Source organism: Methylobacterium sp. 88A, from assembly GCF_000376345.1.
Classification (GTDB): domain Bacteria; phylum Pseudomonadota; class Alphaproteobacteria; order Rhizobiales; family Beijerinckiaceae; genus Methylobacterium; species Methylobacterium bullatum.
Genome location: NZ_AQVT01000001.1, coordinates 2298847 through 2356517, shown reverse-complemented (window position 1 = coordinate 2356517; position 57671 = coordinate 2298847). Strand labels below are relative to the sequence as shown.

General features: G+C 67.4%; 49 protein-coding genes, 3 tRNA genes and 1 pseudogene (1 of these 53 running past the window's edge). 26 read left to right on the top strand and 27 right to left on the bottom strand.

Translation table 11 applies throughout. The features are described from left to right. Nucleotides 1-989 carry the 5' portion of an autotransporter assembly complex family protein gene (locus A3OM_RS0111275; RefSeq protein WP_051074401.1) on the bottom strand. Its footprint begins 931 nt before the window's first position, so only the first 989 of its 1920 coding nucleotides appear in the window; the start codon lies at nt 987-989; the stop codon falls past the left edge of the window. 671 nt (nt 990-1660) lie between these two features. Between A3OM_RS0111275 and A3OM_RS0111270 the strand changes: the two genes are divergently transcribed. Both A3OM_RS0111270 and A3OM_RS0111265 read left to right on the top strand, forming a co-directional pair. Further along, entirely contained in the window at nt 1661-1870 is a 210-nt protein-coding gene (locus A3OM_RS0111270; RefSeq protein ID WP_018043862.1) for a cold-shock protein, read from the top strand. Between the two features lie 214 nt (nt 1871-2084). Further along, entirely contained in the window at nt 2085-2459 is a 375-nt protein-coding gene (locus A3OM_RS0111265; protein WP_018043861.1) for a DUF6481 family protein, read from the top strand. Nucleotides 2460-2616: 157 nt separating this feature from the next. Here A3OM_RS0111265 and A3OM_RS0111260 read toward each other — a convergent pair whose 3' ends face one another. Together A3OM_RS0111260 and A3OM_RS0111255 are read right to left on the bottom strand one after the other, a co-directional pair. Then, nucleotides 2617-2856 (bottom strand): hypothetical protein, encoded by a 240-nt coding sequence (locus tag A3OM_RS0111260; protein WP_018043860.1) that lies wholly within the window; start codon nt 2854-2856, stop codon nt 2617-2619. Nucleotides 2857-3010: 154 nt separating this feature from the next. Beyond that, entirely contained in the window at nt 3011-5131 is a 2121-nt protein-coding gene (locus A3OM_RS0111255; RefSeq protein WP_085984265.1) for a TonB-dependent receptor, read from the bottom strand. A gap of 176 nt (nt 5132-5307) precedes the next feature. Between A3OM_RS0111255 and A3OM_RS0111250 the strand changes: the two genes are divergently transcribed. The 6 genes from A3OM_RS0111250 (at nt 5308) to A3OM_RS0111225 (ending at nt 10263) form a co-directional block, all read left to right on the top strand. After that, the gene (locus A3OM_RS0111250; protein WP_018043858.1) at nt 5308-6135 is read left to right on the top strand and encodes a DUF3750 domain-containing protein; all 828 of its coding nucleotides are present in this window, start codon (nt 5308-5310) and stop codon (nt 6133-6135) included. Beyond that, on the top strand, nt 6132-6644 hold the full coding sequence (locus tag A3OM_RS0111245; protein WP_018043857.1) for an N-acetyltransferase: 513 nt from the start codon (nt 6132-6134) through the stop codon (nt 6642-6644). The genes A3OM_RS0111250 and A3OM_RS0111245 overlap by 4 nt, the downstream gene beginning before the upstream one ends. Before the next feature lie 80 nt (nt 6645-6724). Further along, complete coding sequence (locus A3OM_RS0111240) at nt 6725-6967, top strand: ferredoxin (RefSeq protein ID WP_018043856.1); 243 nt, start codon at nt 6725-6727, stop codon at nt 6965-6967. Then, nucleotides 6964-8259: an FAD-dependent oxidoreductase gene (locus A3OM_RS0111235; protein ID WP_245257784.1), complete on the top strand. Its 1296-nt coding sequence runs from the start codon at nt 6964-6966 to the stop codon at nt 8257-8259. Before A3OM_RS0111240 ends, A3OM_RS0111235 begins: the two co-directional genes overlap by 4 nt. After that, complete coding sequence (locus A3OM_RS0111230; RefSeq protein ID WP_018043854.1) at nt 8256-9509, top strand: cytochrome P450; 1254 nt, start codon at nt 8256-8258, stop codon at nt 9507-9509. The genes A3OM_RS0111235 and A3OM_RS0111230 overlap by 4 nt, the downstream gene beginning before the upstream one ends. Nucleotides 9510-9669: 160 nt before the next feature. Further along, complete coding sequence (locus A3OM_RS0111225; RefSeq protein WP_018043853.1) at nt 9670-10263, top strand: AprI/Inh family metalloprotease inhibitor; 594 nt, start codon at nt 9670-9672, stop codon at nt 10261-10263. Between the two features lie 54 nt (nt 10264-10317). Here A3OM_RS0111225 and A3OM_RS0111220 read toward each other — a convergent pair whose 3' ends face one another. From A3OM_RS0111220 to A3OM_RS0111180, 9 genes are all read right to left on the bottom strand, one after another. Beyond that, the gene (locus A3OM_RS0111220; protein WP_018043852.1) at nt 10318-12072 is read right to left on the bottom strand and encodes an outer membrane beta-barrel protein; all 1755 of its coding nucleotides are present in this window, start codon (nt 12070-12072) and stop codon (nt 10318-10320) included. A 354-nt stretch (nt 12073-12426) separates the two neighbouring features. Further along, the gene (locus A3OM_RS0111215) at nt 12427-12993 is read right to left on the bottom strand and encodes a hypothetical protein (protein WP_157196470.1); all 567 of its coding nucleotides are present in this window, start codon (nt 12991-12993) and stop codon (nt 12427-12429) included. A 30-nt stretch (nt 12994-13023) separates the two neighbouring features. Next, the gene (locus tag A3OM_RS0111210; RefSeq protein WP_018043850.1) at nt 13024-13350 is read right to left on the bottom strand and encodes a hypothetical protein; all 327 of its coding nucleotides are present in this window, start codon (nt 13348-13350) and stop codon (nt 13024-13026) included. A 116-nt stretch (nt 13351-13466) separates the two neighbouring features. Beyond that, nucleotides 13467-13709 carry a hypothetical protein gene (locus tag A3OM_RS23840; protein ID WP_018043849.1) on the bottom strand — a complete coding sequence of 81 codons (243 nt, stop codon included), beginning with the start codon at nt 13707-13709 and terminating at the stop codon, nt 13467-13469. 141 nt (nt 13710-13850) lie between these two features. Beyond that, nucleotides 13851-14852 carry an NAD-dependent epimerase/dehydratase family protein gene (locus A3OM_RS0111200; protein WP_018043848.1) on the bottom strand — a complete coding sequence of 334 codons (1002 nt, stop codon included), beginning with the start codon at nt 14850-14852 and terminating at the stop codon, nt 13851-13853. Nucleotides 14853-14923: 71 nt separating this feature from the next. Next, the gene (locus tag A3OM_RS0111195) at nt 14924-16237 is read right to left on the bottom strand and encodes a glycosyltransferase (RefSeq protein ID WP_238254165.1); all 1314 of its coding nucleotides are present in this window, start codon (nt 16235-16237) and stop codon (nt 14924-14926) included. A gap of 217 nt (nt 16238-16454) precedes the next feature. Beyond that, the gene (locus A3OM_RS0111190; RefSeq protein ID WP_018043846.1) at nt 16455-18659 is read right to left on the bottom strand and encodes a polysaccharide pyruvyl transferase family protein; all 2205 of its coding nucleotides are present in this window, start codon (nt 18657-18659) and stop codon (nt 16455-16457) included. Nucleotides 18660-19052: 393 nt separating this feature from the next. Continuing rightward, nucleotides 19053-20354 (bottom strand): glycosyltransferase family 1 protein, encoded by a 1302-nt coding sequence (locus A3OM_RS0111185; protein ID WP_157196469.1) that lies wholly within the window; start codon nt 20352-20354, stop codon nt 19053-19055. Between the two features lie 364 nt (nt 20355-20718). Then, nucleotides 20719-20794: transfer RNA gene (locus A3OM_RS0111180), tRNA-Asn, on the bottom strand. A gap of 206 nt (nt 20795-21000) precedes the next feature. Between A3OM_RS0111180 and A3OM_RS0111175 the strand changes: the two genes are divergently transcribed. Beyond that, nucleotides 21001-21074: transfer RNA gene (locus A3OM_RS0111175), tRNA-Cys, on the top strand. Nucleotides 21075-21131: 57 nt separating this feature from the next. Here A3OM_RS0111175 and glpK read toward each other — a convergent pair. Together glpK and glpD are read right to left on the bottom strand one after the other, a co-directional pair. Continuing rightward, a complete protein-coding gene (gene glpK, locus A3OM_RS0111170) occupies nt 21132-22637 on the bottom strand; it encodes a glycerol kinase GlpK (RefSeq protein WP_018043844.1) in 1506 nt (501 codons plus the stop codon). 99 nt (nt 22638-22736) lie between these two features. After that, nucleotides 22737-24251, bottom strand: coding sequence for a glycerol-3-phosphate dehydrogenase (gene glpD / locus A3OM_RS0111165; RefSeq protein WP_018043843.1), 1515 nt, complete (start codon nt 24249-24251; stop codon nt 22737-22739). Nucleotides 24252-24918: 667 nt separating this feature from the next. Between glpD and A3OM_RS0111160 the strand changes: the two genes are divergently transcribed. From A3OM_RS0111160 to A3OM_RS0111115, 9 genes are all read left to right on the top strand, one after another. Further along, nucleotides 24919-24992 (top strand) — tRNA-Gln (locus tag A3OM_RS0111160). A gap of 117 nt (nt 24993-25109) precedes the next feature. Continuing rightward, nucleotides 25110-25388 (top strand): DUF6538 domain-containing protein, encoded by a 279-nt coding sequence (locus A3OM_RS26125; protein ID WP_198290818.1) that lies wholly within the window; start codon nt 25110-25112, stop codon nt 25386-25388. A 24-nt stretch (nt 25389-25412) separates the two neighbouring features. Beyond that, nucleotides 25413-26524, top strand: a protein-coding gene (locus A3OM_RS0111145; RefSeq protein ID WP_085984219.1) for an IS3 family transposase whose coding sequence is annotated in 2 segments (ribosomal slippage) — nt 25413-25662 and nt 25662-26524 — 1113 coding nt in all. Because the reading frame shifts where the segments join, the coding sequence is not laid out codon by codon here. Next, nucleotides 26521-27117 (top strand): sigma-70 family RNA polymerase sigma factor, encoded by a 597-nt coding sequence (locus tag A3OM_RS0111140; protein WP_018043840.1) that lies wholly within the window; start codon nt 26521-26523, stop codon nt 27115-27117. The genes A3OM_RS0111145 and A3OM_RS0111140 overlap by 4 nt, the downstream gene beginning before the upstream one ends. Further along, nucleotides 27110-27823: an NrsF family protein gene (locus A3OM_RS0111135; protein ID WP_018043839.1), complete on the top strand. Its 714-nt coding sequence runs from the start codon at nt 27110-27112 to the stop codon at nt 27821-27823. The genes A3OM_RS0111140 and A3OM_RS0111135 overlap by 8 nt, the downstream gene beginning before the upstream one ends. A gap of 72 nt (nt 27824-27895) precedes the next feature. After that, entirely contained in the window at nt 27896-28372 is a 477-nt protein-coding gene (msrB, locus tag A3OM_RS0111130; protein WP_026175938.1) for a peptide-methionine (R)-S-oxide reductase MsrB, read from the top strand. 60 nt (nt 28373-28432) lie between these two features. After that, the gene (locus A3OM_RS0111125; protein ID WP_018043837.1) at nt 28433-29077 is read left to right on the top strand and encodes a cytochrome b/b6 domain-containing protein; all 645 of its coding nucleotides are present in this window, start codon (nt 28433-28435) and stop codon (nt 29075-29077) included. After that, nucleotides 29074-29844: a molybdopterin-dependent oxidoreductase gene (locus A3OM_RS0111120; RefSeq protein WP_018043836.1), complete on the top strand. Its 771-nt coding sequence runs from the start codon at nt 29074-29076 to the stop codon at nt 29842-29844. Before A3OM_RS0111125 ends, A3OM_RS0111120 begins: the two co-directional genes overlap by 4 nt. A 64-nt stretch (nt 29845-29908) precedes the next feature. Beyond that, nucleotides 29909-30583 (top strand): glutathione S-transferase N-terminal domain-containing protein, encoded by a 675-nt coding sequence (locus tag A3OM_RS0111115; protein WP_018043835.1) that lies wholly within the window; start codon nt 29909-29911, stop codon nt 30581-30583. 509 nt (nt 30584-31092) lie between these two features. Here A3OM_RS0111115 and A3OM_RS0111110 read toward each other — a convergent pair. From A3OM_RS0111110 to A3OM_RS25185, 11 genes and pseudogenes are all read right to left on the bottom strand, one after another. Further along, entirely contained in the window at nt 31093-32661 is a 1569-nt protein-coding gene (locus tag A3OM_RS0111110; RefSeq protein ID WP_018043834.1) for an FAD-dependent oxidoreductase, read from the bottom strand. A 181-nt stretch (nt 32662-32842) separates the two neighbouring features. Next, a complete protein-coding gene (gene katG, locus A3OM_RS0111105) occupies nt 32843-35164 on the bottom strand; it encodes a catalase/peroxidase HPI (protein WP_018043833.1) in 2322 nt (773 codons plus the stop codon). Between the two features lie 363 nt (nt 35165-35527). Beyond that, nucleotides 35528-35686, bottom strand: coding sequence for a hypothetical protein (locus A3OM_RS25840; protein ID WP_018043832.1), 159 nt, complete (start codon nt 35684-35686; stop codon nt 35528-35530). Nucleotides 35687-35700: 14 nt separating this feature from the next. Next, entirely contained in the window at nt 35701-36423 is a 723-nt protein-coding gene (locus A3OM_RS0111095) for a response regulator transcription factor (protein ID WP_018043831.1), read from the bottom strand. Then, nucleotides 36420-39140, bottom strand: a complete 2721-nt coding sequence (locus tag A3OM_RS0111090; RefSeq protein WP_018043830.1) for a sensor histidine kinase KdpD — start codon at nt 39138-39140, stop codon at nt 36420-36422. The genes A3OM_RS0111095 and A3OM_RS0111090 overlap by 4 nt, the downstream gene beginning before the upstream one ends. Nucleotides 39141-39165: 25 nt before the next feature. Next, the gene (locus tag A3OM_RS0111085) at nt 39166-39771 is read right to left on the bottom strand and encodes a K(+)-transporting ATPase subunit C (RefSeq protein WP_018043829.1); all 606 of its coding nucleotides are present in this window, start codon (nt 39769-39771) and stop codon (nt 39166-39168) included. 31 nt (nt 39772-39802) lie between these two features. Further along, nucleotides 39803-41896: a potassium-transporting ATPase subunit KdpB gene (gene kdpB / locus A3OM_RS0111080; protein ID WP_018043828.1), complete on the bottom strand. Its 2094-nt coding sequence runs from the start codon at nt 41894-41896 to the stop codon at nt 39803-39805. 61 nt (nt 41897-41957) lie between these two features. Then, nucleotides 41958-42173: a hypothetical protein gene (locus tag A3OM_RS25835; protein ID WP_056160181.1), complete on the bottom strand. Its 216-nt coding sequence runs from the start codon at nt 42171-42173 to the stop codon at nt 41958-41960. A gap of 1 nt (nt 42174) precedes the next feature. After that, entirely contained in the window at nt 42175-43890 is a 1716-nt protein-coding gene (kdpA, locus tag A3OM_RS0111070; RefSeq protein WP_018043826.1) for a potassium-transporting ATPase subunit KdpA, read from the bottom strand. Nucleotides 43891-43903: 13 nt separating this feature from the next. Further along, nucleotides 43904-43993, bottom strand: a complete 90-nt coding sequence (locus tag A3OM_RS23835; protein WP_018043825.1) for a K(+)-transporting ATPase subunit F — start codon at nt 43991-43993, stop codon at nt 43904-43906. A gap of 222 nt (nt 43994-44215) precedes the next feature. Continuing rightward, nucleotides 44216-44813 (bottom strand): annotated as a pseudogene (locus A3OM_RS25185) (IS3 family transposase); the annotation flags it as partial. 237 nt (nt 44814-45050) lie between these two features. Between A3OM_RS25185 and A3OM_RS0111055 the strand changes: the two are divergent. The 3 genes from A3OM_RS0111055 to A3OM_RS0111045 all read left to right on the top strand — a co-directional run bounded on the left by A3OM_RS0111055 (nt 45051) and on the right by A3OM_RS0111045 (nt 48626). Continuing rightward, on the top strand, nt 45051-47219 hold the full coding sequence (locus A3OM_RS0111055) for a marine proteobacterial sortase target protein (RefSeq protein WP_018043824.1): 2169 nt from the start codon (nt 45051-45053) through the stop codon (nt 47217-47219). Then, entirely contained in the window at nt 47207-47782 is a 576-nt protein-coding gene (locus tag A3OM_RS0111050) for a class GN sortase (protein WP_018043823.1), read from the top strand. The genes A3OM_RS0111055 and A3OM_RS0111050 overlap by 13 nt, the downstream gene beginning before the upstream one ends. A gap of 85 nt (nt 47783-47867) precedes the next feature. Further along, complete coding sequence (locus A3OM_RS0111045) at nt 47868-48626, top strand: helix-turn-helix transcriptional regulator (RefSeq protein WP_018043822.1); 759 nt, start codon at nt 47868-47870, stop codon at nt 48624-48626. 157 nt (nt 48627-48783) lie between these two features. On the opposite strand, the gene A3OM_RS23830 is transcribed toward A3OM_RS0111045, so the two are convergent. Beyond that, on the bottom strand, nt 48784-49785 hold the full coding sequence (locus A3OM_RS23830) for a helix-turn-helix domain-containing protein (RefSeq protein WP_018043821.1): 1002 nt from the start codon (nt 49783-49785) through the stop codon (nt 48784-48786). Nucleotides 49786-50354: 569 nt separating this feature from the next. Between A3OM_RS23830 and A3OM_RS0111035 the strand changes: the two genes are divergently transcribed. The 5 genes from A3OM_RS0111035 (at nt 50355) to A3OM_RS0111005 (ending at nt 57049) form a co-directional block, all read left to right on the top strand. Continuing rightward, a complete protein-coding gene (locus tag A3OM_RS0111035; RefSeq protein WP_018043820.1) occupies nt 50355-53957 on the top strand; it encodes a flagellin in 3603 nt (1200 codons plus the stop codon). A 93-nt stretch (nt 53958-54050) separates the two neighbouring features. Further along, nucleotides 54051-54434 carry a flagellar biosynthesis repressor FlbT gene (locus A3OM_RS0111030; protein WP_018043819.1) on the top strand — a complete coding sequence of 128 codons (384 nt, stop codon included), beginning with the start codon at nt 54051-54053 and terminating at the stop codon, nt 54432-54434. A 766-nt stretch (nt 54435-55200) separates the two neighbouring features. Beyond that, nucleotides 55201-55653, top strand: a complete 453-nt coding sequence (locus A3OM_RS0111020) for a tellurite resistance TerB family protein (protein ID WP_026175937.1) — start codon at nt 55201-55203, stop codon at nt 55651-55653. 517 nt (nt 55654-56170) lie between these two features. Beyond that, nucleotides 56171-56491, top strand: coding sequence for a hypothetical protein (locus A3OM_RS0111010; RefSeq protein WP_018043815.1), 321 nt, complete (start codon nt 56171-56173; stop codon nt 56489-56491). A gap of 150 nt (nt 56492-56641) precedes the next feature. Beyond that, the gene (locus A3OM_RS0111005) at nt 56642-57049 is read left to right on the top strand and encodes a hypothetical protein (RefSeq protein WP_043764636.1); all 408 of its coding nucleotides are present in this window, start codon (nt 56642-56644) and stop codon (nt 57047-57049) included. A 163-nt stretch (nt 57050-57212) separates the two neighbouring features. Here A3OM_RS0111005 and A3OM_RS0111000 read toward each other — a convergent pair whose 3' ends face one another. After that, on the bottom strand, nt 57213-57596 hold the full coding sequence (locus A3OM_RS0111000) for a hypothetical protein (protein ID WP_018043813.1): 384 nt from the start codon (nt 57594-57596) through the stop codon (nt 57213-57215). Between the last annotated feature and the right edge of the window lie 75 nt (nt 57597-57671).

Here is a 57671-nt window from a genome sequence, read left to right as displayed (position 1 = left end):
CCGCCGAACAGGTTGCGGTTGGCGTAATAGGCACGGATGCCCGGGCCATCGACCGTGGAGTAGCGGGCCGCGACCCCGATCAGGTTGCGGTCGCGCTCGGTCACGTCGACGAAGATCGGCAGGTTGCCCTGCGCGTCGAGCGCCTCGCCCTCGCCCTCGCGCACCCGGACCGAGCCCAGCGCCTCGACCTTGGCGACGGACCGGCGAATGTCGGCCACGGCCTTGGGCGAATAGGGGTCGCCCGGCTCGCTGTAGATGAAGGAGCGCACTACCGCCGGATCGAGCCCGGTGGTGCCGCGCACGGCGACCTCGCCCAGCCCCGCTATGGGGCCGGGATCGATGGTGAAGCGGACGTCCATGACATGGGCGGCGTCATCCACCACCGGATCGCGCGAGACCGCCTTGGCGAAGGGATGGCCCAGGGCGCGGAAGCGATCGACGATCTTCGCCTCGCGGGCGAGCACGGTGGCCGAGCGGGCGGGGACGTCGTCGCCCACCCGGACGAAACGCTCGGGCAGCACCTCGGACGGGAAATCGTTGCCGCGCGGATCGGAAGCCGCCACCGTGCGGAGCTTGTAGAGCGGACCGGCATCGACGACGATCTTCACGGGCACCAAGGCCCGGTTCCGGCCGCCCTCGGCGGCCCGCGCCGCAGCCGCCACCGAGGCCTCGCCCGACAATTCGACCTCGTCGATGCGGATGGCGACCTTGCCCTGGTAGTAACCGTAGCCGGAGAGCACGTCGGACAGGCGGCGAAGGTCCGCCTCCGCCCGCCGCACGATGCCCTCGCCATCGGGCGGCGCGTCCTGGCGCAGGCGATAGAGCGTGGAGGTGTCCTGCAGGGCCTGTAGAACGTCGTCGTCCTCGAGCCCCTGGAATTTCACCGAATAGGGCAGCGTCTCGCGGCTGGGCGCCGGCGGCTCCTCCTCGGAGCCGAACAGGCCGAACAGGTCGAAGGCGACGGCCGGGGAGGAGGCGAGGGCGGCCATCGACACGCCGCCGAGGACGGCCAGGGCCACGCCCGCGCAACCGTGTCTCAAACCCCTGCCTTTGGAATTCTGCATGCCCGACATCACGAAGCGCGACCCGCCCTCATGATCCGCCACGGCGCAACCCCGACGGTTCGTCCGCCCACCTTCGATTCCGTCATCCCGCCCCCGCTTCGATGCCGGTCAACCTTCCGTGACGACCCCTCACCGGGTCGTTAAGGTCGTTCCTCGCCCCATGTCGCAGAGTGGCAAGCCTAGCCGTCGCCCCCGGCGAGGGCAACCACAGGCAGTGCCGCAGCCCGGCCCCGTCATGTCCGCGCCGCAGAACCCGTCCGTCATTCAGTCGGCTCGCTTTCGCGATGGAAATCGCAGGCCATGTCGGGAACCCGGAACGGCCGGGAGCCTTGTCTGAGAATCGCAGGCACCCTAACTTTCACCTATCGGACCTTGTCTTCAACGATCCCCCGCCGGTTCATTCCGGGTCGCACGCCCAGCAGTCGCTGCAGAACTGCCGCGGGCCGTCGCTTCGATCCCATCGCATCTCCGAGACCCTGCGCCCTGTCGGCTGCGCGTAGCGTAACCGCGGCCCGAGAGGCTCCTCCACACTTTATTCGAGACGAGGGCGCGACCCCTGCAATCGCGTTCCTCCCGACGGCGAGAAGGACATATCCATGAGCACGGGCACCGTGAAATGGTTCAACGAGACCAAGGGCTACGGCTTCATTCAACCGGATGACGGCGGCAAGGACGTGTTCGTCCATATCTCGGCCGTGGAACGCGCCGGCATGCGCAACCTCATCGAGGGGCAGAAGCTGTCCTACGAGATCGAGAACGACCGCCGCACCGGCAAGCAATCCGCCGGCAACCTCCAGGCGGCCTGAGGCCTGGACGAACGAGGGCCCTCCCGGTGAGGCCTTTGTTCAACACATGCATAAGAAGCCGCCCTGCCATGGGCGGCTTCAGTTGATTCCGGCCGAATCGTGAGTCATTGGGCTATCCGATTCGATTCCGTCCTTCGATGATTCACAGCAAGGCTCAGCGCCGCGCGCTTCCGCTCGCGGAACGGGCCGAGACGCACCACCCGAGAAAGGTCAGATGAGCGCCTTCGACTACAGGAATTTCGACGACCGCCGTAAGAACTCCGCCAGCGCCAAGCAGATGCTGCTGGAAAAATTCAAGGCCCGTCCCCCGGCGGATGACCCGGAAATGATTGCCAAGGCCCAGGCCCGCGCCGCAATCGCCCGTGCCCGGGACGAGAGGGCTCGCGAACGCGAAGCCGCCCGCATCGCCGCCGAAAAGAAGGCTGCCGAGGAGAAGCGCGCTCGCGAAGAGGCGGAACTCGCCGCCCAGATCGCCCGCGAAGAGGAAGAGACTCGTCTCGCCGCCGAGCGCAAGGCGATCGACCTGGCCGAGAAGAAGGCCCAGCGCGATGCGCGCTATGCCGCTCGCAAGGCCAAGGCCCGTCGCTGAAGGCCTGGATGGGCCATCCCTCGCAAGGGAGGCCTCGTCATCTCGATGACCGCCAAGGGCTCGGATGGTTGTACCGGATCTCGTATCCGGTGCTTCTATCCGGGCCCTTTCGCGTCGTCGCCGAGGCTCACGCCGAAGTCGGGCGAGAGCGCCTGTGTCAGGCCTCGTTCTCGGCTTCGCCCTCGTCCTTCTCGGACGTCGTCTCGACTTCGCCCTTGGGCTCCGTATCCGCCTCGGGGCGGGGGCCGGCCTTGAACGAACGACGCGGAGCGTTGCCGCGCTTCATCTGCGCGGGCTTCTCGATGGCGCCGAGACGCTCGGAGAGCTGCTTGGCCCGCTCGTTGAAATCGTTGGTGGTACGCGACTGAGACGCACCACTCTTGAACGCATTCGCCACTTGGGCCTCATGGAGTTGCCCAGGGCACGGGTTCGTGCGGGGTTGGCCGTGTTCTAGCACGGTTTGCCGCCGAGCGGGCAGTTAACTGTCCGACACGGCGAGCGACGGTCCGGCGCCGGACCGTTCCGGTCCCCTGACGGGACCGGGACCGGCTTCAGAACCGGGCCGTCAGGAACAGCCGGACGTTGCGGCCGGGCAGCAGGATTTCATCCTTCTTGAACGAGGCCGAGTTGCGGATGTCGTCATCCAGGAGGTTGCGCCCCTGGAGCCCCACCGTCACCTCGCTGGCACCGTAGATCACCGGATCGAGGGACTGCGTATACGCCAGCTCGGCGCGCAGATCGTTCCAACCCCGCGTCAGTGTCTCGAACGGCGCGATCTCGGTATGGTCGAAGGCGTGGAGCAGGTTCACGCGGCCGAACCAGCCATTCGCCCGCAGAAAAGCACCGCCACCCAGGCGATGGGGGGGGATCCGCGGAACGTAGGAACCGTCGTCGAACTGCGCCCGCACGAAATCGTACTGCGCCTCGATCCCGGCCCAGCCGTCGCCGACGGGAAGGATGTCGAGCTGCGCGCCGATCTCGGCGCCGTAGAAGGTCGAGTTGGCCTGTGAGTAGACAATCTGGCGCAACTCGTCGCCGCTGCCGCAGGAGGCGAAATCGTCGTCGCAGCGGTTGCCGGTATCCCGGCGGTAGATGAAGCCGGTATAGCGCGTGACGTATCCGGTGGCGTCGAGGCGCAGGGGACCTTCGGCCCGGCGCAGGCTGAGCTCCACCGTGCGGGCACGCTCCAGCTTCAGGGTCGGGTCACCGATCTCGAAGGTCGCGGTGGCATCGTGCGGCCCCTGCGAGAACAGCTCGTAGCTGGTGGGCGCGCGCTCGACATAAGAGCCATTGACGCTCGCCACGAACCCGTAGGGCAGGTCCTGCAGCGCGCCGAAGCTGAGGCTCTTGGGGGCGAAGCGGCGCGTCAGCGCGGAGCTCGACGGATCCGTGCCATTGGGCAGGAAGTCGGCGGGGAACAGCGTGGCGGTGCTGTTGAGCCGGTCGTTCCCGATGCGGCCCGCCGCCTGGAAGCGCAGGCCGCCCCCGACCGCCAGTTCCTCGAACAGGTAGGTGGCGAGGGAACGCGATTCCGTGGCCGGCAGGAAGCTTTCGAGCTGCGAATTGAGGACGCGCCGGCCCGTCTGCAGGCCGACAGCGCCGGTGAGGGTGCCGAGCGCGGTGACGACCGGCACGTGTTGCGCCTCGAACCGGGCCTCGACCTCGCGGTTCTTGAAGATCGCCTGCACGCCCTCTAGGCCGTTCGCCCCCCCGGAACCCTCATGCGCGATACCGATCTCCTCATGGCGGTAGACCGACCCGCCGGCCCAGAACCGGAGAACCTCGAACGGCCCCTGAAGCGGCCGATACTCGCCACGGGCGAGCACGCGATCCTGGTTCGGGGTCAGCCGTGTGCGGGCCTCCTCCGCGTCGCCTCCGGGAATCTGGTACATCGCCTCGTAGTGGCTGAACGACACGCCGACGAAGCCGCGATCGCCGATGGCCGAGATCCCGATGGAGCCGCCCTGCGTCTCGGTGGCCGAGTTGCGCTGGATGCCGCCGGGAATGGCGTAGGAATCGGTAGCCGTCTTGAAGCCGTCGGCATGGACCGCGATACCGTTGGCCCCGGCATCGACGCTCGCCGCGCCGAGCCTTCCGTTATCGACGCTGGAATAGCCGGTGGTGACCTGGCCGGAGACGCCCCGGGCCGGGATGAAGGTGGGCACCTGGTTGTTCTCGGACGAGACCACGCCGCCGATGGCGCCCGAGCCGTAGCGCAGGGTCGCGGGGCCGCGGATCACCTCGATCCGGTCGGCGGTGAGCGGGTTGACCGGCACCGCATGGTCCTCGCCGAGATCGGACACGCCGCCATTGACGATGCCGTTCTCCTGGATCCGCACCCGCGCGTTGTCGAGGCCGCGAATGATCGGCCGCGAAGCCGCTCCGGGCGCATAGGTCGAGGACGAGATGCCGGGGCGGTCGGAGAGGGCGTCACCGAGGGTGCGGGGCTGGTTGCGCTGAATCTCGGAGCGGGTGACCACCGTGACGGGCGAGAGGCTGTCGCCGACGACCGGCAGCACACCGGTGGGAAAGCCCCCTGCGGCGGAAGGGCCGGGGGCGGGGAGGATCGGGCTCGCGGACGTCACGCTCAGTTCCGAGAGCGTCGCCTCGGCCTGCTGGGCCGCGGCGGGGGCGATCATCGCGCCGGATGTGAGACCCGCACCGGACAGCATCGTCCCGGCCAGCCAGATCCTCGATCGTCTCATCTGCATCACGCCCCGAAATCACTATGTTATAATGTTTCATTGCTGAGTGCGTTTCATGCGGCAAGGGGAGATATGGTCCGCGTCGCGGTTGAAACCCGACTGTGGCCGATGCGCATCATCGCCGAAACGGTCGGCGGCGAGCGATGAGTGTGGATGCGACGAAGGCAGCGCTTGCGCGCGGCCTCGCGCGGGCAAAGATCCCCGTCGTGATCTCCCTGTCCCTCCTCGGCGCGATCTTTCGCGTGTTCTGCCTCCTCCTGCTCGGTCTGTTTCTTCTGCCGCTCGGCAGCCATGCCCTGTGGTGGATGGCGCGGGGCGGTGGCGCGGCGGACTGGGCGGTGGCCGACTGGTCGAGCGCCGGGCTGTTGCGCCCGCCCAAAGCGTCGGACCCGGCACTCGTCCGGGTCTATGCGGCGCGGGTCGGGCGCTGGCGGGGGATCTTCGCCCATCACAGCTGGATCGTGGTGAAGCCGGACGGCGCCGCCCGCTACACCCGCTACGACGTGGTCGGCTGGGGGATGCCGGTCCGCACGGACGGCTGGGCCGCGGACGGACGCTGGTTCGGCAACGATCCGCAGACCGTCCTCGCCCTCGACGGGGACGATGCGGCCCGCGCCATCCCGTCGATCCGCGCGGCGGTGGCCGATTATCCCTACCGGGCGCTCGGCACCTATCAGGCCTGGCCCGGGCCGAACTCCAATAGCTTCACCGCCCATGTGCTGGCCCGCCTTCCGGAGGCGCAGGCGATCCTGCCGCCGACGGCTTTGGGCAAGGACTGGGCGCCGCCGGGCCGCATCGTCGAGCGGACGCCGAGCGGCACCGGCATCCGGCTGACCTTCAGCGGCTATGCCGGGCTCACCGTCGGCTGGGTCGAGGGCATCGAGTTGAACCTCCTCGGCCTCGTCGCGGGGCTCGACCTGCGCCGCCCCGCGATCAAACTTCCCGGCTGGGGCAGGATCGGAACGGCATGACGACACCCCTCCTCATCCGCCCGGCGGAGCCCGGCGACACCGATGCGATCTGGTCCATCCTCGAGCCGGTGATCCGGGCCGGCGAGACCTATGCGCTGCCCCGCGACGGCTCGCGCGAGGCCATGCTGGCCTACTGGTTCGCCCCGGCAAACCAAGTCTTCGTCGCCCTGGACGGGGGCAGGGTGCTCGGCACCTACATGCTGAAGGCGAACCAGCAGGGCGGCGGAGCCCATGTGGCCAATGCCGGGTTCATGACCCATCCCGATGCGGTAGGTCGCGGCATCGCCCGCGCCATGGGACGGCACGCGATCGAGGGTGCCACCCGCCAGGGCTTCCTCGCCATGCAGTTCAATTTCGTCGTCGCCAGCAACACCCGCGCGGTGGCCCTGTGGGAGAGCCTCGGCTTCTCGCGGATCGCCCGCTTGCCCGAGGCGTTCCGGCATCCGGGCCTCGGGCTGGTCGATGCCCTGGTGATGCACAGGAAGCTCGGGGCCGACGACGCGTCGTAAAGCGCACGCGCGACCTTTGCGCTCGCGACGGAACCTCGGCACGCGGGAAACCTTGTCGGGTGCTTCCCTCAGCGAGCCCCATGCCCGATCCCTCCCCGCCGCCGAACGGCTCGCCCCTGCGCGTCACCGTCGATCTCAACCGATGCCAGGCCTACGCCCAGTGCTGCTACGCGGCGCCGGAGCATTTCGTGCTGCATGGGCGCGAGGCTTTGTTCTACGACCCCGCGCCCTCCGCATCCGACCGTCTCGCCATCGAGCGGGCGCGGGTGTCCTGTCCGGTCCAGGCGATCCGCGTCGAGGACCCGGAGCGGCAAGGCCGATGAAAAATATGAATGCCGAAGGACATGCGGTGGTGGTCGGCGCCTCCCTCGCGGGCCTGCGCGGCGCCGAGGCCCTACGCCGGGCGGGCTTTGCCGGCCGCCTCACCCTCGTCGGCGACGAGGCGCACCGACCCTACGACCGGCCGCCGCTCTCGAAGGCCGCCCTCACCGGCGAGATCGCGCCCGAGGCGACCGCGCTGCCGAACCTCCATGCCCTGGATGCCGAATGGCGGCTCGGCGTCGCCGCCATAGGCCTCGACCGGGAGGGCCGCGAGGTCCGCCTCGCCGATGGCGCGACCCTGTCCTACGACCGGCTCCTCATCGCCACCGGATCGCGCGCCCGACCCTGGTCGAATCCGACTGAGGCGGGCCTTGCCGGGGTCCATACCCTGCGCGGGCGCGACGATGCCGCCGCCCTCCGGCGGGCGCTCGCCGCCGGCCCGAAGCGCGTCCTCATCATCGGCGCGGGTTTCATCGGCTGCGAGGTCGCGGCCTCCTGCCGGGCCCTCGATCATGCCGTCACCCTGATCGATCCGGGACCGGCACCCCTCGCTAGAATCCTCGGGCAGCCGGTGGGCGAGATCGTCGCCGCCCTGCACCGAGCTCTCGGCGTCGACCTGCGCAGCCGGACCAAGGTCGCGCGGCTCGAAGGCGATGCGTCGGGCCGGGTGGTCCGGGCCATTCTCGATGACGGCAGTGAGGTGGAAACCGACCTCGTGGTGGTGGCGTTGGGCGCGGTGCGCAACACCGAATGGCTGAGCGGTTCCGGGCTCGATGCCGGCCCAGGCGGCGTCCTCTGCGACGAGGCCGGTTACGTCCTCGACATGGAGGGACGCCCCGACAGGGTCATCGCCGCGGCCGGCGACGTGGCACGGTTTCCCCATCCGCTCTACGACGGACGTCCCGTCGCCCTCGAACATTGGGGCCACGCGGTGGCCCAGGGCGAGCATGCCGGGCGCCTCCTGGCAGGAGCGGCCACGGGCGCGGCCTATGCCGAGATGCCCGCCTTCTGGTCGTCCCAGGGCGGCGTCACCATCAAGTCGGTGGGCCTGACTGAGGGGGCGGATGCCATGGTCTTCGCGCAGGGAAGCCCGAAGGAGGGCCGCTTCGTCGTCGTCTATGGCGCCAAGGGACGCTGCATCGCCGCATTGTCCTTCGATTCAGGGCGCTGGCTCCCCGCCTATGCCGAGCAGATCGCAGCGCGCGCCCCGTTCCCACCGATCCGCGTCGGGGTCGACCTGCACGGTCTCGCGGTGCTGCAGCCGGGCTTTCCCGAGGAACGGACATCGTCATGAAGGCCGGATTCCTGTTCGAGGCGGTCAAGGACGAGGCCAACCGGGCCGATCCCTATCCGCTCTACGCCCGCCTGCGCGAGACGCCCGTCTCGCGCCAGGACGACGGCACCTATGTGGTCTCGACCCATGCGGCGATCACGAGCCTCCTGCACGATCCGCGGATCAGTTCGGAGACCCTGCCGCCGAGCCAACGCCCGCGGACCGGCAACCCCCTCTCGGACTGGATCGTCAACCCGGTCAAGGATCACGTCACAAACACCCATCGCCCGTTCATCTTCCGCGATCCGCCGGACCATGACCGGCTGCGGATGGCCGTGATGGGGCAGTTCACGCATCAGCGGGTCCATGCCATGCGCGGACGCTCGCATGACCTCGTGGCCGATCTCCTGGACAAGCAGAGCGATGCGACGAGCTTCGATCTCGTCTGCGACGTCGCCTATCCGCTTCCCGTCACGGTGATCTGCGAGATGCTGGGCGTGCCGCCGGAGGACGAGCCGCAATTCCACGGCTGGGCGACGCAGCTCGCCTCGGCCCTCGAACCGGACAACCTCGGCAATGAGGAGGCACGGGCGAAGAACATCACCACCTTCGACGAAATCTCCACCTACATGCGCGGCCTCATCAAGGAGAAGCGCCGGCACCCGCAGGACGACATGCTGTCCGGCATGAGCGGCGAATCGGGCAAGGACGGTGGAGCGGGGATGGGCGAGGTCGACCTCATCGCCACCGCCATCCTGCTGCTGGTGGCCGGCCATGAGACCACCGTGAACCTCATCGCCAACAGCATGCTGGCTCTGGTGCGACACCCCCACATCCTCACGCGGCTCGCCGGCGAGCCGGACCTCGCACCGCGCCTCATCGAGGAGATGCTGCGCTACGACCCGCCGGTGCATTTCCGGACGCGGCGGGCATTGAGCGCCATCGACATCACCGGCACCACCATCCCGGAAGGCGCCGACATCGTGCTCCTCCTCGCCTCCGGCAATCGCGACCCGGCGGTGTTCCGCGATCCGGACCGGTTCGACCCGGATCGGCCCGATATCCGCCATTTCGGTTTCGGCGGCGGGCTCCATTACTGCGCGGGCGCGCCGCTCGCCCGGTTCGAGGCCGAAGCGGCCCTTGTGGCGCTGGCACAGCGCCTCGTCCATCCGCGCCTCATCGATGATCCGCCGCCCTATCGCTCGGGCGCGGCCCTGCGCGGCCCCATGCATCTTCGGCTCNCCNTCGACGGAGTGGCACCCCGCCGCTGACCTCGCTCGGACACGATTGCGGCCTTGCCGCCACACCGTGTCCGAAAAGCCGGGGCGACGCGCCTTTCCCTTGTCAGGCCCGCGGCATTGCCTTGCCGTCAGCGCAATTGGCGGTGACGCAACGGTTCATTGCCGAAGTCCCCGCCGGGAAGAGAGATCGATGCCGCGTCAGTTCCTGTCGACCGTTGCCCTCGTCGCCCTCGCCGCAGGCCTCGGGGCCTGCAGCTCGTCGCGCCTCGACGGGCCGAGCCGCGGCAGCCGCGCCGGCCTCGGTGCCCAGGCCGCCCTCGAGCCGGTCGCCCCGGCCATGCCCGCCGGCCCGGTGACGTCCGCCCCCCTCGCGCCCCCGCCCGGCGCCAGCGCCGCCCCTGTCGACGCTCCGCCTCCGGTGGGTGCGGACGTGGCTCTGGCGCCGGCCCCGGTCGTCGCCGAACCGGTCTACGTGCCGCCGCCGGCCCCGCCGATCGTGTCGAGCGGACGATCCTCGGTGGTGGGAAGCTGGAATGCCAAGGACGCCACGGGCGCGACCTGCAAGGTCTCCCTGTCGAGCGCCCCCGCCCTCGACCTCTACAAGGCGAACGCCTCCGGCTGTGCCAACAAGGATCTGGCGAAGGTCACCGCCTGGGATTACCGCGACGGCGAGGTCTATCTCTACCAGCCCGGCGGCACCGTGACGGCCCGCCTGCGCCAGGGTGGGGGTGCGTTGGACGGAGCGCTCTCCAAGTCCGGCGCCTCGCTCGCCCTGGCGCGGTAAGGGCTTATGTCATTGCATGAGAAAACCCGCATAAAGTCTTGCCAGAGCTGAGTTTCAGGGCGTAACCCGAAGCCCCAGCAGCCAGGTATTGGCGCTGAAGCTCGACCCGGCGGAGCTGCTGTCGATCTGCTGGTAGATGTAACTGCCGCGCATGGAGAGCCAGCGGTTGAAGCGGTAGTCGAGCCGGGCGGTGGCGGAGAAGCCGCGCTCGGTGATGTTGACCCGGTCGTAGTCGCTGGCGAGGTAGCCGCCGCCCAGGGTGATCGACAGGTTGCGCAGGAGGTCGTGCTGCACCTCCAGCGTCACCGCCTTGGTCAGCACGCCGCTCGATCCCGGAACGGCGGTCTCGATGATGCCGGTGGCCGCGTTGAGCCGCACGGTGGTGAGCGGGCTCGCCGTCCAGATCAGGGCCGCGTTGACGATCGGGGCGGTGAGGTCCTTCAGGCCTGGATCGACATAGGTCCGGTGCTGGAGGCCCGCCGAGACCTCGCCGCTGACGAAGCGGGTGAGCGCCACGCGGGCGCCGCCCGTGACCGTGATGCCGTCGGAATTCCGGCGGATCCCGTTGGAATCGGTGCGGAGGTCGTAGACGCGGGTATCGGCCAGGACATCGACGAAGGGCGAGATGACGGGCGAGATCTCGTAGGAGGCGCGCAGCCTCAACCCGTACTGGTTCAGGTTGCGGTCGCTCTGGTTCAGGATCGCCCCGTTCGACAGCGTCGCGCTCTCGAACTCCGACCGGTCGATGAGGCCGCGCAGGGAGACCTGCAGCCGGTTGAACGTCTCGGTGACGCCGATCGTCGTGCCGTAGCTCGCCACGATCGGGCGGTTCGACAGCGTGGCGTTGATGTCCGGCGAGCCCGGCCGCTGCGTCTCGACGAGGAAGCGGGTCTCTACGTCGACGGTGGTGCTGCGGTTGGCGTCGAGGCGCAGGCGAACCGTGCCGGCGCCATTGGGCCGGCTGGCGGCCTGGTTGTCGGGAAAGTCGAGATAGCCGCCGCGGAGTTCGCCCGCGAGTTCATGCGAGGACCAGTCGCTGCGGAAGGCGAGCTCGCCCTCGGTGCGCAGGGCGAGCGACCCCTTGGCGCGGTCGGCGGTGATCTGGTCCGGATTGGTGTCGTAGCCGACGCTCTGCTGGAACACCGGCAGGAAGGTGAAGGTCCCGAGCTTGATGCCGAGGGGGGCATAGGCCTCGTCCACCCCCAGCGGCCTGCGCAGGGCGGCGCCGAGGAAGGCGCCCGGCGTGCCGATTCCGGCCAATGGCAACAGGGTCAGGGACGGCGCCGGGGGCGGAGCGGGCGAGGGGGTCGGCAGCGGCGCACCGACGACGGCATTGCGGATCACGGGTGTGAGGCGCAGGTCCGGCGGCGGCGTCTGCACGATGGAGCGGACCGGCCGCGTCGTCGCCACGCCGAAGCGGCGCGGCGGGATCGCGCGCAGGCGCAGGAGATCGGTGGGATTGCGGTTGTTGCCGGCGCTCGTGGCCGGACGCGCGACAGGCGCGAGGGAGCGCCGTCGGGCGGGGGTGCCGGCCGAACCGTCATCGGTCTGTGAGACAGCGCCCTCGCTCGGGGAGGCGGCGCCGGTGGACGCATCGCCGGAGGCACCGCTGCCGCGCAGGGTCGGGCCGCCCGTACTACCCGCACCCGTGGCCGAGGATGGATTCGTGCTGCCGAAGGTCGGTGTGGCGGGTCGCGGCGTCGGGCTCGACTGGGCCTCCGCCTGGCTTCCGGGCAGGGCGACGGCAGCCGTCAGGATCAGGCCGTGAAGCCCCCTCCTGCGCCATCCTGCGATCGGCCCTGCACGCATCACGGACGAGTGTCTCTCCGCGGGTCCCCGCCTCGAGCGGTGCGCGCGACAGGACCGCTGCCCGGGATGTTTCACGGACGTCCCTTCGCGCATCCCGGACCGGCGCGACGGACGCGGCGGCCGAAGATCGTCCCGGGGGATCGCGCCCCCTCGGGACGCGGCCAGACCAATGCGGGACGGCTCCTCGCCGACCCCATCGTGGTAAAAGAACAGGGTTAGCGTTGTCTTAAGACCGCATCGTCGAGTGGGTGGAAGCCACGCGGAGAGGCCGTCGCTAGGCGATTTCCGTCCCCCCCGCGATGGTGGCGGCCGGCCTTCGCCCTGGCCGGACCTCACTGGAACGGCAGCGTAGGATCAGGCTGCGGCTAAGCCGGAACCGCCCAACATGCCGGATACATCGGCGGGCACGCTGAATGGGTTTCGCGCTGCCTCATGCACGGCTTCGTCGACGGCTTCATCAATGCTGAAGGCGTCGGCATGGATCAGGATCAGCGCCAACATCCCGTCCACCAATGCCGACCGGCACTCGGCGGCCAAGCGGGGATCCGAAGCGGCCAGTTCCTCCACCGCAAGTGCGATGGGATGATCGGCTGGGGACGGAACGTCACGGCGGCTATGGAGCATCTCGATGAACGCCTTCAGCACTCGTTCGCCCGCCTGAAAATCGGACAATGCATGTGCCTGCCCGAGCAACAGGTTTCGGAGGCGATCCGGTACGCGATCATCCTTCAGCGCACGCTCGGTCACATCGAAACACCGATTCAAATCGGCGTTTGCTCGCTCCAGGGCACGTGCCTTTCGATGCGTGTCGTGAGTCGCGCGGATCAACTCACGCGCAACGAGAAGGGTGAGCGCCAAGATCGCGACGATAACGAAGGGCGTTCCCTGCATGCCGGTCACCATATTCAGGATGTATGACACAATCTCTGCGTTGACAAACAGGAGGAGGCGCTAGGGCGGCGGAGGGGGCTGGTCCGGCGAACCGGCCGACGATGGAGGAATCCGCTTCGTGCGCGGCTTCTGTGCCGCGATGGGCGCGCCGCGTGATTTCGCCGTCAGTTCGAGGCTGGATTTCCTGGCCTGAAGGTCGATACGCGCCGTGGCGAAATTGCGGATGAGCCACAGGATGCAGAAGAGGCATCCCGCGCCGATGGCCCAGGCTGGATCGACATGGGCGATCAAGGCTCCAAATGTCGCCAGGATGATCACGGAAAAAACGAGCCCATCCGGTCCGAATTTCCCGAGCCCCTTGATGGCTTGAGCAAGCGCTTTTTCCATGCACGCAGATCGCGATTTTTCGAACGCAGCAACCTAAATCATTGGAGGGCTCGGGACGAGATGGATTCGCCCTGATCAAGTTACGTTGCCGTCCCGTGTCGAGAGCCGCCGGCCGATCACACGGGGGCGAGCAGCGGCCCGCTCAAGCGGTCCGACCAGGTCACCGACGATCCCGGTGCGGCGCGCTCCATGGCGTTCAATGCGTCGACGAGTTGGTCGGCCACGGCGAAGGCAAGCCCGACCTGCCGCAGTCCTTTCACCCATGCCGGTCGACCGGTTTTGGTGTCGAAGACCGTCCACCTGTCGAGGCTCCGGTCATCGGAATGAAGGTCGTAGGTGATGCGGCAATCGATGAACATCGGTGGTCCACATGGTGGTGGTCAAGATCGCGGCCCTGGATCACGCAACCCCTACCATCCCGTTCAATCCTGCCATCCCCCATATGGGGTATGACGACTGTCCCGCCGGCGGATCGACGCCTCGGGCAGAAGCGGGCCGCGTCAGCCGAGGCGGTGATAGGCCTTGAACCAGCGCACGAAGGCCGGGATGCCGACTTCGATCGGCGTCGTCGGGACATAGCCGAGGTCGCGGGCGATGGCGCCGAGATCGGCGTAGGTCTCCCTCACGTCGCCGGGCTGCATCGGCTCGGACCGGCGGATCGCAGGGCGCCCGCAGGCCTCCTCCAGCACGTCGATCATGCGCAGGAGCGGCACGGACGTGTTGTTGCCGATGTTGTAGAGCCGGTGCGGCGCATGGCTGCCGCCGGCCTTCTCCGCGCCGTTATCGGGGGGCGGATTGTCGAGGCAGGCGAGGATCCCGCTGACGATATCGTCGATGTAAGTGAAATCCCGTCGCATCGCGCCGTCGTTGAACACGCGGATCGGCTCGCCCGCGAAGATGGCTTTGGTGAACAGCCACAGAGCCATGTCGGGCCGTCCCCATGGCCCGTAGACGGTGAAGAAGCGCAGTCCGGTCTGGGGCAGGCGATAGAGATGGGCGTAGGTTTCGCTCATCAACTCGTCCGCCTTCTTGGTGGCGGCATAGAGCGAGACCGGATGGTCGACGCGGTCCTCGACCCGGAAGGGCAGGGAGGTATTCCCGCCATAGACCGAGGAGGACGAGGCATAGGCGAGGTGCGCCACGCCCCGGTGGCGCGCGAATTCCAGGATGTTGAGGTGACCGACCACGTTGGCCTGAACGTAGGCGCGCGGGTTCTCGATGGAGTAGCGCACCCCGGCCTGCGCGCCGAGATGGACGATCCTGTCGATCCCATGCTCGTCCAGCCCCCTGTCCAGGGCCTCGTGATCGGAGAAGTCGATGGGCAGAAAGCGGAATGCGTCGCCCCGGCGCGTCGCGAGATCTTCGATCCGGTCCCGCTTGAGCGCGACGGAATAGTAATCGTTGAGATTGTCGATGCCGATGACCGTCTCGCCACGCGCGAGCAGGCGATCGGCCACATGGTAGCCGATGAAGCCCGCGGCTCCGGTCACGAGAATCGCCATTGTCGGGTCGAGGCCTCACCGTCGCCCGGACCGCCTGCCGACGAGGCCGGCGGCGATCCGGAAAGGTCCGTTCAGAGTCGCTCGTAGAGTTCCTTGAGGCGCCCGCGATAGATCTCGGGGCTGTATTTCGCCGCCTGAACCTTGCCCATTTCGGAGAGGCGCCCGCGCAGGTCCGCATCCGAATCCACCGCGCGGATCGCGTCGGCGATGTCGCGGGTGTCGTAGGGGTTGATCAGCAGGGCCGCGTCGCCGGCGACTTCCGGCGTCGAGCCCTCCTTGGAGGTGATGACCGGGGTGCCGAGCAGCATGGCCTCCAGCACGGGAAGGCCGAAGCCTTCGTAGAGGGAGGGGAACACCACGCCCTTGGCACCGCGGATGAGGCTGACGAGGAGCGAGAACGGCGCGTAGTCGAACCGCCGGATGCGGTCGCGCTGGTAGGTCATGTTGTCGATCTGCTCGAGATACGAGTTCGTCGCCGGATTGATGAACTTGAACTCGATATCCGATTTCCAGGCCGCGCCGCCGACGATGACGAGTGGCGCCGAGACCTGGCTCGCGAGATAGGCCTCGACGAGGCGGCCGACGTTCTTCTTGGGCTCGATGGCGCCGAAGAACAGGAAGTAGCCCTTGTACGGCAGGCCGAAGGCGCCCTCGATCTCGCGGCGGACCACGTCCTCGGGCTTCTCGGAGAACTTCTTGGGGATTTCCACCGACTGGTAGGTGTTGGTGATCCGGTGCTCGGGGCAGCCGAGCAGGTTGATGATGTCGCGGCGCGAGGTCTCGGACACGGTGACGATGTGATCGGCATCCTTCACGATGCGCCGCATCAGGCGCAGGTAGCGCCGCTTGATGTCACCGGTGGTGAAGGGCAGGCGCAGGGGCACGAGATCGTGCAGGGTGTAGATGTTCTTGGCGCCCGGAATCCGGATCGGCAGAGGATAGGTCCAGTGCATGATGTCGGGCGTGCGCAGACCGCTGACGCGCAGGGTGCGATTGTAGGTCTTGAAATAGGAGAGCGCGACGTCGAACAGGTTCACGCTGTTCCAGATCTGGTCGAAATACGGCATCCGCGATTCGAACGTCTTGCTGATGACGGTGCCGGTGATCGGCACCTTCACCGCCCGCCGCCCGAGCGGCGAGGTCATCTGGTCGCGCAGGTAGCGCAGGATCACCAGCCATTGCGGCGGGATACCCACCGCCGGATCGAAGAACGAAATCTCGCGAAGCAGCGGGTCGAGGCCCGGAGATGCGCGGGTCCCGTAGAGGACATCGGTCCGGTAGCCGAGCTCGTGCAGCTCGTAGCTCAGGTTGCGGGCGTAGGTGGCGACGCCGGTCCCCTTCTCCAGGCCGAGATTGTACCCATCCAACATCACACTTTTAGGCATTCCGGACTTCCTCGGATGGTTCTGCGATGGGGTCGTTGGCGATAGGAATGAAAGACTCGGACCACATGCGATTTCACGCGCCGGTAGCTCGGCCCCTCGTGCCGTCCGAACTCCGTTCCTCCTCCTCGGGCGCTGACGCCTCCAGGAGGACGGAGTTCGCCTCTTCTCGAGCGCCGCGTGGCCTCGACGATGCGACGCGTCCCGTGGGGCCGGACGCCTAGAACTTCAGCGCCTTGAGCACCTTCGGCTCCACCGGCCAGGGGGTCGCCTCGAACTCGACCGCCTTCGGCAGCGGGAAGGCTTCGAACAATGCCTGGGGCGAGTAGGTCAGGGGCCGCCATGTGGCCTTGATCCAGTCGACGGCCTTGTCCCATTCGGGCTTGGCGCGCCGCTCCAGGCAGAAGGCGTTGAGGCGGGTCACACCGGCGCCGAGATAGAAATCCCGCACCCGGTGATCGACCCTCTCCTCATCGTCGTCGAGCTTGAGTTCACGGCCCTCGCCCTGGCCATAGGTGGCGAACCAAGCGCTGGGAATACCGTAGCATTCCGCGATCACGAGACCGTGGAGCGAGGTGGAGAGGATGTGCCGGCAGGACACGATCTCCTCGACCTTGGCGCGCAGGGACGATGCGTCGCGTTCGGTGATCGTGTTGATGATCCGGATATCGCCCTTGCGCTCGGGGGGGATGCCGTAGCGCGTCATCACGTCGATAACGGTGGCGGCGGGATCCTGGGAGGCGAGCTCGGTCAGGTGGACGATGACGCCGATCTCATGGGTCTTCGCCACATGGTCCATGGGCCAGAACTTGGGCAGCAGGTAGACCGGGTCGCCGTAGATCTCCGGCACCGCGATGCCCTGCGCCCTCAGCACCGCACCGGTCTTGGGCCCGCGCACGGCATGGACGTGGAACTCGGTTCCCGCCGGACGCTGATAGGGCGCCGGGTTCGGATTGCCCGGGCAGCGCTGGGCATCGAGTCCGGTGCCCCACATATGCACCGTGCCCTTGCTGATGGCGTGACCGATGGTTCCGACCGCAACGAGGCGCTCGGAATTGCTGTCGAAGGCCGCATGCCGCACGACGCGCCCGGAGATGGCGGCAACCATGACGGCGCTCAGCGCGTCACCAAAATTGGCATAGGGAAATTTCTGCGAACTGGCCGCCCAGGCCAGGGGCACCGAACCGGGCGGCAGGGTCGATTTAATGCGCTTCAGGAGAGCGACGGAGCTCTTTTTTTTTTCTAGCTTCGCCGCAGCATCTTCGCCAGCCGGCTTGGAGACAGTCTTTTCGGCCACAGCTCTCGCAGCGGCCTTGGGAGCGCCTTTGGGAGATTCGTCAGGAAATCGGGCGGCGGCCACCTTGGCTCCTCCCGGAAATTCCTTGCGGTCGAGCCGGTTCAACTCGCCGACATCGTGGCGGAGTTTTAGGTCGGTGAGCGCCTTGTGCTCCCAGATCGTCTCGCCGGGCGCGGCGGAGATGGGGCTCAGATCGACCGGGAAGGCGTTGATCAGGGCATCGCCATCGAAGGTCTTGGGCGACCAGCTCTTGTCGATGGCCTTCATGATCGCGGGCCAGTCGCTCGGCTTGGGCCGGGGCTGATTGTAGACGTCGATCTTCGGCAGGCCGAGGCCGGTATAGAGATCGACGATGCGCAGGTCGACGTCGCCACCGGGGGTGAGCTCCACCGATTGCAGCCCGTCCTTGCTCAGGCTCGGCGCGAAATACAGGCAGGGAATGCCGTAGGATTCTGCGATCACCATGCCGTGCAGGCTGGTGGAGACGATGCGCTCGCAGGACAGGATCTCGTCGATCTTCGACTGAAGCGCACCGACATGCAGTTCGGTGACGGTCGTGATGAGATGGATGTCGTCGGCGAGTTCGGCCGGAATCCGGAACCGCGCGATCTCCTTGCGCGGCACCGCCTCCATCTCTCGGTTGGCGAGTTCCGACAGGTGGAGGATGACGCCGAGCTTGTAGCGCTTCTTGACCGTCGGCTTGTAGAATCGAGGCAGCAGCCAGACCGGGTCGCCGTACGGAACGGCATGCGAGAGGGTCTTGGCCGAGAGGAGCGATTCCGAGACCGGGCCGCGGGTGGCGGTCACGGTGAAATGCGATTCCGGGGACGGGACGAAGGGCTTCTTCTCGGCTGCCGGAGCGGAAGGGTTGGCCCAGTTGGAGCAGCCCGTGCCCCAGAACCAGACCTCGCCGTTGGCAAAACCGTGGCCGATCGTGCCGACGCAGGACAGGCGAGGCGCGAACGACTTCATCGGCGCCCTGCGGATCGGCTTGCCCGAGAGCAGCGCGATCATCACCGGGCTCAGAGCGTCGCCGAAGTTGAGATAGTTCATGTCCAGGGTCGAACCGGCCCAGGCCAGCGGAATCTCGCCTTTCTCACGCACGTACCGGGTGATGGATGTCGCCATAGATCACGTCCTTGGTTCTTGGATTCTCTAAAACGAAAACAATGATCGTATCGTGATGGTGTGATTCAAATCCGCCAGAATCGTCAGGACGCTCTCGTATTCGTCCCACCGCAACCAAGAATACGGGCTGCGAAAAAATGCCATCGCCGCTCGAGTGACTATATTCCCGGCAGTTCGGCGCGTTCGCCGACCCTGTCCTGTCGGCGGACGCCGAGGTCATCCTGCATTTGAGTGCCTGAATGCCAAGCCCGCCAATCCTCCCAAGTCATTGGTGCGCCTGATTAAGGCTGATTCCGCGGGGTGTCCAGGCCGAGAGGTCGCGGCATCGGCAAAACCGCAGGATGCCATCGGTCTCGCTCCTGCCGGCGAAAGGCGGGGAGGGGACGAGTGCCATCACGACGTGGTCTGAGGGACGCGCTGCTGCGCCGCGTCCGACTGCGGCGCGACGCGGCGCGGCGGAGCGGGGAGCTTGGCGACAGAGGCGGCCTTGGCCTCGTCGTCCACGCGCTGCAGGGTCGCCAGGATCTGCCGGCCGGTCTCCGTCCAGGTAGCGGGCCTATAATTCCTGTCGATCTCGCGCTCCTTCTCTCGGAGCAACTCGGGGTCGGTGGCGTAGGCCTTGATCTTGGCGACCCATTCGCTCGTCAGATGGGGAGAGGCATAATCGACGAAATGCTGACCGACCTCGGGCAGGGAGGTGGTCTTCGAGACGATGCCGAACTTGCCGAAGCTCAGGGCCTCGGCCACCGGCAGGCCCCACCCCTCGTAGCGGGAGGGAAACACGAACATCTGACAGTTCTTGTAGAGCGTCCGCAGGGCCAGGTCGTCGACCTTGGCGAGAAAGTGGAGCTTCCGCGCCAGCGGAGTCCGCCTGACGATGGCGCGCAGCATCATCCGCTTCTTGCGCTTGCTGTGCCCGACGCAGACGAGGCTCGGGGCCGCCTCCTCGTTGCCCTTGAACGCCAGCGACCAGGCCTTGATGGCGACGCGGTGATTCTTGCGCGGGTGCACCGACGAAACGTAGAGGATGTAGGGCTCCTTGACCTTCAGCGGCTTCGGCGGGGTGTTGTCGCCGATCTGGGACACACCGAAATTGAGCGTCACGATCCGCCCGCAATCGAACCCCTGATAGGCAATGAGCGCGTCCGCGGTGGCGCGGGACGGCGTGAAGATCACATCCGCCGTCTCGAGCACGAGGTCGATCCAGCGCTTGAACGTGGCATGGGCCGACCGGAACGTGAGCTTGGGCCGCTCGATCGGCAGCATGTCGTGGACGAGGACCGCCTTGCGACAGGAGATGTCGGCGGATTTCAGCGCGCTGACGATGCCGGCGTAGTTCGAGCGCGACCAGCTCGCCCCGAGCATCACCAGCCACGGAGCCGACCGGGGCATGGAACTGTCGGCCGCCGCCGCCGGCTGGTTCTTGAAGATGCGGACATAGCTCAGTTCCTCCACCGCCTTGGCGACGAGGGAGCGGCCCTGGACGGTGTTGGTTCGGCCATACGCCTCGATCAGTTCCAGCATCGGAGCGCTGATGGGAGCGAGCCGCCGCTTGAACGGCGTGATGCCGATCGGTGTGATGACGCAGTCGAGATCGTCCGCCTGGATCGCGCTGGTGATTTCGTAGACGACCCGCTGGATCCCCGTGATCGGAAGCCCTCTTTTGAAGAAGGACACCAGATCCGTGTAATCCATCAAGATGTTCGGAGCCGTCATGGAACCTGCATTTTGGTTCCGACGATGGACAGGCATCGCCGCATGACATGCATCCTTCTCTGACCGCCCCCGGAGTCAGCGATTCTCGCCATCGTTTGGAACGCCCCGCCTCTTTAAAAACGCAGTGGCCAAGTGCGTGCACGACGCGTCGAAACTATGACCTCATCCCACTGCCGGACGAGGCTACTTCATCGCACCAACCGCGCATAGCCGGTCAGGCCGAAGGCGGCCCCATCGATCTCGATGGCAGGCATCACGGCGGCAAGGGAAGTGCTTGGGAGAAGAGGTTCACCACCCTCATCCGGCGTCTCGTCCGGCACAGCCGGGGAACGGAGAAGGTATTTGGCTCCCCGAGTAGGACTCGAACCTACGACAAAGCGATTAACAGTCGCTTGCTCTACCAACTGAGCTATCGGGGACCACGGCGGGGTCTCTACACACGGCTTTGGCGGGACGCAAGGCCTCTTCGCATATTTGTCGGCTTTGTTTACGGCCTCGCCTCCGTTTGGCCTCCTGTCGCGGAATCCCCGTTGCGGACCCGGCCCGGGCTCTGTAAGAGACCCGTCACCCCGGATCGCCCGCCCGATCCGGAGGCGCCATTCCTTCCTCGATGGGATGTGGCCGAGGCCTCGTGGCGGAGTGGTTACGCAGAGGACTGCAAATCCTTGCACCCCGGTTCGATTCCGGGCGAGGCCTCCAAATCTTTCTCGATCCCCTATTTTGCAAGGAAGAGCTCCCGGTCATGGCCGGGGCGCTTCATCCCGTCGGCTCGGTCCACCCGAACGAGCGCGTCACCGCCTTGCCCCAGGCGGCGTAGAGCCGGTTGCGCCGGCCCTCGTCCATACGCGGGTGCCAGCGATGGTCGACGCCCCAATTGGCCACGAGATCGCCGGTGCCGGCCCAGTATCCCGTGGCGAGCCCCGCCGCGTAGGCGGCGCCCAGCGCCGTGGTCTCCGTCACCTTCGGTCGCAGCACCGGCACGGCGAGGAGGTCCGCCTGGAACTGCATCAGGAGGTCGTTGCAGACCATGCCGCCATCGGCCCGCAGTTCCGTGATCGCAATTCCCGAATCCGTCTCCATCGCCTCGATGACCTCGCGGGTCTGGTAGGCGGTGGCCTCCAGGGCGGCACGGGCGATATGCCCCTTGTTGGCGTAGCGGGTGAGGCCGGCGATGATGCCGCGCGCGCTCTCCCGCCAATGCGGCGCGTAGAGACCCGAGAAGGCCGGCACGAAGTACACGTCGCCATTGTCCTCCACGGTGCGGGCGAGGGGCTCGATCTCGGCGCTGTCCCGGATGAGGCCGAGATTGTCGCGCAGCCACTGGACCAGGGCGCCCGTGATGGCGATGGAGCCTTCCAGCGCATAGACCGGCGCCTCGTCGCCGAGCCGGTAGGCGAGGGTGGTGACGAGGCCGCAGGTGGAGGGCACCGGAGCCGTCCCGGTGTTCATCAGCACGAAGCAGCCGGTGCCGTAGGTGTTCTTGGCCTTGCCGGGCGAGAAGCAGGCCTGGCCGAACAGGGCCGCCTGCTGGTCACCGAGGATGCCGGCGATGGGCACCCCGGGGAGGGCGCCCCGCGTCTCGCCATAGACCATGCTCGAGGAGACGATCCTCGGCAGCATCGCCCGCGGGATGCCGAAGGCCGAAATCATGCCGGCATCCCAGTCGAGGGTGTCGAGGGCCATGAGCTGGGTGCGGCTGGCATTGGTCGCGTCGGTGATGTGGAGACCGCCCTGCGGGCCGCCGGTGAGGTTCCAGACGAGCCAGGTGTCGATGGTCCCGAACAGGACATCCCCGGCCTCGGCCGCCGCGCGGGCACCGGGCACCCGGTCGAGGAGCCAGGCGAGCTTGAGGCCGGAGAAATAGCTCGCCAAGGGTAGGCCGGTGAGCGCACGGAAACGGTCCTTGCCGCCGTCGCGGGCGAACTCGGCCACGAGCCCGTCCACCCGCGTGTCCTGCCAGACCAGGGCGTTGTGGAGCGGGCGCCCGCTGGCGCGATCCCAGATCAGCGTGGTCTCGCGCTGGTTGGTGATGCCGATGGAAACGAGATCGGACGGCTGCAGCCCCGCCGTCTCCAGGGCCTCGCGCATCACGGTCCGGGTGTTGCGCCAGATCTCGTTGGCGTCGTGCTCCACATGGCCGGGTCGGGGGTAGATCTGCTCGTGCTCGCGCTGGGCCACCGTGATGATCGCGCCGCCGCGATCGAAGACGATGAAGCGCGTGCTGGTCGTGCCCTGATCGATCGCCCCGACATAGCGCGACATGGCCGTCTCCCCTTAAGCAGGTTTCGCAGAAGTGGCCCCCCGGTTCTGCGATAAAAACCCGCGACACAGCAAAGAGCGAAGCCGGGCGCGCGTCCCCGGTCAGGCCGCTTCGGCTTTGGCCTTGGCCTCCATATAGGCTTCGAGCCGCGCCCGTCCCTCGGGCGGCAGGTGCAGCCCGAGCTTCGAGCGGCGCCAGAGGATGTCCTGAGCGCTGCGCGCCCATTCCCGGTCGATCAGATACGCCACCTCGGCCTCGGTGAGCCCTTCCCCGAAATCCGCCCCGAGATCGGCGAGGGTCCGAGCCGTGCCGAGCAGGCCGTCCGTGCGCGTGCCGTAGGCCCGGGCGAGACGCCGTGCCATCGCGGGTGGCAGGAAGGGCCTGCGCGCCATGAGGTCGGCGAGGAACCCCTCGAAATCGGCACCCGGCATGTCGCCGCCCGGCAGAACCGCATCGCCGGTCCAGGCGGGCTTCATCCCGGGGCGATAGGGGGCGAGCTTGGCCAACGCGTGTTCGGCGAGGCGCCGGTAGGTGGTGATCTTGCCGCCGAAGACCGAGAGCACGGGCAGGCGGCCATCCCGGTCGGAGACGTCGAGGACGTAGTCGCGGGTGACCGCGGAGGCCTTCGCGGCGGCATCGTCGAAGAGCGGGCGCACGCCCGAGAAGCTCCAGACCACGTCGCCGGGATGGATCCGAGCCCGGAGCGACCGGTTGATGCAGTCGCAGAGATAGAGGGTCTCGTCCTCGGAGATGCGGACCGGCCCCGGTTCGCCGGAATGGGGCACGTCGGTGGTGCCGATGAGGGTGAAAGCGCCCTCGTAGGGGATCGCGAAGACGATGCGCCCGTCCGGCTGCTGCAGGATATAGGCGTGATCGCCCTCGTAGAGCTTGCGGACGACGATGTGGCTGCCCTTCACCAGCCTGACCGCCGCCCGGCTGGCAAGGCCGAGCGTGTGCCCGAGGGTCTCGCTCACCCAGGGACCGGCCGCGTTGACGATCATCCCCGCATGCACGGCCTCGCTGCGGCCAGTCCCCATGTGGCGGATCGTGGCGACCCAGGATGTCCCGTCGCGACGGGCCGCTTCGACGGTGGTGCGCGTCCGGATCTGGGCCCCTCGCTCGCGCGCATCCATGGCGTTGAGCACCACGAGGCGGCTGTCCTCGACCCAGCAATCCGAATAGGCGAAGCCCCGCGTCAGACGCGGCTGCAGCGGCAGGCCGAAATCCGAGCCTGGGAGAGTCACCGAGGCGGAGCCGGGAAGGGCGCGCAGGCGGGCGAGATGGTCGTAGAGGAACAGTCCGAGCCGCAGCATCCAGGCGGGGCGCAGGCCCTCGTCATGCGGCAGGACAAAGCGCAACGGCCAGATGATGTGGGGCGCCAGCCGCAGCAGGCGTCCGCGCTCGGCCAGAGCCTCCCGCACCAGCCGGAACTCGTAATGTTCGAGGTAGCGCAGGCCGCCATGGATGAGCTTGGTGGAGGAGGACGAGGTGAATTCGGCCAGATCCCCGCGCTCGCAGAGCATCACCCGAAGGCCGCGCCCCGCCGCATCGCGCGCGATGCCCGCGCCGTTGATGCCGCCGCCGATGACGAGGAGATCGTAATCGCTCGCGTCCAAGCCGTGACCTCTCTCTCCCCATCCTCGAAGCCCTCCCGATAATTGAGGGGGACAGGTCGAGCCGGCACGGCCGCCCCCGTCAGGGATGCCCGCGCCGGAGATCGCGGGATCGGGGATATCGGCGACCGGCCCGGATGGAGACGACACGAGAAGTCATCGGACCTCAAGATGTTTTCACTAATACCGGCCGACGATGAGGACGACCATCGGTCGGGATCGGCGCCGCTCGGTATAAGGGCTAAAACGGCATATCCGGTTCGACAAGCCGGCCTTCCGGCACGATCCTCCCCATTCGACCGGCCGCCATGCGTCCGGACGTTAGGGAACCCGCTTGAGGCACGGAGCATGCGCGGGTCGACTGCCCCGCACGTCCATCAGGCCTCGATCTCGCACGCCTCCACGGGCCGCATTTCCACGGGGTACGGGCGACGCTGGCCCGGAAGTGCGGACCGCTTGCCGCTCCGACGTGACAGGCGCCCCGTGACTCCGGCCAAACGCAACACCGGGATTCCTTCCCTTCGAGCGATCGCCCTGTTTGGCTTCATTCGGGTGGTTGACCGGACAGGAACAGTGCCTTATGCGAACAACCTCGTTCGGAAGCGCTCACGAAGCTTCCGGCCAAGCTCGGAGAACGGCGGCAAAAGCGCTGTTTCTTTCACGGGTTCGTTGGGGGATAGTTTAACGGTAGAACAGTGGACTCTGACTCCTCTAGTCGAGGTTCGAATCCTCGTCCCCCAGCCACTGTCACACCTAAGTCATTCAGATCATTGAGCTCCTCGCGCAGTCGCCCTGCGGTGTGAGCCTGTTGCTACACACCGCTGCTACACAAGGCACCCAGCCAGGTGCCGAAGGAGCGGAGTGGCACCGATCGCGAATGTTGTCCTGCGTGGACGCACCTTTCATTTCCGCCGACGCGTACCGACCGGCCTGTGCTCGACCTTGCGCCTCAACGAGATGGTGCGCAGCCTCGGGACATCGGACGCGCGTACTGCCAAGCTGCGGGCCTGTCAGCTATACGTCGCTTCAGAGGCTATCTTCTCGACCCTGAACGCGACGCCGATGCTGACCGACGCCCAACTCGCCCGCCTCGTACAGGATTTGACCTTGCCCCCTGGTTTGCCCTCGTTCTTAAGCTAGGGTCCGTCGATGAGGAGACGGACGATGAAGAAGAGCCGGTTCAGCGAAGAGCAGATCATCGGCATCCTGAAGGAGCAGCAAGCCGGGCTGCCGGTGGCCGAGATCTGCCGCCGCCACGGCATCAGCGACGCGACGTTCTACACGTGGCGCTCACGCTACGGCGGCATGGAGGTCTCGGACGCTCGTCGCCTGAAGTCGCTCGACGAGGAGAACCGCAAGCTCAAGAAGCTCCTGGCCGAGGCGATGCTCGACGTGGCGACGCTGCGCGAGGCTTTGGGAAAAAACTGCTGACGCCCGGCGCACGGAGAACAGCCGTGAGCTGGGCCATCGAGGAGAAGAGCTATTCCCAGCGTCGAGCCTGCGGGCTGATCGGCCTGGAGCCGAAGACGTACCGCTACGCCTCGACCCGTGGTGACGATGCGGCTGTGCGGGTACGCCTGTGCAGCCTGGCCGGCGAGCGCCGTCGCTTCGGTTACCGGCGCCTGCTCATCCTGTTGCGGCGGGAGAGCCTCACGCTGAACCACAAGAAGCTATTCCGCCTCTACCGGGAGGAACGTCTGTCGGTGCGAAGGCGCGGTGGGCGCAAACGAGCCCTTGGCACGCGGGCTCCCGCCGCCGTGCCGCAGGAGCCGAACCAGCGCTGGAGCCTCGACTTCATCTCCGACACGTTCGACGATGGACGGCGCTTCCGCATTCTGGTCGTGGTCGACGACTGCACGCGGGAGTGTCTCGCGCTGGTGGTCGACACGTCGCTGTCCGGCCAGCGCGTCGCGCGCGAACTCGACCGGATCATCGCAGGCCGGGGCAAGCCGCTGATGATCGTCTCGGACAACGGCACCGAGTTGACCTCGCACGCCATCCTACGTTGGCAGGAAGAGCGTGCGGTCGAGTGGCATTACATTGCGCCCGGCAAGCCGCAGCAGAACGGTTTTGTCGAGAGCTTGAATGGGCGCTTGCGCGACGAGTGTTTGAACGAGCATCTGTTCCGGAGCCTGCCGGCGGCCCGGACCCTCATCGAGGCGTGGCGGGTGGACTACAACACCTGCCGCCCTCACACGAGCCTCGGCGGGCTCACCCCGAACGCGTTTGCAACCCGGTCCAAACAGGACCAGAACCAGAACGGACTCTGGTTATGAACGAGGGCAAACAGGGGGCAAGGTCATCCGGCGAGGCGTCCCTGTCCGCCGCGATGCAGGCGGCGCAGGTCGGCGATGCCGCCGCTTACCGGGCGCTCCTGCGCGATTGCGTGCCGGTGATCTCCGCGATGGCACGGGCCAAGGGGGTTCAGGGCGCAGCTCTCGACGACGTTGTGCAGGACACCCTGCTTACCATCCATCAGGCACGGGCGACCTACGATCCGGCCCGCCCGTTCCTGCCGTGGTTGCGCGCCATTACACAGCGGCGGGCGGTCGACGCGTTGCGCCGCAAGGGGCGTCGTCCGAAGGAAGTGCATGAGCCGCTCGCCTATGAGGCGCGTGCCGACGCCGGTCCCATGCCGGGTGACGACCTGGAGCGTCGCGAGCGCGCAGCGATCCTCGCTACGGCCGTCGCGCATCTCCCCGAAGGACAGCGGGAGGCGATCGAGCACATCGCCCTACGCGAATTGTCCCTCGACGAGACATCAACGCTCACAGGGCGGACCAAGGGTGCGCTCAAGGTCAACTTCCATCGCGGTCTGAAGGCCCTCCGCGTCTCTCTCTCATCCCGTAAGGAGGGCACGGATGCCTGATCCGGCCACCCATGACCGATCCACTCAAGTCCCGTCCACCCACGACCTCGTCGAGGATCTGGCTCAATCGCTCACGCCGGTCCGCCGGCTCCCGAGCCCGGGGCGCCGGACCCTCATCTGGTCCGGTGCGGTGCTCACGGTGGGGCTCCTCCTCGTGCCGATGTCCGACCTTTCGGGATTGCGGGCGCGCCTCGCCGTGCCGGACCTGCACTGGGCGGCCGTCGGCGCGATCCTCACGGCTATCGCGGCCGCCCTTGCCGCCTTCCAGAGCAGCGTGCCCGGCCGAAGCGCGGCCTGGTCATGGCTCCCGCTTCCCCCGCTCGTCCTCTGGCTCGGCGCCAGTGGGCTCGGCTGCCTTCGCGGTTGGCTCGCGCCGGCCGCCAACCTCGCCGAGCCGGAGGAGATGCGAGGCTGCTTCGTGTTCCTGATGGGGGTCTCGCTGCCGCTATCCGTCCTGCTGGTGGTGATGCTGCGGCGGGCCTGTCCGTTACGCCCCAATCTCACGGCGGCCCTCGGGGGACTCGCCGCAGCCGCAGCGGCCGCGGCCTTGCTGGTTCCGCTTCATCCGCACGACGCCACCGCGACGGACCTGTTGGTTCACCTCGTCGCCGTCCTCGTCGTCGTCGGCCTGAACGGTCTCTTCGGCGGGCGCCTTCTCGACAGAACCGCAGGGTCGCGAGGCCGGCACCGCAAGGTCGACCTGTAACCTGCTCGATCCAAAAGGCGAATGACAGTCCAGGGCCTCGGCAAGGAACTCGCCATCATGGAACTCGGCATCATGGACCGCAGACAGATCCTCACGGCCGGCGTCTCGGCGCTCGGCATCCTGACATTCCTTCGCGCCGCCGGAGGGGCCCTGGCCGGAACCTTCGCCGTCGTGAAGAGCGAGGCCGCCTGGCGGGCCCAGCTCGGGTCCGCCGGCTACGTGGTTCTGCGCCAGCACGGTACCGAACGCGCCGGCTCGAGCCCGCTCAATGCCGAGAAGCGCGCCGGTCGTTTCGTTTGCGCCGGTTGCGACCAGCCGCTCTTCGCCTCCAGCGCGAAGTTCGAGAGCGGAACCGGCTGGCCGAGCTTCACCGCCCCCCTCGTGGAGGCCGTGGGCACGACGACGGATTCCAGCCTGGGGATGAGCCGGACGGAGGTGCATTGCCGCCGCTGCGGCGGGCATCTCGGTCACGTCTTCGACGACGGACCGAAGCCCACGGGGCAGCGCTACTGCATGAACGGCATCGCGCTGCGCTTCGAGCCCGCCTGAAACGATCCCGCTTTTCGGGCCCAACGCTCCGCAAGCCAGCAACCTTTCAGGACGGTCCCGATGCATCCCCCTTCGCCGCGGGCCGAGCGCCCGATCCAGCCCCTCGTCGTCCGGATCACCCATTGGGTGAACGCACTGGCCATGCTGATCATGATCACCAGCGGATGGCGCATCTACAACGCCTCGCCGATCTTCGGCGACTGGGCTTTTCCGAAAGGCATCACCCTCGGCGGTTGGCTCGGCGGGGCCCTGCAATGGCACTTCGCCGGAATGTGGCTCCTCGTCGCCAACGGCCTCGTCTACCTGACCTATGGTCTCGCCTCGGGCCACCTGCGCCGGCGCCTCATGCCCCTGCGGCCGCGCGAGATCGCGCATGACTTCGTCGCGGCCCTGAAGTTCCGGCTCCCCCACGACCCGGGCGTTTACAACGCCGTTCAGCGCCTCCTCTACGTTGCGGTCCTGCTCATTGGCATCGTCATCGTGCTCTCCGGTCTCGCGATCTGGAAGCCGGTCCAGTTCGCGCCACTGACAGCGCTGCTGGGCGGCTACGACACGGCCCGGATCGTCCATTTCCTCGCCATGGCCGGCATCGCTGGCTTCGTGGCAGTGCACCTCGCCCTGGTGCTTCTGGTTCCGAAGACCCTTCCGACGATGATCATCGGCAGGGAGATCCATCTCGGCCGCAACCACGTGGTGAAGTCATGAAGCCCCTCGATCGCCTTTTCCGGCGTCCACGTCCGGATATCACGATTCCCAAGACTCACCTTATTCGGGCCGACCGACGCCTGTTCCTCCGCGGCGGCCTCGTCGCGGCGGGAAGCCTCGCACTCGGTGGGTGCGACATCTCGGACAACCCGCAGGTGGAGAGCATCCTCGGTGGGATCTCGCGGCTGAACGATCGCGTTCAGGGCGCCCTATTCGGAAGCACGCGTCTTGCCCCGACCTTCGATGTCGCGGACATCACCCCGGACTTCCCCTTCAACGCCTATTATCCGGCGAGCAAGATCCGGGTGATCGACGGTTCGACCTGGAAGCTCGAACTCGCCGGTCTCGTCTCCGACAAGGCGCCGTGGACGCTCGACAGGCTAAGGACCCTGCCGCAGGAAGCGCAGATCACCCGCCACGTCTGCGTGGAGGGCTGGAGCGCCATCGGGCAATGGTCTGGGGTCCCGTTCCGCACCTTCCTCGAACGGATCGGGGCCGACACGACCGCACGTTACGTCCGCTTCGCCTGCGGCGACGACTACTGGACGAGCATCGACATGCCGAGCGCGCTTCACCCCCAGACGATCCTGGCGCTCGACTACGCCGGCGCGCCCCTGCCACCGAAATACGGCTTCCCAGTGAAGCTGCGCATCCCGACGAAGCTCGGGTTCAAGAACCCGAAGCACATCATGGCGATTACGGTGACGAACGATTATCCGGGCGGTTACTGGGAAGATCAGGGCTACAACTGGTTTTCCGGGCTGTAGTGAGGCCGCACTTGGATCGTCGGATGTCGGCAAATCCAAGAAATATCCATCAAAGGTTTTTTCAATGCTGAAGTTCTTCTTCAACGGCTCTCCGAACCCGACGAAGGTCGCGCTGCTGCTGGAGGAACTCGGACTGCCCTACGAGCCCATCCCGATCGACACCCGCAAGGGTGACCAGTTCGCGCCGGATTTCCTGGCCCTCAACCCGAACGGCAAGGTGCCGGTCCTGGTCGACGACGCGGACGTGATCTTCGACAGCAATGCCATCCTGCTCTACCTCGCCGAGAAGACCGGACGATTCCTGCCGCCCTCGGGTGGCGACCGGGCTCAACTCCTGTCCTGGCTGATGTTCGTCGCGACGGGCGTCGGGCCGTTCTCCGGCCAAGCGGTCCATTTCCAGCACTTCGCCCCGGAGCAGGTGCCCTATGCCCAGGCGCGTTACAGCTTCGAGGCACGCCGTCACTACGACGTGCTAAACGCACACCTCGCGCAGCGCCGCTATCTCGTGGGCGACGAGTATACCATCGCAGATATGAGTGCCTGGGGATGGGCCCGCATGATCCCCTTCGTCCTCGGCGAAACGGCCTGGGCGGAGTTGCCCCACCTCAAGCGCCACCACGATGAGATCGCCGCTCGCCCGGCTGCGGTGCGTGCGGTCGGTCTCAAGGACCGCTTCGCCTTCAAGCCAGAAATGGACGACGAGGCCCGCGCCAACATGTTCCGACACCTCAAGTCCTGACGATCGTCATCGCCCTGGAACGCCCCCATAGCCGGTCGTCGCGCCGTCCCTGTCGTCTCGCCGCCGCGAGGGAAACTCCGGAACGTTCAACCAGCGAACGTCCGCTTCCGGGAATGTCGCAAATCCGCCTGTTCGGCAATGTTGGGTCGACACTGGAAAATCGCCTACCTGCAAGTAAATGTCTTTTTCCGTGCAGGCCGCTAATTTTCGCTTATGGCACAAAGCGGCTCCGCTGAATGGCGTCGTTATGTGGTTCGCGGCCGGCCGGCTTCTGTGACACAGACGCAAGAGACCGGAGGTTCGCTCGGACCGCGACGCCTTCCAGCGTCCCGCCCATTCTGGTCGGCCAGGAACGCGGCGGAGTCCCACCGCCGACGCAGAAGGAGCGAGAACTCGACTGAGTGGCGCGAAAGCGTGAAGCGCAGTCGGAATGTGCCCTGACGAGACAAGCCACGCCGAACTTGGCGGCTCATCCTTGCCGGAGGTCCCGACCGGTCGCCGGACAAGCCCTACTCGGCCTCTCGCGCGAGGGCAGGCAGGTCCGCACCGGCCTCGATATCGGCCGCCGAAGGCAGACGCCCTAGGCCGAGCAGATGCAGGAAGGCGGTGAAGGCCCTGTTGCGGCCGATACTGCAAGCGGCGGTCACCCTGTCGCCCGTGACGTAGTAGGCGATGAAATCGAGGGCGGCGGGGTCGCCCTGCAGGACGATCCGGTCGAAACCCTTGGCGTAGCCGCCGTAATCGAGCCGCTTGCCTCCTTGATTGCTCCAGAAGAACGGCGCGCCCGCGAACGCGCCACCCCGGCCGAGGATGGCGTGGGCCACGTGCGTGCCGTGCTGCTGCGCGAGCCGCCAATGCTCGATCCGCGCTGTCTCTCCGCTCGCCGTCTCCGGGAAGGCGGCGATGTCGCCCGCGATCCAGACGCCCTCCGCAAGCTTGAGGTCGCCGCCGACCTCGAGGCCACCGCTCTCGTCGGGCGCGACGCCCGCGATCAGGCCGGTCTCCGGCTTGGCGCCTGCGCCGACGAGGACGATGTCGGTCGGAAGGCGCCGCCCGTCCTCCGTCTCGACGGCCTCGACGCGGCCGGTGCCGGCGATCCGGGCGACGGAGCCGGTCTCGAAGGTGACACCGTTGCCGGCATGGTACTGCTTCAGCGCCGCGCCCACCGCCTCGCCGAAGCGCTTGGCGAAGGGAACGTCTTCGCGCGCCAGCACTGTGACGGACAGCCCGCGCTTGGTGAGGAACGCGGCGGCCTCCAGGCCAATGAAGCCGGCGCCCACCACGACGACCGACTTACCTTCGCCCGCCGCCTCGCTCAAGCGAACCGCGTCGTCGAGGCTGCGCAGGGTGAAGACCCCGCCGAGGTCCGTGACGGGGACATCCTGGCCAGGGAACTCCGGCACCACCGCCCGGCTTCCGGTGGCGACGATGATGGCGTCGGCTGTCAAGGTCCGTCCGTCCTTCAGTGTGATCTCGCGCCGGACGGGTTCGACCCTGACGACCTCCCCGTTGATCCGCTCGACCATGTTGACCTGTGCAAAGTCGGGCTCGATCAGCACTTTCTCCGGCGGGGTCGGCTTGGCCAGGAACTGCTTGGACAGCTTGGTTCGGTCGTAGGGCGGGTGCGAATCGCGGCCGACCATGGTGATGGGGCCGCCATAACCTTCGCGGCGCAGGGTCTTGATGCAGGCGACGGCTGCCGCCCCCGAACCGACGACGAGCACGCTCCCCACGGTCGCGCCCGCCGTCTTCGTCGGCGCCGGCTCCGGCGTGAGGGTCGCGACGGCGTCCGACCCCTCGATGCGGACGGGATAGCGCGTTAGGGCGTCGAGGGCCGGCGGCTCCTCCAGGCTCCCGTCGGCCAGCGAGAAGGCGGCCTTGTGCCAGGGGCAGTAGAGGCGTGCGCCGCAGATCTCACCCTCGGCGAGCGGCGCCCCGAGATGCGGGCACTTGGCCTGGAACGCTCGCACGCCGGCGGTGTCGCGCACGAACAGCACCGTCTCGTCCCCGGCCGACCCCTCCTTCATTCCCCCCATTGGGATCGCCTCGAGGGCAACGCGGATCTCGGTTCCGGGCATAGCTGACGTCGCTCCTGATGAGCGTCATCGCGCCCGGGCTATCAAGTCGCCGAACCCGTTCCGGTTGCGCCGCCTCCGGACCTGCGTCGGGCTGACGCCATGGCACAGGCCGTGGATCTGAAGTCGCCCCCGTCTCACCGGATAACAAGACGGGGGCGCGAGCTGCTGCGCCCGTTGTTGGTTAAGCCGCCATGGGCCCGTGACGCCGGTGGCCCTTCACGTCGTAGCGGTCGAGCATCATCACCTTGTCCCAGACGCGCACGAAATCCGCCACGAACCGGCTCTGGCCATCGCTGCCCGCATAGGCATCGGCGATGTTACGCAGCTGCGCGTTCGACCCGAAGATGAGGTCGTTGCGCGTGGCCTCGAACTTCGCCTGTCCGGTTTCACGGTCCTTGAGGGCGAAGGACGTTCCGTCCGCATCGATCTTCTCCCAGACCAGATTCGTGTCTGTCAGGGTGCGGAAGAAGTCCGTCGTCAGCACGCCCACCCGGTCGGTGAAGATGCCCCGGTTCGAGCCGTCGTGATTGGCGGCGAGCGCCCGCAGGCCGCCGGTCAGCACCACCCATTCCGGTGCGGTCAGCGTCAGCAGGTTGGCCTTGTCGAGGAACAGTTCCTCCGGCGACAGGCTCCGCGTCATTGCCCCGAACCCGTCATCGACGTAGTTGCGGAAGCCGTCGACGACGGGTTTCAGCCACTGGAACATCTCGATGTCGGTCAGCTCCTGTGTGGTGTCGACCCGGCCGGGCGTGAACGGCACCTGCGTCTCGACCCCGGCATCCCTGGCGGCCTTCTCCACGGCGGTACAGCCGGCGAGCACGATGAGGTCGGCCAGCGAGACCTGCTTGCCGTCGGTCCGGCCATGGTTGAACTCCGCCATGACCCGACGGAGCGCGTCGACCACGGGCGCGGCCCGGCGGTTGACGGCCCAGTCCTTCTGCGGGGCAAGGGCGAGCCGGCCACCGTTGGCGCCGCCGCGCTTGTCGCTGTCGCGGTAGGTCGAGGCCGCCGAGAAGGCGGTGAAGGCCAGATCCGAGACCGACAGGCCAGTGGCCAGGATCGCCTGTTTGAGGGTGGCGACCTCGGCCTCACCCACCGGGGCATAGGCGGCATCGGGGATCGGATCCTGCCAGAGCAGACCGTCCTCGATCGTCACCTCCGGGCCGAGGTAGCGGTGCTTGGGACCCATGTCGCGGTGGGTTAGTTTGTACCACGCCTTGGAGAAGGCCTGCGTGAAGGCGTCGAAGTCGTTGAGGAACTTCTCGCAGACCTTGCGGTACTCCGGGTCGACCTTCAGGGCGATGTCGGAGGTCATCATCATGAGGGGATGCGACTGCCCCGCGACATGTGCGTCGGGCGTCCGCGGCGCGCTCGGGTCTTTCGGCGTCCATTGCAGGGCGCCGGCCGGACTCTTGGTCTGCTCCCAGTCGAACTTGAAGAGGTTCTCCAGGTAGGCGTTGTCCCATTGGGTCGGGTCGGGGGTCCAACTGCCCTCGATGCCGTTGGTCATCGTGTCCTTGCCGGCGCCGGTGCCGTTCGGGTTGTGCCAGCCGAGCCCCATCGCCTCCATCGGCGCCATCTCCGGCGGCGGTCCGATCTCCTTGGCGGGGGTCATGCCGTGGCTCTTGCCGAAGGCGTGGCCGCCGGCGATGAGCGCCACGGTCTCCTCGTCGTTCATGGCCATGCGGGTGAACGTCACGCGGATGTCGTTGGCCGAGCCCTGCGGGTCGCCGTTCGCGTAAGGCCCCTCGGGGTTCACGTAGATCAGCGCCTGGTGGGAGGCGGCGAGGGGGTTCTCCAGGTCGTAATCGGCGTCGCCATTCTTGCCGCGCCAGCGCTTGTCCCGGTTGACCATGTCGTCGAAGCTCGACACCGAGCCCATCTCGACAACCTCCGGACCCCAGTAGGTGGCGTTGTCCGCCTCCCAGGCGTCGAGGCGCCCGCCGGCGAAACCGTAGGTCGGCAGGCCCATGATCTCCAGGGCGCAATTGCCGGTGAGCACCATCAGGTCGGCCCAGGAGAGGGCGTTGCCGTATTTGTGCTTGATCGGCTGCAGGAGGCGGCGCGACTTGTCGGTGTTGCCGTTGTCCCACCAGCTCGAGATCGGCGCGAAACGCTGCATCCCGGTGCCGGCGCCGCCCCGCCCGTCCGCGATGCGGTAGGTGCCGGCCGAGTGCCAGGCCATGCGGATCATCTGCGGGCCGTAATTGCCGTAATCGGATGGCCACCACGCCACCGACGAGGTGAGGAACTGCTTGATGTCGCTCTTGAGCGCGTCGAGGTCGATGGTCTCGAACGCTTTGGCGTAGTCGAAATCCGGCCCGAGCGGATCGGCCGCGAGGCCGTTCTGGTGCAGCAGCTCGACCCTCAAGCGGTGCGGGTACCAGTTCTCGAGGGCCGGGCGGCTGCCGAGGGCTCCGCCGATGCGGTCGCCTCCGAACGGGCATTGGCCCGCCATCGGGTACGAGTCGGTATTCGTCTTGTCGATCGTCATCTCGTTCATCTACATCCCCTTTGGCGCAGGATCGACGTTACCGGACTGTTCGGGCCGCCGGCATGCGGTTAACGGCAGCGCCAAGTGTGGCGCCCGACGCGAGACGGACGCGCTTCAACGATCCTGCATCGCGAGCGACATCAGCCGCGGGCCTCGAAAATCAAGGTTCCGCACCACTCACGCGGACTTAAAAGTCCCTCGACGCGCCTAGGGAGAAACCGCCTCACATTTGCCCGAGCCTATCGCGCCCAACTTGAATGTTTCCCTACGTTTTAACCCATCCCCCTCGTCGGCGACATGCGTGGCGGCGATCGGGAAGCCGCGCTGGCCGCTCGATGGAGGAAGGCCCCCGCCACGGTTGAAACGACACGCTCACGCAGACCGACGGAAACAGGTGAAGGCCTTGCTGGCTGCATCCAGGTCGAGAGCCTGGGCCGCTCGACGTACGAGATCGTCCAGGAGCGCGGCCTTGCCACTGACGCGAACACCGACGGCGACATGGTCGGGCGATAGGAATTCGTCGATCGTCATTCGGTGAGGCTCGGTCACGGACGGTCGGAATCCGGCAGGGCGTTCATGGGTTCGTCGTCGTCCGGAGCCCGTAACCGGTAGCCCACGCCGGTCTCGGTGAGCAGGATGCTCGGACGCTCGGGGTCCGCCTCCAGCTTGAGGCGAAGCTGGCGCATGTAGACCCTCAGGTATTGCGGGTCCGACGAGGTCGAGACCGCGCTCATGAGCTGGGCGTGGGTCAGGGCCTTGCCGGCATGCTGGATCAGGACGCGCAGGAAGTCGTACTCGCGCGGGGTCAGCTTGACGTCCGCGCCGCGCACCCGAACGAGGCGGCGCACCAGGTCGACGCTGAGGCCGTCGACCTCGAACAGGGCGCGCTCGCCCTGGACCGCGAGCTGGTGGCGCAAGGCCGCGCGGATGCGCGCCAGAAGCTCGCCCATGCCGAAGGGCTTGGTGACGTAGTCGTCGGCACCGAGGTCGAGGGCCTCGACCTTGCCGGCCTCGTCGTCGCGGCTCGACAGGACGACGACCGGGAGATCGCGAAAATCCTTGCGGATGACACGGAGCAGATCGTGCCCGCGCATGTCCGGCAGGCCGAGGTCGAGGATGATCAAATTGACCGTCTCGCGGGACAGGACATCGAGGGCTGTCCGTCCGTTGGGTGCCTCGAAGGTCTGGTAGCCCTGGGTGGCCAGGCCCATGCGCAGGAGCTTGCGGATCGGCGGCTCGTCGTCGATGACGAGGATGTTCATGCTCATGCCGCCAGATCCGAGTGAACGTGTCCCGCCGGGGGGACGGGCAGGAGGATGGTGAAGACCGCGCCCAGGCGGTCGCGGCGGTTGGCCGCCGTCAGCGTACCACCCATGGCCTCGACGAACCCGCGGGCGATGGCGAGGCCGAGCCCCGTCCCGGCCCGGACGCTGTCGGACTTGCGGACCCGGTAGAACTTGTCGAACACCCGCTCCACATCGGCCTCGGGCAGCCCATCGCCCTCATCGAGAATCTGCAGACGGACCTGATCCCGGTCCGAGATGCCCCTGACGGTGACGATGGAGCCTTCGGGGGCGTATTTGGCGGCGTTGTCGAGGAGGTTGACCAGCACCTGCTCGAACAGGACCGGGTCGAGGCGCAGGGCCGGCAGCGTGGTCGGTAGGTCGAGGCGTACCTGGTGGCCGGCGAGGATGGAGCCCAAGCGGCGAAGGGCGGTATCGACGCTCTCGCCGACGTCCTGCGGGGTGAGGCTCGCAGCCACCGCCCCGGCCTCCAGGCGGGTCATGTCGAGAAGGTTGACGATGAAGCGGTTCAGCCTCTCGGACTCCTCGATGATGGTGGCGAGGAGGTCGACCTTTGCGTCGTGCGGCAGCGCCTCGTCGAGGTCGCGCAGCGTCGTGGCCGCCCCGAGAACCGAGGACAACGGCGTGCGAAGGTCGTGCGAGATCGACGTGAGCAGGGCCTGGCGCAAGCGGTCGGTCTCGGCGGCGCGCTCGGCCCGGTCGAGATCCTCCACAAGACGCACGCGCTCGATGGCGAGTGCCGCCATGTCGGCCAGGGCGTCGAACAGGCGCCGGCTTTCGGGCGAGAGGATCGGCCCGGTACCGTCGGTGTCGAGGCCGATCACCCCGACGATGCCACGGCCCGTGCGCATCGGCAGGAACAGGCGCTTGGCCCCCGGCAGGGTGTCGGCCCCCCGCCCGGCCGGGCGCTCGTTGTCGAAGGCCCAAGTCGCGGCCCCGAGATCGGCCGCGTCGAGCGTGTCCTCTGGGGGGAAGCCGGCGCGGACCGAGACCGTCCCCTGCTCCGGCAGCAGGACGACCACCCGGACCTTCAGCATAGCGGCGACCTGGGCCGAGGTCGCCCAGAGGACGTCGTCGAGGGTGCCGCAACCGGCGAGCTTGCGACTGAAGCCGTAGAGCCGCTCCGTGGCCCTGGCGCGGCCATGCGAGACCATGGCCTCCCGGCGCGAGCGCGAAGCGAGGTTGGAGACCACCACCGCCACCACCGTGAACAGGAGGAAGGCCGCGATGTTGGTCGGATCCGCGATGGTGAGGGTGTAGACCGGGGGCAGGAAGAAGAAATTGTAGGAGAGCGACGCCGCCAGGACTGCGACGAGGGACGGCCCGAGGCCGGATCGCACCGCGACGGCCACGATGGCGGTCAGGAGGATGAGGTCGGCGTTCTCCACGCCGAGGTAAGGCTCGACGAGGAGGGCGAGCCCGAGAGCCGTTCCCGTGGCTAGGACGCCGACGATGTAAGCCAGGATCTCGAACGGCGGCTTGGCCGGTGCCGTGGCGACCGTCTTCGGCGGGACGGGTTCATCCTTCGTGGCCTCGCCGGTGATGACGTGGATGCTGATGTTGCCCGAGCGGCGGACGATGTCGTGCACCACAGAGCCGTTGAGGAGCTCGAACACCGGGGACCGGTCGGCCTTGCCGAGGATGATGTGGTTGACGTTGGTGGAGCGGGCATAGGCGAGGATGTCGTCGGCCACGCGTCGGCCGCCCGGCAGGGTCACGGCATCGCCGCCGAGGCGGTCGGCGAGGCGCAGGGTGTCGGCGATGCGGTCGCGCGCGGCTTCGTCGAGGGAAAGGCTGCGGGGGCCTTCGACCGTGATGGCGGTCCAGGGCGCGTGCAGCCGGTCGGCGAGGCGCTTGGCATGGCGCACGAGGCCGGCGGAGCGCGGATCCTCGCTGATGCAGACGAGGACCCGCTCGCCCGCACTCCATGGGCCCGCGATGGCGTTGGCCCGCATGTGGTTGAGGAGTTCGTCGTCGACCCGGTCGGCGGTCCTTCGCAAGGCGAGTTCCCGGAGCGCCGTGAGGTTGCCGCGCGAAAAGTAGTGCTTGAGGGCGCGCTCGGCGTTGCCCTTCACGTAGACCTTGCCGTCCCGGAGGCGCTGGATCAGGTCGTCGGGGTTGAGATCGACCACCTCGATGTCGTCCGCCCGGTCGAGGATACCGTCGGGCACGGTCTCGCGCACCCGGATGCGGGTGATCTGCGCGACGACGTCGTTCAGACTCTCGACGTGCTGAATGTTGAGGGTGGTGTAGACGTCGATGCCGGCGTCGAGCAGTTCCTCGACGTCCTGGTAGCGCTTCGGGTGGCGCGAGCCCGGCGCGTTGGTGTGGGCGAGCTCGTCCACGAGGGCGAGCGCCGGATGGCGCGCCAGGATCGCATCGAGGTCCATCTCGTCGAGCGCCGCGCCGTGATACGCAACCGGACGGCGGGCCACGACTTCGAAGCCCTCCACCAGGGCCTCGGTCTCGGCTCGCCCATGGGTCTCGACCACGCCGACGATGACGTCCGTGCCGGCCTTGAGTCGGGCGCGGCCGACGGTGAGCATCTCGTAGGTCTTGCCGACCCCCGGGGCCGCACCGAGGAAGATCTTGAGGCGGCCGCGATGGCGCTCTTCCCTACGGGCGGTCTCCAGCAGCGCGTCGGGCGAGGGACGGTCCGGGTCGCGGTGGGGCGTCGACATCGGGTGGCCTTGTCATCCGGCGAGGTTACTTCGAACCCAGGCCGTCCAGGGCGAGGTTGAGGGCGAGCACGTTCACCCGAGGTTCGCCGAGGATGCCCAGCAGGCGACCCTGGACCTGGGAGTCCACGAGGGAACGAACCCGATCCACGGAGAGGTTACGCGCCTTGGCCACGCGGGGCACCTGGAACAAAGCGGCATCGGGAGAGACGTCCGGGTCGAGGCCCGAGCCGCTGGCGGTGACGAAATCGACCGGGACAGGCTGGCCGGGGTTCTCGGTCTGGCGCGTCGCGACATCCGCCTTCACCCGCTCGGCAAGGGCGGCGCTGGTCGGGCCGAGGTTCGAGCCCGAGGAGTTCGCCGCATTGTAGGGCGACGGGACGGTCTTGGTCGCATCGGCCGGGTCGGCGGCGCTGGTCGCCGAGGGGCGGCCCTGGAAGTAGCGCTCGCTGGCGAAGGACTGCCCGATGAGGCTGGAACCGACGACCTTGCCGTCGCGCTCGATCAGGCTGCCGGCGGCCTTGGCCGGGAAGACGACCCCCGCGATGCCGGTCATGGCGAGGGGATAGGCGAGCCCGGTTATCGCCGTCAGGGCGATCAGCAGGACGAGGGCAGGGCGAAGCTGGTTCAACATGGCGTGCTCCTATGTGGCGGTTCGAGGCGGCTCAGACGAGGTGCAGGGCGGTGATGGCCAAGTCGATGGCCTTGATGCCGACGAAGGGCACCAGGATGCCGCCGAGCCCATAGATCAGGAGGTTCCGGCGCAGGAGAGCGCCGGCCCCGACCGCCCGGTAGGACACGCCCCGAAGCGCCAGCGGGATCAGGACGACGATGATGAGCGCGTTGAAGATGATGGCCGAGAGGATCGCACTCTCCGGTGATGCGAGGCCCATGACGTTCAGCGCCTGGAGTTGCGGGTAGAGCACCAGGAACATGGCCGGGATGATGGCGAAATACTTGGCCACGTCGTTGGCGATGGAGAAGGTGGTCAGTGCCCCACGGGTCATCAGCAGTTGCTTGCCGATGCCGACGATCTCGATGAGCTTGGTCGGGTCGCTGTCGAGGTCGACCATGTTGCCGGCCTCGCGGGCCGCCACCGTGCCGGTGTTCATGGCGACACCGACATCGGCCTGGGCGAGCGCCGGGGCGTCGTTGGTGCCGTCGCCGCACATGGCGACGAGCTTGCCCTGCGCCTGCTCCTTGCGGATCAGCGCCAGCTTGTCCTCGGGGGTCGCCTGGGCGAGGAAGTCGTCGACGCCGGCCTCGGCGGCGATGGCGGCCGCGGTCATCGGGTTGTCGCCGGTGATCATCACCGTGCGGATGCCCATCTGGCGCAGTTCGGCGAAGCGCTCGCGGATGCCGCCCTTCACGATGTCCTTGAGGTAGACCACGCCGAGCAGGCGACCATCGCGGGTCACGGCGAGGGGCGTGCCACCGGCCTTGGCCACGTCCTCGGCGATGGATTGGATCTCGCGCACCGTCTCGTCGGCGACGCCCGGGCTGTAGGCCAGCGCCGCGCCGGAGCCACGGGTCGCCATCGGCTGTGAGCTCACCGAGGCGATGATGGAATCGACGGCACCCTTGCGGATGGAGGACCCGTCGATGTCGACGCCGCTCATCCGGGTCTGGGCGGTGAACGGCACGAAGGTGGCGTTGAGGCTTCCCATGTCGCGGGCGCGGATGCCGTACTTGTCCTTGGCCAGCACCACGATGGAGCGACCCTCCGGGGTCTCGTCGGCGAGCGACGCCAACTGGGCGGCGTCGGCGAGCTCCTGCTCGGAGACGCCACGAACCGGGCGGAACTCGGTGGCCTGCCGGTTGCCCAGCGTGATGGTACCGGTCTTGTCCAGCAGCAGCGTATCGACGTCGCCGGCCGCCTCCACCGCGCGTCCCGACATGGCGAGCACGTTGAAGCGCACCAGCCGGTCCATGCCGGCGATGCCGATGGCCGAGAGCAATGCGCCGATGGTGGTCGGGATCAGGGTGACGAACAGGGCGACCAGCACGATCAGCGGGATCGATCCGCCGGCATAGGAGGCGAAGCTCGGGATCGAGGCGACCGCGAAGACGAAGATGATGGTGAGGCCCGCGAGCAGGATGTTGAGAGCGATCTCGTTCGGGGTCTTCTGGCGCGAGGCGCCCTCGACCAGGGCGATCATCCGGTCGACGAAGGTCGATCCGGCGGCGGCCGTGATCCGCACCCGGATCTCGTCGGACAGCACCTGGGTGCCGCCGGTGACCGCCGACCGGTCGCCGCCGGATTCACGGATCACGGGGGCGGACTCACCCGTGATGGCCGCCTCGTTGACCGAGGCGACGCCGAGGATCACCTCTCCGTCGGACGGGATGATGTCGCCGGCCTCCACGAGGACCACGTCGCCGACCTTGAGGTCGTTGCCGGGCACGGTGTCGTAGTTCCGGCCCGTACCCTTCAGGCGCTTGGCCATGGTCTCGGTGCGGGTGCGCCGCAGGCTGTCGGCCTGGGCCTTGCCGCGCCCTTCCGCGATGGCCTCGGCGAAGTTGGCGAACAGCACGGTGAACCACAGCCAGAGGATGATCTGGCCGGAGAAGGCGAGGTTGGCGCCGCCCGTCAGGACGTCGCGGATGAACAGGACGGTGGTGAGGGCGGCCACGACCTCGACCACGAACATGACCGGGTTCTTGATCATCTTGCGTGGGTCGAGCTTGGTCAGGGCGCCGATGAGCGCCGGCCCGACGAGAGCGGCACTGAACAGGCTGGTGGAGTTTGGGCGGGCCATTGCGGTTGTCCGATGGAAGACATCTCGGGAGGCGGCGCGATCCTGCGCCGTCGAGCGGGGTTCAGGGCGCGAGCGCATCGCCGAGGAGGGCGGCCCCGGCCAACAAGCCGAGGGCACCGAGCAGGGTCAGACCGAGCATGGCGAGGATGACGTCCGAGAGCCGGACGTCCTTTCGGTCGCGCTCGACTTGGCTCCAGGGTTGGGATCGCGGTCGATGGCGGGGCAGGGCGCGCCGCATGGCGGCGCGGTTTCGGGAGGGCACCAGGGCCTGCTGCATCTCAGCCCCCCACCGCGAAGGTCTGACCGAGGCCGCCGGCGAGGTGCTCGACGATGGGCCCCAGCGCCAGGGCCGGGAAGAAGGTCAGGCCGCCGACGATCAGGATCACGCCGACCAGCAGCCCGACGAACAGGCCGCCATGGGTCGGGAAGGTCCCGGCCGAAGCCGGTACGGTCTTCTTCGCGGCGAGCGAGCCGGCGATGGCGAGCGCCGGGACGATGACGAAGAACCGCCCGAACAGCATGCCGAGGCCGAGCGTGGTATTGTAGAAGGCGGTGTTGGCCGTCAGGCCGCCGAAGGCCGAGCCGTTGTTCGCCGCCGCCGAGGTGAAGGCGTAGAGGATCTCCGAGAAGCCGTGCGGGCCGGCATTGGCCGGACCCGCGAGGCCGGCGGCGATCACGGTGGCGAGCGCCGTGAAGCCGAGCATCATCAGGGGCAGGCACAGGATGGCGAGCACCGCCATCTTGACCTCTCGCCCCTCGATCTTCTTGCCGAGGTATTCCGGGGTGCGCCCGACCATCAGCCCGGCCACGAAGATCGTCACGATGACGAAGACCAGGATGCCGTAGAGCCCGGCCCCGACGCCGCCGACGATGATCTCGCCGAGCTGCATGTTGATCATCGGGATCATGCCGCCGAGCGCCGTGAAGCTGTCGTGCATGGCGTTGACGGCGCCGCAGGACGCCGCCGTTGTCACCGCCGCGAACAGGGCGGACGCGACGATGCCGAACCGGACCTCCTTGCCCTCCATGTTGCCGCCGGTGAGGCCGAGCCCGTTCAGGACGGGGCTGCCCGCGCTCTCGGCCCAGTAGACGACACTGACACCCGCGAGGAACAGCACGCCCATGGCGGACAGGATCGCCCAGCCCTGCCGCTCGTCGCCGACCATGCGGCCGAAGACGTTGGTCATCGCCGCGCCGATGGCGAAGATCGAGAGGGTCTGGACGAAGTTCGAGAGGGCGGTCGGGTTCTCGAACGGATGCGCGGCATTGACGTTGAAGAAGCCGCCGCCATTGGTGCCGAGCATCTTGATCGCAACCTGGCTCGCCACCGGGCCGACCGCGATGGTCTGCTTGGCGCCTTCCAGGGTCGTCGCCTCGACGGCACCGCCGAGCGTCTGCGGAATGCCCTGCCAGACGTAGAAGAGCGTCAGCGCCATGCAGAGCGGTAGCAGCACGTAGAGGGTGGTGCGGGTCAGATCGACCCAGAACGAGCCCACCGTGCCGGCCGAGGCCCGCGAGAAGCCCCGCACCAGGGCGACGGCCAGCGCGATGCCGGTGGCCGCCGACAGGAAGTTCTGATGGGTCAGCCCCAACATCTGCGTGAGATACGACATCGTCGTCTCGCCGCCGTAGGACTGCCAGTTCGTGTTGGTGACGAAGCTCGTCGACGTGTTGAACGCGAGGTCCGGCACGACTGCCGCCTGCCCGTCCGGATTGAACGGCAGCACCGCCTGGAAGCGCAGCAGCGCGTACAGGGTGAGGAAGCCGAGCACGTGGAAGGCGAGCATGGACAGGGCGTAGGCCAGCCAGTGCTGCTCCTGGGCGGTATCGATGCCGGCGACGCGGTAGAGCCCGCGCTCGACGGGAGCGAGGACGGGCGAGAGGACGGTTCGCTCACCCGTGAAGACGCGGGTCATGTACCCGCCGAGAGGGCGGGCGAGCGCGACGACGACCGCGCAGAACAGCGCGATCTGGATCCAGCCGTTGATGGTCATCGGAGATCTTCCTTCAGAACCGCTCGGGGCGGACGAGGGCGTAGGTGAGGTATCCGAGCAGCCCCAGGGTCACGAGGGCGCCAAGCGTCAGGTCGATGGTCATGGCGGGCCTCAGAGGCGTTCGCAGAGGACGGCGTAGCCGGCGGCCAGGCCAAAGAAGGCGAGCCCGGTTGCGATGAAGACGATGTCGAGCATGGTCGGTCCGTTTCGGTTCGGGGGCCGACGCATGACCGGTCTCGCCCCGCTCCAATGTGGACGCGAACCGCATTAGGGTTCGAGACGGAAGCGAGGACGATCTTATAAGGATCGCATTAGGATCGCTGGGGTTGCGCATGGACCAGCCGACGAACTTGCAAGTGGCGAGATCGAGGACGGCGGCCAGGTAGAGCCAGCCCTCTTAGGTCGGCAGATAGGTGATATCGCTACGCGGTCCTTCGGTTCGGCCAGCCAAACGGTATTGGGCAGCGCGGCCGAGAACTGCTGTTTGAGGAGGTTCGGCGCGATCGGCAGGTCGTGACGGCTGTCGGTGGTGCAGGGCCGGAACCAACGCCCTGCCAGGGATCGAATGCCATGCTGACGCATCAGGCGCTCTACCCGCCCGCGGCTGGTCGTTCGGCCCTCCGCGCGCAAGGCCGCATGCACCCGAGGTGAGCCGTAGCGCCTGTGATGCCCGGCATGGATACGCTGGACGTCGGCCAGGAACTGACGGTTGGACGCCGACCGAGCGCTCTCGGGACGTGACCGCCAGCCGTAGCCTGGTCGGAGGGGGACGCCGCCGGGCTCGCAGGCGTGGCTTTCGGTGACCCCGCTGCCCGCGGTGGTGGGGAGCCACCCATCAGCGCCGAGCGCCACTGCCTCAGCATCGAGGGTTGGATCCAAAGCTCGGCTGCGATCCGCATCTGCGGCTGGCGGCTCCGGTCGATGCAGAGGGGGGAGGGGAGTGTGGCCGAGCGGTATGCTTACCCGACGGCCTCAAAGGCGGAGCGGAACCGCGTTGTCCGCACGGGACCGGACACAAACCGGACAGATCCGCCTGCGCCGGGCTCAATCGTCCGGGTGCGGCCCGAGACTGGCCGAAGCGTCCCATGGCGAAGCTTCGATGCGCGGGTGATTCTTCGAAACGAGCCGGCCATCGAGCCGGGAGCCCGGAGATCAGACCCATGCTGCCCTCACTCGTCACCACGCGGTTCCGCCTGCCGGAAGGCGCCGGAATAGCCCGGCCCGTCTCGCCGCTCTTTCTGGCGCTTCTCGCGCTGCTCATCTCGATCTGCTCGGCCAGTGCCCTGCCGGCACCGTCGAGCGGCAGCCTGGTTCTGCGTGGGCCGGATGCCGCCTCGCCGGTCGAGGCGCCGCGTCTCAGCACCGATTTCAGCGTCACCGTCAGCGGCCCGACCGCCCGCACGATGGTGACGCAGGCCTTCCGCAACACGACCGGGTCCTGGGTGGAAGGCACCTACCTCTACCCGCTGCCGGAAGATTCGGCGGTCGATACGATGAAGCTCGTGATCGGCGACAAGGTGATCGTCGCCGAGATCCGCGAACGCGCGGCGGCCAAGCGCATCTATGAGGCGGCCAAGGCGGCCGGACAGAGCGCGGCCCTGACCGAGCAGGAGCGGCCGAACGTCTTCACCAACTCCGTCGCCAATATCGGACCGGGCGAGACCGTGCTGGTGCAGATCGAGTACCAGCAGACGGTGGCCATGTCCGGGGGCACCCGCTCCCTGCGCCTGCCCCTGGTGGTGGCTCCTCGCTACAACCCGGCCCCGCCCGCAGTGGATCTCGTCTCGGCGCGCGATGAGACCGGTTCCGACCCGGTGCCCGATCGCGATCGGATCACCGCGCCCGTTCTCGACCCCTCCCTGGCCGCCCCGGTCAATCCCGTCGGTATCACGGTGCGGCTCCAGGCCGGCTTTCCGCTCGGCACGCTGAGAAGCGCCACCCATCCGCTCCATGTCGACGAGACCGGCCCGGATTCCCGGCGCGTGACCCTGGCCGACGGCGTCGTCCCCGCCGACCGCGACTTCGAACTCACCTGGGAACCCGTGCCCAGCATGGAGCCGCGCCTCGGATTGTTCCGCGAGACGGTGGCCGGCCGCACCTACCTCCTGGCCACCGTCACCCCGCCGGACGCGAACGGGGCGCCGCGCCAGCCCCGTGACGTGGTGTTCGTCATCGACAATTCGGGCTCGATGTCCGGCGCATCGATGCGGCAGGCGAAGGCCGGGCTGCTCGCCGGCCTCGCCCGGCTCACGCCGAGCGATCGGTTCACCGTCATCCGCTTCGACGACAGCATGAGCCAGCTGTTTCCGGAGCCGGTCCCGGCGAATCCCGAGAATCTGCGGGCGGCCGAGAGCTTCGTCGCTGGACTGGAAGCGAGCGGCGGCACCGAGATGCTCGCCCCGCTCCGTGCGGCCCTCGCCGACAACCATCCGGAGGATCGGAGCCGCGTCCGCCAGATCGTCTTCCTCACGGATGGCGCCATCGGCGACGAGAACCGGATCTTCGCCGCGATCCATGACGGCCTCGGCCGGAGTCGGCTGTTCATGGTCGGTATCGGCTCGGCTCCGAACGGGCACCTGATGCGTCACGCCGCCGAGATCGGCCGGGGCAGCTACACCGCGATCCACACCGTCGATCAGGTCGCCGAGCGCACCCGCAGCCTCTATGCCAAGCTGGAGAACCCCGCCGTCACCGACCTTGCCGCCACGCTGTCGAATGGCGGTGACATCACCCCGAATCCGCTGCCCGACCTCTACCGTGGCGAGCCGGTGGTGCTCGCCGCCGAGATCGCCGACCCGACGGGCACGCTGACTCTGACGGGCCGCATCGGCGAAGCGCCGTGGCGGACCAGCGTGTCCCTGGCCGACGCGGCCGAGGGGACGGGCATCTCGAAGGTCTGGGCACGCTCCAAGATCGCCGAGGCCGAAACCGCCCGCGTCACCGGGCGCGTGATGCCGAACCAGGCCGATGCCACGATCCTGCAGCTCGCCCTGGCGCACAAGCTGATGACCCGTCTGACGAGCCTCGTCGCGGTCGACGCGACCCCGCGCCGGCCGACCGGTGCTCCCCTCGTGGCGACCGAACTGCCCCTGAACCTGCCGGCGGGCTGGGACTTCGCGAAAGTCTTCGGTGAGCGCGCCGCGCAGCCGCCGCGGGAGCGCCGCGCCGCTCTCATCCCGGCCCAGGCCACGGTTCCGGCCCCGGCCCAGGCGGTCCCGCTGCCCCAGACCGGGGCGGGCACCCGGGCGCAGATCCTCTTGGGTCTCGTCCTGCTGCTCGGCGGATTGCTCACCCTTCGCCGGGTGCGGAGCGTCCGATGCGCCGCGTGACCGGGGGGAGGGTGCTCGCCACCCTCCTCATCCTCGCGGGCCTCGGCGTCCTGGTCGGAGCCGCCCGGATTCCCGCCAAGGCCGCGCTCGCGCAGGTGCTCCTCGAGCGTGCCTTCGCCCGAAGCCTCGCCGAGGGCCGCCCGGTGCGGCCCTGGCCATCGGCCGATACCGAGCCGGTGGCACGACTCACGGTGGGGGGACAGAGCTTCGTCGCCCTGCGCGGCGGCAGCGGACAGGCCCTGGCCTTCGGCCCCGGCCATCTCGACGGGACGCCGGAGGCGGGCGAGCCGGGCACCGCCATCTTCGCGGCTCATCGCGATACGCAATTCGCGGTGCTCGCAGCGGTGAAGCCGGGCGATGTCGTCTCGGTGACCCGGCGGGACGGACGCACCGTCCGTTTCCGGATCAGCGGCAGCCGGGTCGTGTCCTGGGACGCATCGGGGATCGATCCGGCCGCCCCGGGACGGAACATCGCCCTCGTGACCTGCTGGCCTCTGGATGGACTGGTGCAGGGACCGCTGCGCCTGGTCGTGGAGGCAGAGGCGGTGGACGACACGGAATGAACCACTCCTCTTACTGGGCCATGTCTTGCCAGCCTGTGCGGTTTCGTGCGGATCTCTGCGGAGACGAGCGACGAGCCGAGAGACCGTGCAAGAACCCGAGACCGAGCTGCCCGAGGGCCAGAGCCGCGCCATCGCCCAGGCCGTGCGCGAGGCGCTCGCCCGTCGCCGGATGTCCCGTCAAACGCTCGCCGATCTGGCGCGGATCAGCATTTCCACCCTGGAGAAGGCCCTGGCCGGCCGCCGCCCCTTCACGCTCGCTACCACCATCCGCCTGGAGGAAGCGCTCGGCCAGCGCCTGCGCAACGGCACCGAGCCCGTCAGCGCAGCACCGGAGACGCGGCATGCTCCCTCCGAACTCGGCTCCTATTCCCGGGAATCCGCCGCCTGGCTAGAAGGGCGCTATCTGACGCTGCGACCCTCCTTCGGCATGGCGGATGCGGTTTTCGCCTATCGCACCGAGATCGCATGGGACGCGGCGAGCGCACGCCTTGCCTTCCGCGAGGCCGAGCGAAGCGATGCGCCTTTCGCCCAGACCGGCAGCGTCGCGGTGCCGAACCAATCGGGCATGATCTATCTCGTCACCAATTGGCAGGGACAGTGTCGCCTTGCCGTGCTCTGCCGGCCGACCATCCATGGCGAGATGTTCGGGCTGCTCACGACGCTGCATGCGGGACGCGGCACGCAACTCACCCCGGCCGCGGCTCCGCTCGCTCTCATCCCCGAAGATTCGGCCGGCCCGGAACTCAGCTACGGACGCGTGACGTCCGGCATGCCGGCCTATGCCGATTACCGCCGCCAACTCGGACGGGTGTTCGAGGAGGGCTATGGGGTACTGTTCGGCTGAGCCGACTCAAATCGGACCGTGTCAAATCCGGCTACCCTCGAAGAGCCGGGGATTGTGCGACGAGACCGTGCGGGCATTGCGCCAATGCCGGTCCAGGCCGCCGATCCGGGCTCCGGCCGAACGGACGGGTGACGTCTCGGCCGACCCCGCCCGGCGCTCAGGCGCTCAGGCTTCGCATCCAGCCGAGCAGCACCGGGGCGCTGTCGTGGCCGCGATGCGCGAGCGACCGCTCCGCCAGGGCCTCACTCGGAAGGAATCCGAACCGCCTGCGAAAGGCGCGGCTGAAGGTCTTCTCGTCGGAGAAGCCCGTGGCGTAGGCGACCGACGAGATGCGCGGGCGCCCGCCCGCCGCGCCGAGGAGTTTCATGGCCCGTAGCAGGCGTCGCTCGCGGATGTGGCTGGCGACCCCATCCTCCTCCTCGAAGAGCCGGTAGAGGGTGGCCCGCGAGAGCCCGAACCGAAGGATCAACGCGTCGATCCCGAGGGATTCCGAGGCCAGTTCCTGCTCGATGTACTGGCAGATGGCGACCTTGTTGAGCCGGTCGAGGGCCGGCGCCTGGTTCGCGTCGGGCTGGAAGCAGGCGGCGCAGAGATCGGCCGCCGCGCTCGACAGGTAGCGCAGCTGGTGCGCCTCGGTGGAGGCGGCACTGGCCACGAGGCCGGACAGGTAGGTGTAGGACAGGTTCCGCACGGGAGCCGAGCGGTAATCGAGGGGTTTCCCGTGCAGGCTCTCGATGGTGGCGATCTGGTCGCCGAGGAGCTTGCGCGGCAGCATCACGGTGGTGGCGGAGACCGGCCCGGCTTCGCTGACGATCGGCTGCGTGAGGTCGAAGACCACGAGCTGGGAGGCGTTGATCTCCACAGAGCGTCGGGCGGCGCCCACCCGGCTTTGGCCGGCGGTATAGAACTGGATCAGGATGTGGTCGACGCCCTGCCGGGCGATGGTCCGGGCCGAGCGCTTCAGGCGCTGGGCCGGCGCGGTCACTGAACCGACCAGGGCTTCCCCGAAATGATACGTGGTCAGGGAGATCGGGGAGGCCAGGTCGGCATCCGGCGCGAGCTCGGCCTCGAAGACCGGCGCGAGATGATTGCACCAGGACTGAGCCAGCAGAGCCGGATCGGTGGGAGCGATGAAACGGTCGCAGAGAATGTCCGTCACGGATCAGTGGCCTTCAATGCAACGCAGACCCATGGACGGCACCAAGAAGTACCGATTCAGAGATAATCGAGAATACCCATCCCAATGCGAACAAATGATCGAGATCATCATCGATCAACATGCGACATGTCATCGATCATGACGACCAGCCCTGTTAAGACGCTCAAAGCTTTGACTACTTAAGCGTTGATGCGCAGATTAATTAGCGCACACTATCGATTTAATAATTGATTAATCAACGATTTTTTGAATCAAACCGAGTTATTTCTGCGACGATTAATCATCATCGGCCGATGGAGTTGCGGTCTCCCGCCACGCTCATCTGAATTGGACCGGCGGCCAAGGCAAGCGGCACGCCCCGCCGGAGGGCTCGACTATGAGACGAAAACGACTATGTTTGAGACATCAAGTAACTTAAAAGCATTTTGAGACAAAACATCACTTAGATGAGACGAAACGCCCCTCAACACAAGCACAGTCGAGATCCGGATTAAGGTCTCGATAAGTGGATCGACCCCTGTCTGGGGCGTCGCCAACAGGGCGATGTCTCGATCAACAGGATCCACTCGATGTCCGGCAGCATCACCCTCACATCCGCAACGCGCCAGAACCTGCTTTCGCTCCAGGACACGGCAAACCTGCTCTCGACCACCCAGAACCGGCTCTCCACCGGCAAGAAGGTGAACTCGGCGCTGGACAACCCCACGAACTTCTTCACGGCGCAGAGCCTGTCGGCGCGCTCCAGCGACATCAGCTCGCTGCTCGACGGCATCTCCAACGGCGTCCAGGCGATCCAGGCGGCGAGCCAGGGCATCACCTCGATCACCAAACTCCTCGAGACCGCCAAGTCCACGGCCAGTCAGGCGCTCGCCGACAAGACCGGCGGCAGCAGCGGCATCAGCGGCGGCGCGAAAGAGCAGGCCGCCAAGGTGACGGCCACCTCGACCCTGGCCTCCCTCGGCACCACCGGCGCCACCGGCGAGACCACGTTCGACTTCTCCGGCCCGACCAAGGACGCCTCCCTCGAGATCACCTTGGGCGGCAACAAGTCGACCATCCGCATCGACTCGGCGACCCTGGCCTCGTCCGGCACCGACCTCTCCAAGGTCACGTCGGACCAGCTCCTCACCGCCATCAACGGCCAGATCGCCAACAACAGCGCGCTGGCCGGCAAGGTCTCGGCCGGCACCAGCCCCGACGGCCGCATCACCTTCTCGACCACGACGACGGGCGCGTCGGCCAGCCTGACCGTGGCGGGCTCGGCCAATTCCACCATCGATATCGGCTACGGCAAGTCCACCACCACGCCGACCTCCGCCACCGTCACCGCCAATGCCGCCCTGGCCGTCGCCACGGATTTCTCCACCGGCAGCGCCTCCCTGGTGGTGAGCGACGGCAACACCTCGGTCCAGGTCAAGCTCGACAAGAACTCGGCCACCGACGAGCTCGGCGGCACCCTCGGCGCCTCGGCCTCGCGGACCGATGTGGCGAAGGCCATCAACAAGCAGCTCAAGGATAGCGGCTCCACCGCCACGGTCGAACTGTCCAGCACCAACAGCCTCGTGTTCAAGTCGGCCGATGTCGGCCCCGACGCGCAGATCTCGGTGATCGGCGGCATCGACACCACGGGCGGCAACGGCGCGGCCGGCATCGGCTTCAGCACCTTCACCGCGAGCACGCCGGCCGCGGGCAATCCCGCGGCGGCGGATTCCACGACGACGGTAGTCGGAGTCCCGAACGGTGCCGCGGCAGCGGCAAGTACAGGTACCGGTACGGTCGGCGGACGGACGAACTTCACCGTCTCGCCCCCGGCTAAGGCGGACGTCAGCAACACGCAGACCACAAGCTTCACGGTCGCCGGTCACAAAATCACGCTGAACGCTGACAGCCTCCTCGCCAATGGTACCAAATTCGGTGACTCGACGCAGACAGCCACAAATTATGCCGACGCTCTCAATGTACAACTGAATGGTTTTGCTGCCGGTGTCACGGCCTCGATAAACAGCGGCGTTCTCACCTTCGAGACGAACGATAAAACAGCGACAACGGCGGCTCCGGTTGTTGTGACATCGGGTGCCGGCCTGACCGATCAACTCGGCCTGTTCGGCAAGCCGGCCACGACTAAGCTCGCCACTACCCTCGGCGACAACATCAACCTCGAAGGCAAGAGCGCAAGCTTCACGGTCGGCGGCACGACCGTGACGCTCGACTCCACGAAGACCGACAATTCCGGTCAAGCCATCGGCAATAACCCGAACCAGAAAGCTGCCGTCGAGGCGATCAACAAGCAGCTGACCGGCGGCTACTCGGCCTACATCGGCACCGACGACAAGCTGACCATCGTCGGTCCCAACAGTGCGACCGCCGCGCCGGTCGTCACCGCTGCCTCCGACACGATCGGCCTCGGCCTCGGCACCGCCAACACGCTGACGGCCACCAATGCCGCGACCACGCCGGCCGCGAGCACGGCCGCCCGGGTGACGGCGGCGGGCACCGGCGCGATCTCGATGACCGCCGGCAACGTCAGCACCTTCACGGTCAACACCGGACCCGGCACGCCTTCGGCCAACATCGAGATCCAGAGCACGACCAACGACCGGGCGGGGAACGATATCGGCACCACACCGACGAACGCCAAGATCGCCGAGGCGATCCAGGCCCAGCTCGACGCCGCTGGCGTGCTCGCCACCGCATCGTTCAACACGGCCGGCAAGCTCGAAATCGCGTCCAATGCGGTGGGTGCCGGTTCGGCCGTCACCGTGACCGCGACGACGGATGGGGCAAACCTGGGCTTCGGCACCACTGCGGCGCCGACGCAGACGCCCACCACCGGACAGACCGCGGGCGCGATCGATCTCTCCGGCGGCAAGTCGAGCGCCTTCACCATCGGTGACGGCACCAGCACCTCCCCCAAAGCCGTCACGGTCTCGTCGACCAGCCTCGACAAGGATGGCAACGCCATCGGCGAATCGGCCACTCAGGCCAAGGTCGCCGAAGCCATCCAGGTCCAGCTCGACCAGGGCGGCATCAAGGCCACCGTCTCCTTCGTGGGCGACAAGCTCCAGGTGAAGTCGAACGCCGTCGGCACCGGCGCCGCCGCCCCGACCCTGACCGCGACCCGCGACACCGCCGGCCTCGGCCTCGGCACCACCACCACGGCCAGCAGCACCCCCGCCGCGGGCGGAGGCACCGCCGCCGCCGGCGTCACCGCCTCCGGCACCGAGGCGACGGACGGCTCGTCCAAGGCCTCCATCGTCGGCACCGAGCAGACCGTGACCAAGGATTTCAGCGGCACGAAGGACGCGTCCTTCACCCTGAAGCTCGGCACCGGCCCGCTCAAGCTGATCACGCTCAACAACACCAACCTCGGCACGTCGGCCGCCACCAGCCAGACCGCCATCGCCAAGGCCATCAACGACCAGATCAACGCCGATACCGGTCTCGCCGGTAAGGTCGAGGCGAGCTACGTCAACAGCAAGCTCGTCATCTCGACGAAGTCCTCCGGCTCCGACCAGAAGCTGACCATCCAGGCGGCCCAGGTCACGACCGGTGGTTCGGCCGGTGTCGATATCGGCTTCGGCGTCTCCGGATCGGGTGCCACCTCCCAGACGGCGTCGGGCACCGATGTGGGCGGCAGCAAGGGCACCAGTTCGGTGCGCTCGGCCCTGGCGCAGCAGTTCAACCTGATCCTCGAGAAGATCACCCAGCAGGCCCAGGATTCCGGTTATAACGGCGTCAACCTGCTGTTCCGCAACAGCAACAGCGCCGCCGACAACACCCTGCACATCGCCTTCAACGAGAAGAACACCTCGGCGCTCGACATCAAGGGCGTGAAGTTCGATGCCGCCGGCCTCGGCCTCGACGCCGTCGAGGGCGGGTTCCAGTCGGACACCGACATCAACGCCGCCATCGAGCAGCTGTCCAACGCCACCACCCAGCTGCGGACCCAGTCCTCGACCTTCGGCGCCAACCTGTCGATCGTGCAGAACCGTCAGGACTTCTCGAAGAACCTGATCAACATCCTCGACACCGGCGCCGCCAACCTCGTGAACGCGGACCTCAACGAGGAAGCCGCCAACTCGCAGGCCCTGTCGACCCGCAACTCGATCGCCACCTCGGCGCTCTCGCTCGCCAACCAGGCGCAGCAGGGCATCCTCCAGCTCCTCCGCTAAGGGCGCGCCAACACGCGGGGACCGGCCGTCGGGGCCGGCCCCCGCGCTATCCGACGATCGATTCAGGCCCGTTTCCAGAAGGGATTCACCACCATGGCCCTGCGCCTCGACCTCAAGCCCTACGAGGGCTTCCTCATCAACGGCGCGCTCATCCGCAACGGATCGCGGCGCTCCGACTTCCTCATCGAGACCCACTGCAAATTCCTGCGCGAATCCGAGGTCATCAAGGAGAGCGAGGCCGACACGCCCGCGAAGATGCTCTGCGTCACCCTGCAGATGCTCTACCTCGCCGACGACCCGGCCGAGGCCGAGGACCTCTTCACCCGCCAGGCCACAGAGATCATGAGGGCGAGCCCGGCGCTCGCCCCCCACCTTCTCGCGATCCACGATGCGATCGCGGACCGCCGCTACCATGGGGCGATCAAGCTGGGCCGCGCCCTCGTGACCGCCGAGCGAAGCTTCGCCGAGGCCGCGTGATCGACCAGGGCGCTCGTTCTCTCACGAGCGCGGCTTTGGAAGGCGTCGATGGGCAAGGATCGTGGGCCGGCGTCTCGGCTCGATGAGACCGAGGGGACCCGGCGGCCCCAGAAGCAGCTCGTGCGGCGCCGGTCCTGCTTCGCGGGGTATCGCGACCTTCCACAATGCGTCGTCGCCCCTGTCCGTCGACGGGTGCCGATCGGTCGCCCTGTGCTCGGGAAGAATCCACAGGATGCCGAAGGCGACGAGGGACGCGATACCGATCAGGGTCGCATTCCAGTTTGGAGCTTCCTGGATCATCAGCACGACGAGGCCGCCTACGGCAACGGCCGCAGCGTACGCCCTATTCGTGTGCCGGTCCCAGGTCATCCCTCATGTGCTCCGGCATACATCGCCATCGGGTGAAGGCATTCCGTCAAATTTTTGCTGTCGCCGATTTGATCGATAACTTAGATCTATGATTCGAATACGTAATCCGGTTTTCGAAGAACAAGGCGGCATCGACACATAACGCCCCTGCTTCTGATCTTCGCCACGGACGTCTTGATCCAAACGAGGGGGCGCCCCGGACAGTTCCAGCCGTCATCGCCCTGTCGACGGGACCGCGCGGCGGGGCGATCCCGCCATGCCGTGAGTACGCCGCTTACCGGCCGGGCCGAAGAAAGCGCGTGCGTTCGACGAAGGAAGTTTGCATACGACGCCGATGGGCAGGCTCGCGCGTTGCTACTTCACGGCCCCTCGGCCGGACCGCTCCATGGAGTCCGTGATGGGCATCTTTCAGAACCTTCTCGAACACGTCACCGCCTATGTCGGTGACAAGACGCTCATGCAGGCGGCCGTGTCGGCGGCCTCGAACGTGATCGTGGCCGACAGCGAAGTGGACGAGGGGGAGGTCGAGGTCGCCCTCGCGGCCATGCGCGCCAATCCGATCATCGAGAAGGGCTACGACACGCTGATGCTGGAGGCGGAGCTGTTCGACGGCATCGCGCGGGCTCGAACCCGCGTCGGACGGGCGGACAATCTGAGCCGCGTGGCCGCCATCGCGGACCGATCCCTCGAACAGCGGAACGGGGTGTTTCTGATCGCCGCCGATGCCGCCGACCATGAGGGAATCAGCGACGTCGAGCATCAAGCCCTCGAGGAGATCGCCGAAGCGCTGTCCGTCGACAAGGAGACACTACTCCGGCTGGCTCCCGTGAGGCCGTCCAATCCGTCGTGACCCGGCCGATGCGCCGCGTCCGTCGGTCGCTCCGGCGCGATGCGACGGCTCCCCATCGCTCTCGCGTCGGTCGAGTGTGCTTCCGGGGCGACACCAAATGGTTAAAATCATATTAACCATTCATGACGACCCCACGTTAGAGATCCTTCGACTATAGAGCCGGCATTCAACCCCTGCCGGTCATCGCCATGATCCTCGCTTCCCGCAACATCGTCAACGAACACCGTGAAATCGCGGCCATCGCGATCACTTATGGAATCTTCCTGAGCGGGATCATGCTCCTCACCTGGACGATGGCCTGACGCAGCCTGCCGAGCGGCCCGAGGCCCGGTCCGGCCGCCCGTGCGGCGTTGACGGACGGCATCGCAATCCTCTGCGGCTGACGGCAACGGGCTGAGCATCCCCTGGACGGGGATGGCCGGACGATGTCGGGCGAGATGGCGGGCCGAATGCCTGTCTCCGGCAAGGAACCGTTGCGTCTTCAAAGATGTTCGTCCATCCAAATCGGAGGACATGAATGTCTGACAGTGCCTTAGCTTCGGTCGTCGTCCCTTCTCTCCGGGCCGCCCGCTCGGCCAGGGAACGGCTGGCTCGCGCCGGATTCGCCCGCAACAGCATCGATATCGAACGCCACGATGACGCGTTCGAAGTCTCCATCAGCACGAAGGCGGAGAATCTGGATCGCGCTCAGAACATCCTTCTGGGCAACCCCGTCGTCGATGACCTTCGTGATGCCGGCTCGCGCGCACTTGGCGCCTTCCACGACAATCGGCCCCTCGCGCTGGGCCTCGCGGCCCTGGCAGGCTTTGCCATCTTCCATGTTTCGAAGAAGCGGTGAAGCCGGCCAGCGAGCGAGAGGGATAGTCCTGCAACCACGGGGTAGCGGCCGCTTGCCGTTTTGCTCCGGCCCGCGACGACGCTTAGACTGCCATCCATGAGCCATGAACCGATCCGCCGGTTTGTCATCGCGTGCCGCTTCGGCGTGGCGATGCTCGGCGGATTGTCTCCGATGACGGCTCCTGTTTTCGCTCAATCCCCGTCGTCGCCAGCCGCCGTGAACAACTGGGCAGACCTTCGCGCGACGCTCGCCTCCTGCTGGTCTGTCCCTCCGAATACCAGTGGATCACAGATCGCGTTTCTGTTCGGCATCAGCAAGAACGGTGAGTTGCGCGGTGCGCCTCTCGTCACGGCACGCCGCCTCGAAGGTGATCAGGAAGCCCGGAAACACTATGAGGAGTCCGCAAGGGACGCCGTGTCCCGATGCTTTCCCATCCCGGTGACCCCGTCCTTCGGCGCCATCCTGGGCGAGAGCCCCATCCGCCTGCGCTTCGTCAATACGCCGCCGACGGCCGCCTATCAGATCAACGGCAACATCACGATCTTCGCGCCGCCCTGATCGGCCGTGATCGCATGGGACGTCCGGGGCTGCCGACTTGGCGCCGTTCCGTCCGGCCTGGATGATCGGGCAGGGGCGTCAGCGCCGAGTCGACGCAAAAAAGGGCCGCCTCGCGGCGACCCCTTCCTTGCCGGATCCAGTCTCGGCCAAATCCAGTCCCGGCTCAGTAGCCGTAATAACCACCGTAGCCGTAACCATAGGCCGGCGCGGGGGCGTAACCGCCGTAATAGCCGACGGGGCGGCCATAACCGTAACCGTCATAGCCACCATTGTAGGCGCCGGCCGCGATGGCTCCGGCAGCCAGACCGGCGACGCCGAGACCGATGACGGCGCCCGGACCGATGCCGCGACGGCCATATCCGTAACCCCGGCCGTAACCACCGCTGTAACGGCCATAGCCGCCGCGATGACCGTATCCACCGTGGCCGCCGAAGCCACCATGACCGTATCCGCCGCCATGACCCCAGCCACGGGCTTCCGCAGGGGCTGCCGCCAGGAGGGCACCGAGGCTGACGGCCGCGGCCGATAGAAGTGCGAGCTTGCGCATTCGAAATGTCCTGTTGTGAGATATGTTCATCAACGGACCGGGCGCCGGGCCGTTCCCATCGTCCCCTGGGTGCTG

Bases quoted from the DNA above. Each gene is read 5' to 3' on its own strand.
- A3OM_RS0111270 (WP_018043862.1), top strand. From the start codon at position 1,661: ATGAGCACGGGCACCGTGAAATGGTTCAACGAGACCAAGGGCTACGGC.
- A3OM_RS0111265 (WP_018043861.1), top strand. From the start codon at position 2,085: ATGAGCGCCTTCGACTACAGGAATTTCGACGACCGCCGTAAGAACTCC.
- A3OM_RS0111255 (WP_085984265.1), bottom strand. From the start codon at position 5,131: ATGCTGTCCGGTGCGGGTCTCACATCCGGCGCGATGATCGCCCCCGCC.
- A3OM_RS0111250 (WP_018043858.1), top strand. From the start codon at position 5,308: ATGAGTGTGGATGCGACGAAGGCAGCGCTTGCGCGCGGCCTCGCGCGG.
- A3OM_RS0111245 (WP_018043857.1), top strand. From the start codon at position 6,132: ATGACGACACCCCTCCTCATCCGCCCGGCGGAGCCCGGCGACACCGAT.
- A3OM_RS0111240 (WP_018043856.1), top strand. From the start codon at position 6,725: ATGCCCGATCCCTCCCCGCCGCCGAACGGCTCGCCCCTGCGCGTCACC.
- A3OM_RS0111235 (WP_245257784.1), top strand. From the start codon at position 6,964: ATGAAAAATATGAATGCCGAAGGACATGCGGTGGTGGTCGGCGCCTCC.
- A3OM_RS0111225 (WP_018043853.1), top strand. From the start codon at position 9,670: ATGCCGCGTCAGTTCCTGTCGACCGTTGCCCTCGTCGCCCTCGCCGCA.
- A3OM_RS0111220 (WP_018043852.1), bottom strand. From the start codon at position 12,072: ATGCGTGCAGGGCCGATCGCAGGATGGCGCAGGAGGGGGCTTCACGGC.
- A3OM_RS0111210 (WP_018043850.1), bottom strand. From the start codon at position 13,350: ATGGAAAAAGCGCTTGCTCAAGCCATCAAGGGGCTCGGGAAATTCGGA.
- A3OM_RS23840 (WP_018043849.1), bottom strand. From the start codon at position 13,709: ATGTTCATCGATTGCCGCATCACCTACGACCTTCATTCCGATGACCGG.
- A3OM_RS0111200 (WP_018043848.1), bottom strand. From the start codon at position 14,852: ATGGCGATTCTCGTGACCGGAGCCGCGGGCTTCATCGGCTACCATGTG.
- A3OM_RS0111195 (WP_238254165.1), bottom strand. From the start codon at position 16,237: ATGCCTAAAAGTGTGATGTTGGATGGGTACAATCTCGGCCTGGAGAAG.
- A3OM_RS0111190 (WP_018043846.1), bottom strand. From the start codon at position 18,659: ATGGCGACATCCATCACCCGGTACGTGCGTGAGAAAGGCGAGATTCCG.
- A3OM_RS0111185 (WP_157196469.1), bottom strand. From the start codon at position 20,354: ATGGATTACACGGATCTGGTGTCCTTCTTCAAAAGAGGGCTTCCGATC.
- glpK (WP_018043844.1), bottom strand. From the start codon at position 22,637: ATGTCGCGCTATGTCGGGGCGATCGATCAGGGCACGACCAGCACGCGC.
- A3OM_RS0111140 (WP_018043840.1), top strand. From the start codon at position 26,521: ATGAACGAGGGCAAACAGGGGGCAAGGTCATCCGGCGAGGCGTCCCTG.
- A3OM_RS0111135 (WP_018043839.1), top strand. From the start codon at position 27,110: ATGCCTGATCCGGCCACCCATGACCGATCCACTCAAGTCCCGTCCACC.
- msrB (WP_026175938.1), top strand. From the start codon at position 27,896: ATGGACCGCAGACAGATCCTCACGGCCGGCGTCTCGGCGCTCGGCATC.
- A3OM_RS0111125 (WP_018043837.1), top strand. From the start codon at position 28,433: ATGCATCCCCCTTCGCCGCGGGCCGAGCGCCCGATCCAGCCCCTCGTC.
- A3OM_RS0111120 (WP_018043836.1), top strand. From the start codon at position 29,074: ATGAAGCCCCTCGATCGCCTTTTCCGGCGTCCACGTCCGGATATCACG.
- A3OM_RS0111115 (WP_018043835.1), top strand. From the start codon at position 29,909: ATGCTGAAGTTCTTCTTCAACGGCTCTCCGAACCCGACGAAGGTCGCG.
- A3OM_RS0111110 (WP_018043834.1), bottom strand. From the start codon at position 32,661: ATGCCCGGAACCGAGATCCGCGTTGCCCTCGAGGCGATCCCAATGGGG.
- katG (WP_018043833.1), bottom strand. From the start codon at position 35,164: ATGAACGAGATGACGATCGACAAGACGAATACCGACTCGTACCCGATG.
- A3OM_RS25840 (WP_018043832.1), bottom strand. From the start codon at position 35,686: ATGACGATCGACGAATTCCTATCGCCCGACCATGTCGCCGTCGGTGTT.
- A3OM_RS0111095 (WP_018043831.1), bottom strand. From the start codon at position 36,423: ATGAGCATGAACATCCTCGTCATCGACGACGAGCCGCCGATCCGCAAG.
- A3OM_RS0111090 (WP_018043830.1), bottom strand. From the start codon at position 39,140: ATGTCGACGCCCCACCGCGACCCGGACCGTCCCTCGCCCGACGCGCTG.
- A3OM_RS0111085 (WP_018043829.1), bottom strand. From the start codon at position 39,771: ATGTTGAACCAGCTTCGCCCTGCCCTCGTCCTGCTGATCGCCCTGACG.
- kdpB (WP_018043828.1), bottom strand. From the start codon at position 41,896: ATGGCCCGCCCAAACTCCACCAGCCTGTTCAGTGCCGCTCTCGTCGGG.
- A3OM_RS25835 (WP_056160181.1), bottom strand. From the start codon at position 42,173: ATGCAGCAGGCCCTGGTGCCCTCCCGAAACCGCGCCGCCATGCGGCGC.
- kdpA (WP_018043826.1), bottom strand. From the start codon at position 43,890: ATGACCATCAACGGCTGGATCCAGATCGCGCTGTTCTGCGCGGTCGTC.
- A3OM_RS23835 (WP_018043825.1), bottom strand. From the start codon at position 43,993: ATGACCATCGACCTGACGCTTGGCGCCCTCGTGACCCTGGGGCTGCTC.
- A3OM_RS0111055 (WP_018043824.1), top strand. From the start codon at position 45,051: ATGCTGCCCTCACTCGTCACCACGCGGTTCCGCCTGCCGGAAGGCGCC.
- A3OM_RS0111050 (WP_018043823.1), top strand. From the start codon at position 47,207: ATGCGCCGCGTGACCGGGGGGAGGGTGCTCGCCACCCTCCTCATCCTC.
- A3OM_RS0111035 (WP_018043820.1), top strand. From the start codon at position 50,355: ATGTCCGGCAGCATCACCCTCACATCCGCAACGCGCCAGAACCTGCTT.
- A3OM_RS0111030 (WP_018043819.1), top strand. From the start codon at position 54,051: ATGGCCCTGCGCCTCGACCTCAAGCCCTACGAGGGCTTCCTCATCAAC.
- A3OM_RS0111020 (WP_026175937.1), top strand. From the start codon at position 55,201: ATGGGCATCTTTCAGAACCTTCTCGAACACGTCACCGCCTATGTCGGT.
- A3OM_RS0111010 (WP_018043815.1), top strand. From the start codon at position 56,171: ATGTCTGACAGTGCCTTAGCTTCGGTCGTCGTCCCTTCTCTCCGGGCC.
- A3OM_RS0111005 (WP_043764636.1), top strand. From the start codon at position 56,642: ATGCTCGGCGGATTGTCTCCGATGACGGCTCCTGTTTTCGCTCAATCC.
- A3OM_RS0111000 (WP_018043813.1), bottom strand. From the start codon at position 57,596: ATGCGCAAGCTCGCACTTCTATCGGCCGCGGCCGTCAGCCTCGGTGCC.